This window comes from Colwellia sp. M166 (genome assembly GCF_024585285.1).
In the GTDB taxonomy this organism is placed as follows: Bacteria; Pseudomonadota; Gammaproteobacteria; order Enterobacterales; family Alteromonadaceae; genus Cognaticolwellia.
This window is the reverse complement of sequence record NZ_CP040755.1, coordinates 115,343-173,013: the sequence shown is the minus strand read 5'-3', so window position 1 is coordinate 173,013 and position 57,671 is coordinate 115,343. Positions and strand designations below refer to the sequence as shown.

Genomic DNA, 57,671 nt, shown 5'->3' with positions numbered 1-57,671 from the left:
CGTATTTTGAAGAAGTTAAATGTACCACTTCTTTTTCTTTCGCCTTACGTTCTGCTTCTTGCTCTTTCCAACGAGCTTCATTTTCTTCAGCAAGTTTACGTGCTACTTCTGCAGACAATTTAGCTTCTTCTTCAGCTTTTGCTGTTAATTCCGCTTCTTGTTGTAGACGTAACTTTTTAGCTTCTTCGGTTTCAGCAGCTGGTGCTGGCTTAGCGGCTGACTCTTCAAGGTTTTTCGCTTTAGCGACAGCTGCTTGCTTAGCTTTAGCTTCGGCTTCAACTTTGGCTTCTGCTTTGGCTTCTGCTTGAACTTCTGCTTTAACCGCTGCAACAGCACGCGCATTTTCAGCTTCTTTTGCGTCTGCTTCTGCTTTAGCTTTCGCTTCAACTTCTGCTTGAACACGAGCTTCTTCAGCTGCTTTCGCTTCCACTTCTGCTTGTTGTTGCTCTTCTAAATCACTACGTTTTACATAAGTACGTTTTTTACGTACTTCGACTTGTACTGATTTTGCTTTACTACCATGACCAAGTACTAAAGTAGATTTTTTCTTACGGCTAAGCGTCATTTTACTTGGGCTAGCCGTTGAATCATCACCATGTTGTTTTTTCAAGTGGTCAAGTAGTGCTTCTTTTTCTTCTTGCGAAACAGAATCGGTTGCCGATTTATTCACGCCAGAGTCAGCCAATTGGCTCACTAAGCGATCCACCGGTGTACCGATTTCATTGGCAAGTTGTTCTACTGTTACTGATGCCATCTATATTTTTCTCCCGGTGAGTTATTCTTCGTTAAACCAACAAATATTACGAGCAGCCATAATTAGCTCTCCCGCTTTGGTTTCATCTAAGTCTTCAATATCTGATATTTCATCAACGCCTTGTTCTGCAAGATCTTCAAGTGTTCTCACACCTCGGCTTGCTAGAACAAATGCTAAGTGACGCTCTAAACCGGCAAGGTCTAATAGATCTTGCGCTGGCTCGGCACCTTCAAGTGTTTCTTCACTTGCTAATGCTTGAGTCGTAATAGCCGCTTTTGCACGTTCACGTAATTCTTCAATTGTGTCTTCGTCCATACCGTCAATGTCAAGCATTTCTGATACAGGTACGTAGGCAATTTCTTCTAATGAAGTAAAACCTTCTTCAACTAACATCAAGGCAAAATCTTCATCAAGATCGAGCTTATCAACAAATAAAGTTAACACTTTATCGTTCTCAGCTTGGTGCTTTTCGTTCATGTCAGCAACAGTCATGACGTTAAGTTCCCAACCAGTTAACTGGCTAGCTAAACGTACGTTTTGACCACTACGACCGATCGCCATAGCTAAATTACCTTCTTCAACGGCAATATCCATGGTGTTTTTGTCTTCATCAACAATGATAGAAGCAACTTCCGCAGGAGCCATTGCATTAATAACGTATTGTGCTGGGTTGTCATCGTATAAAACGATATCAACACGTTCGCCGCCTAACTCACTTGAAACGGCTTGTACACGTGAACCACGCATACCAACACAAGCACCAACAGGATCGATGCGTTTGTCGTTACTTTTTACAGAGATTTTTGCACGAGAACCAGGGTCGCGAGCTGCGCCTTTAATCTCAAGCATTTCTTCGCCAATTTCTGGTACTTCAACACGAAATAATTCAATTAACATTTCAGGTTTAGTACGGCTAACAAATAATTGCGCGCCACGTGCTTCAGGTTTAATTTCATACAATAAACCGCGAATACGATCGCCTGGACGGAAACTTTCACGTGGTAACATATCGTCACGGTAAACAATCGCTTCGGCATTGTTACCTAAATCTAAAATCACGCTATCACGACTCGCTTTTTTCACTACGCCGGTAATGATTTCGCCGATTTGCTCTTGATAAGCATCAACAATTAAACCACGTTCAGCTTCACGAATCTTTTGTACGATTACTTGTTTTGCCGTTTGTGTTGTTACACGGTCAAACTTAACCGATTCAATTTGTTCTTCAACATAATCACCAATGTTTAATTCTGGCTCATCATATTGCGCCGCTGCTAAACTAATTTCAGCATACGGATTTTCCATTGGCGTATCGCTTTCTCCAACGATTAACCAACGACGGAAAGTGTCAAATTCACCTGTTGTGCGATCAATACTGACACGAACGACGATATCGCCTTCATATTTCTTTTTAGTCGCTGTTTCTAAAGCGGTTTCCATCGCTTCAAAAATGCTTTCTCGTGGTAATGCCTTTTCATTAGAAACAGCATCTACAACCAGTAATATTTCCTTACTCATGCTAGTTAGCCTTTCTCAGTATTTTAAATTTATTTTTTATGGTTAAAAACAAGGTGAGCCTTGTCTATGTTACTGATAACGAGCTCATATTCCTCATTATCCACCATGACAATTAAGCTGTCGTTTTCAACGGCAATTAATTTACCTTTAAACTTGCGACGGCCATTTAATGGCATTGATATTTTTACTTCTACGGTTTCATCAACAACCGCTTCAAAATGCGCTTTGTCGAATAATGGCCGATCAAGCCCTGGTGATGAAACTTCTAAGCTATATTCACTACTGATCGGGTCTTCTACATCGAGAATAGCCCCTACTTGACGACTCACTTCTGCGCAGTCATCAACATCGATACCATTTTCATGGTCGATAAATAAGCGTAAAACCGAATGGTTACCGGCACTAATAAATTCAACGCCTAATAATTCCTTACCCGTTTCTTCAACGGCAGGACGTAACATTGCGGTTAATTTATGTTCAAATTTAGCCAATCATTTTTCTCCAATTTGGAAGAGTTCAGAAACAAAAAAAGGGCATATAGCCCAGCGATTTACCTTGCTGTTATTGCACCTTTTCACATTGTTAAGATACAAAAAAGCCCCATTACGCGGGGCTTATTCACTGAACCCACGATGTAAACCAAGCAATAACTCTCTTGGTTCTGTATAACAATATCTTAGAAAATCTATCTAACAGCGATAAAAATCTATTCAGTGAAATATTGCTATATTCAAGCTGCGCAAATTATATAGACTTGCTATTTTTATAGCAAGTTAATTTTAGTAAGCAATGCCAAAACGGCATCGTAAAACCACCGTAATTTAAGCAGAAAACAAAGTAAAAATTATTCAACAAGAGACTAAAAATTATTGCGGCATAATCAGATAGTTAGTAAATTAGTTCCATTCATGTTAAAAATAATTAACTGTAATTATTTTGTTATCATTATAACGGCACTTAGCAGCATTTTGGAATTATATGTATTCATATTCTCAATTACTTTTAAGAAACTTTCTTTTTGCTTTAGGCTTTAGTGCCTGCGTGGCGCTTGCTAGTATAGTGCTATTGGCACTACAAACATCAGGGCAACAAAATCAACACCAGCAAACCCTACTCTCTCTAGAGCAAAAAACACAATTTATTAACCACGAAGAACTTGTTAAACATTTAGCACACTTCAATCGTTACCATTTTCTCAATATCATCAATAAAGAGGGAGCTGTTATTGTCAACCAACAGCAAAGCCCAATGCTATTGGACGAGTTAGTATTAGCCCCTATTAATGAGGTAATACTGCCTAACTCATCGTTAACCATACGTTATCAATTAGATGTAAGAGACAGTTTGATTTTACTACGCAATACAATATTGGCGGTATTTGTTTTGAGTATTATATTCATTGTTATTGCAGCATCATTCAGTATTGGGCGCTATCGTCGTTTGGCAGGAAAAATTAATCAGCAAATAAAACGAGACCTCGCAAGTGTTATTACCGGTGAAAATAACGATGATGAAATTGCAGATAATGAAATAGATTTACCTGAAATTCAACAACACTTGTCTGAGATCAAAGCACTTATTGCCAATAAAGTTAGTGCAACCGCCATACTAGAGAAAGATGCTTACATTGAACCGATTACTCAATTAGAAAATCGTAACCGTTTTATTCAGTTTTTTGAAAATGTTGAAAGTCGCTCTGACTTTGGTGTTTTAGCCATTACCCGTTGCTCGGAATTACAAACAATTAACCAAATTCACGGTTATCATGAGGGTGATAGCTATATTCGTAATGTCGCTGAGATAATGAAACATGCCATAAGCCGATATAACGGTGCGCAAGTGTTTCGTTTAAACAGTTCTGATTTTGCAACATTAATCCCTAACATTACCTTAAAAGCCGCAGAAAACTTTGCCAGCGATTTAACCGGTCGCTTCAATGAATATCAACAAGCATCTGACTTAGATTCTGTTGGTTATACTGGCATGGTTTATTTTGATAGCGATAAGCCTTTGGGTGAGCTTTTAGCTTTAGCTGATACCGGTATAAGTATTGCCCAAACACAGCAAATTAATGCCTGGTTTGCACAAACAGACAGCAGTATTTTAGCAAACAGTAGCGCCAGTTACGGCAACCAAAACTGGCGTCAAGAAATTGATAATGTAATTGAGAATCAAAGAGTTAACTTGCTCGTTCAAACAATTAAACCCAGCAGCCCAAATAATCGCGTATACGGCGAAATTTTAGCGCGCTTTATCAATAGTAATAATGATCTTCTACCCACAGCTTCTTTTTTTGCTATGGCTGAAAAACTCGATAAAATCGTTGCGGTTGATAAAATGATTATTGAAGCTGCGATTAAAGAGATCACTGAAAAGAATATGCTCGATAGCTTTTTTGGTATTAACGTTAGTGCCCGTTCAATAAACGATGGCCATTTCTTAATTTGGTTAGAAAGACGTTTACTACGTGACTCTGCCGTTGCCGCCAAGTTAGTTTTTGAAATCACCGAACACGGCTTACAACAAAACATTAAAACCAGTAAAAACTTTATTGATATGATCCACCGAGTGGGTGCACGCATTACCGTTGAGCGTTTTGGTGTCGGGCTAACGTCATTTAAATTCTTTCGAGATTTAAAACCTGATTTTATTAAAATGGATAGTACCTATACCCGTGAGATAGATGAAGATAAAAACAATCAGTACTTCTTACGTTTAATGGTAGATTTAGCCCATAGATTAAGCATTAGCGTTTTGGCTGAAAGCGTTGAAAGCCAAGAAGAAAAGTTCACCCTTGAAAAGCTATTTGTTGATGGCTGTCAGGGGTTTTATATCGGTAAACCTAAAAACATTTCAGCAATGTAGCTTGGTCTATTCCAATATTAGCGCTCTTAAGTAATAAACGATGCATTAAGAACGCTTTATTTATCGCCTGCTGTAAACGACATCAAATAAAGTAATGATTTATCATAAGGTAGTATACCTTTGAAGGCATTTCTTGATCACAAATAAACATCTGCTGATAAAAATGAATAACCCTACGCTTCATATGTTGTTTATTGCTAGATAAACACGGATAATAGTGCGAATTTTCACGGTAAAATATTGATCGAATGACTGATTATCTTCTGCTACTCGTTGGCACTGTATTAGTAAATAACTTTGTCTTGGTTAAGTTTCTTGGCTTATGCCCCTTTATGGGCGTGTCATCCAAGATTGAAACCGCTATCGGCATGTCGTTCGCGACAACGTTTGTCATGACCTTGGCATCTTTATTAAGCTACATTGTTAATAGTTATATTTTAGCGCCATTAGGCTTAGAGTATTTAACCACCATGAGTTTTATTTTAGTGATCGCCGTTGTGGTGCAATTTACTGAAATGGTGGTCCATAAAACCAGTGCCAATCTCTACCGTACATTAGGTATATTCTTGCCCTTGATCACCACTAACTGTGCAGTATTAGGGGTAGCGCTACTAAACCTTCAAGAACAACATAATTTTTTCGAATCCATTATCTATGGTTTTGGCGCAGCCGTTGGCTTTTCTTTAGTATTAATCATGTTTTCTGCTATGCGTGAAAAATTGGCCAATGCTGACGTGCCAACGCCATTTAAAGGCTCAGCAATAGCCATGATCACCGCGGGTTTAATGTCATTAGCATTTATGGGCTTTACAGGGTTGGTTAAGTTTTAATGAGTACTCTTATTGCAATATTAGTCCTTGGTGCCATGGCGGCATTATTTGGCGCTTTATTAGGTTTCGCTTCAGTACGATTTAAAGTAGAAGGTGACCCGCTTGCAGAGCAACTGGACGCGCTACTACCACAAACGCAATGTGGCCAATGTGGCTATCCGGGTTGTAAACCTTATGCCGAAGCTGTTGCAAACGGTGAAGCAATCAATAAATGTGCACCAGGTGGTGAAGACACCATCAAAAAAATTGCTGATTTAATGGGGGTTGAAGTTCAACCATTAGATGGAAATCACGAAACAGATAATTCACCGAAAGTTGCTTTTATTATAGAAGAAGATTGCATTGGCTGTACCAAGTGTATTCAAGCCTGCCCTGTTGACGCCATTATAGGCACAACAAAACAAATGCATACGATTATAGCAGACGAGTGTACAGGTTGTGATTTATGTGTCGCACCTTGCCCAGTAGACTGTATAGAAATGATCCCTGTTGCTACAACAACACAGAACTGGCAATGGGATTTAAATAATATTCCTGTTGTACAAATAGATTAGATGAGGTTTGGGTGGAATCGGTAATTGAACGTATACAAAAAGGAAGGTTTTCACAGTTTCATGGCGGTATTCATCCGCCAGAGCAGAAATTCCTTACCTGCACCAAACCTATTGCAAGTGCACAAATTCCTGAGCAATTAATTATTCCTCTGCGCCAGCATATTGGCCAAGCGGGAGATTTAATTGTTAGCATTGGTGATAAAGTCCTAAAAGGACAAATGTTAAGTACCAGTGACAGCCCGATGTCATTGCCTATTCATGCGCCCACCAGTGGCACAATCACAGCAATTCAATCTATGGCTATTCCTCATCCTTCTGGCCTGAGTGAAAACTGTGTGATTTTAACACCTGATGGTGAAGATACTTGGCAAGAGCGCCACATCTGTCCTGACTTTCAATTACTCAGTAAAGCGCAAATTTTAGAAAAAATTGCTGATGCTGGTATTAGCGGTATGGGCGGCGCTGGTTTTCCTACACAAGTAAAAGTTTCAACCTTAGCAAAAATAGACTATTTGATAATCAATGCGGTTGAATGCGAACCTTATATCACAGCTGATGACTTATTGATCCAAGAGCATAGCCCAACGATTTTAGATGGCATTAAAATTTTAGATCATCTTCTCGCACCGAAAAATATTCTTATCGGTATTGAAGACAATAAAGCAAAAGCGATTGAAGTATTAAAAAAAGTTACCGCTGATATTGATCATATTCATGTCTGTGTTATCCCGACAAAGTACCCTAGCGGCGGCGAAAAACAACTGATTAAGATATTAACTGGGCAAGAAGTTCCCAGTGGCGTATTGCCTAGCTCATTAGGTATGGTCATGCAAAATATTGCCACTTGTTTTGCTATTGCTGACGCGGTGATTAACGACACACCACTGATCAAACGTGTGGTCACGGTTAGTGGTCAAGCGCTTGATAAACCACAAAACGTTTGGGCACTTATTGGTACTCCCGTGGGTTATTTAACCCAGCAATGTGGCTACAGTAATAGCCAAGATAAGCATTTGATTATGGGCGGCCCTATGATGGGCTTTAGTTTAGCTAATGATCAAATTCCAGTAATAAAAACCACTAACTGTATTTTAGCGCCCAGTGAAATTGAAATAGCCTCGCCCTTTTCCTCAACCAGCAGTAAAGAGGTAGAGTGCATTCGTTGTGGGCAATGCGCTGATGTTTGCCCTGCACAATTATTGCCACAAGAATTGCAGTGGAGTGCGAAAGCAAAAGATCAATCACAACTCGAAATGCTTAATTTGTTTGATTGTATTGAATGCGGAGCTTGTGCTTACGTCTGTCCAAGCCAAATTCCTTTAGTGCACTATTATCGGGTAGCAAAAGCTGAAATTCGCCAACAGAAACTACTCGACATTAAAGCTGAAAAAGCAAAAGTGAGATTTGAAGCGCGTAAATTACGTCTTGAGCGCGAAAAAATTGCTCGTGCAGAAAAACATAGAATTGCAGCCGAAGCACGTAAAGCTAGAATGAATGCAGGTACCACGGAAGCCAAATCAGAAAAATCTGCTGTTGCCGCGGCCCTTGCTCGTGTAAAAGCAAAAAAAGCACAAACTAATAACAGTGAAAATAGCCCAGAGACTATCAACGCACCAGCTGCGCAAATTGACGACAGTAAAAGCCAAGTGGCGAATGCGATCGCCAGAGCTAAGGCAAAAAAATTAGCACAAAAAAATCAGGCCGCTGAAAATCAAGCGCCTGATAATGCAACCTTAGCGACAACGACTGAAGCTGCGCCTGTAAATGATAAAAAAGCCAAAGTGGCTGCTGCTATTGCAAAAGCGAAAGCAAAAAAATTGGCAGAAAAGGTACAGCAAGAAGCAGCGAGTGAAACAGTAGACCTAGTAGCTGAGTCAACAGTGAGTGCAACGGGAGCAGAGACAGAAAAAGACGCTGAAACCAAGCTTGATGAAAAGCTCACCACTGAAGCTACACCTGTGAATGATAAAAAAGCCCGCATAGCTGCTGCTATTGCAAAAGCGAAAGCAAAAAAATTGGCAGAAAAGGTACAACAAGAAGCAGCGAGTGAAACAGTAGAGCTAGTAGCTGAGTCGACAGTAAGCGCAACGGCAGCAGAGGCTGAAAAAGACGCTGAAACCAAGCTTGATGAAAAGCTCACCACTGAAGCTACACCTGCGAATGACAAAAAAGCCCGCATAGCTGCTGCCGTTGCAAAAGCGAAAGCAAAAAAATTGGCTACTTCAGCCGCTAAATCACAACTTTTAGAGTAATTGAACACCATGGCATTTTGGATAGCAAGTTCCCCACACAATCATCAACAAAGCGAAACCTCAGCCTTAATGAGAATGGTGATTTATGCCACAATTCCCGGCATTTTCGCCCAGTGGTATTTTTTCGGTTGGGGTAACTTAATTCATATTTCGTTAGCCATAGCCACAGCACTTATTGCAGAGTTCACCGTATTATCATTACGAAATAAAAAAATAACTACGCAGTTATTTGATGGTAGTGCAATATTAACCGCGGTATTACTCGGTATCAGTTTACCGGCATTAGCACCTTGGTGGATAACCATTATCGGCAGTTTATTCGCAATTATTGTTGTTAAGCAACTGTACGGCGGTTTAGGCCATAACCCTTTTAACCCAGCAATGGCTGCTTATGTCATGCTGTTGATTTCATTTCCCGTACAGATGACACAATGGCAACCACCATTGTCATTATTGGCAATGGACATCCAGTTAAGTGATACCTTCTCAGTGATTTTCACCGGTTATACACCACAAGGTTACTCTGTTGAGCAAATTCGCACCCACATTGATGGTTTTACCATGGCAACACCGCTTGATACCGTAAAAACCAACCTCACCTTAGGTTTGACGGTAGTTGAAAGTATGCAAGCGCCAACCATAGGGAAACATTTTGGTTTAGGTTGGGAATGGATAAATGCCGGATTTTTACTTGGTGGCTTATTTTTGTTGAGTAAAAAAGCTATTCACTGGACCACACCATTAAGCTTTTTATCAAGTCTATTTATCTGTAGTTTCATTGCCTTTATTATCAGCCCAGATAGCAGTGCTTCAACTATGTTTCACTGGTTTACTGGTGCCACTATGTTAGGGGCATTTTTCATCCTAACCGATCCGGTTTCTGGCGCAACAAGTGTTAAAGGCCGTCTCATCTTTGGCGCACTTGCTGGCCTATTAGTTTACTTGATCAGAAAGTTTGGTGGTTATCCTGACGGGGTCGCTTTTGCGGTTTTATTATGTAATATGGCGGCACCTCTTATTGACCAATATACTCGTCCTAGAACCTATGGCCACAAGTTAGGGGTAAAAAAATAATGTCGACATTACTCCCTGCTATCAGTAAAAATGCAAAAATACTTGCTCTGTTCGCTATTGTTTGTACATTCTCGGTTGGTTTGGTGCATTTACTGACTAAAGATCGTATTAACATGCAGGCACAGCAGCAATTGATAAAGCAATTAAATGAGATTATTCCAAAAAACAGTCATGATAATGAAATGTTTCGCGACTGTATTATCGCCCCTGCTGATAATAATACTGACTTATTGGTCGATGTTATCTACCGCGCGCGACTTAACGGCGTATCAACCGCTGCAGCGATAAAAGCCATAGCGCCTAATGGTTATAGCGGCAATATTGAATTATTAATTGCGATAAATATTGATGGCAGTGTCAGCGGTGTTAGAGCTTTAGATCACAAAGAAACGCCGGGCTTAGGTGATAAAATCGAATTAAGAAAAAGTTCTTGGATTGAAAAATTCTCAGGCAAAAAAATGCTTGATAACAATGATACCCGTTGGGCTGTTATTAAAGACGGTGGTATGTTTGACCAATTTACTGGCGCAACCATTACGCCCAGAGCGGTAGTACAAACAGTTAAAAAAACCATCAGCTACTTTAAAGCTAATCAAGCAGATATTTTTTCTAATGCCAGTAATTGTGAGAGCAAATAATGAAAATTAACCCTGAATATAAAGAACTCGCTTGGCAAGGCTTATGGAAAAACAATCCGGGGTTAGTACAATTGCTTGGTCTTTGTCCTTTACTAGCGGTGACCTCAACAGTGGTTAATGCCCTAGGTTTAGGTATTGCAACCATGTTTGTTTTAATTTGTTCAAATGCCACCGTATCGGCCATTAGACAATGGGTGCCAAAAGAAATTCGTATTCCCATTTTTGTCTTGATCATCGCCGCTTTTGTAACTTGTGTTCAGTTACTCATGAACGCTTATACTTACGGCTTGTATCAATCTTTAGGGATTTTTCTACCATTAATAGTAACTAACTGCGCCATTATTGGCCGTGCCGAAGCTTACGCCTCTAAAAACCCCATTAAGCAAGCTAGCTTTGACGGTTTAATGATGGGCTTAGGATTTTTAACCGTATTAGTGGTATTAGGTGCAATACGTGAAATTCTTGGCCAAGGCACCTTATTTGATGGTGCAAATTTACTGTTAGGTGCATGGGCAAGCGACTTAAAAATACAAGTTTATCATCTTGATAGCCAGTTTTTACTCGCCATATTGCCACCAGGTGCTTTTATTGCCATGGGCTTTTTGATCGCCGGTAAAAATGCGATTGATAACAAAATAGCACAAGCGAAACCGAAAAAATTAGAACAAGCTATTGAACGTGTTCGTGTTAATTTTGAAAGCTAGATAAGCATAAAACAACTATAGCAAGCGCAACGCTACAACGTTTTACCATAACAATAGTGATATATAAGCCTGATGAATAAAGCAAAACGACTAGAAATATTAACCCGCTTAAGGGATGACAATCCAACGCCAACCACTGAGCTAAATTTTTCCAGCCCGTTTGAGTTATTAATTGCCGTGTTGTTATCGGCTCAGGCCACCGATGTGAGTGTTAATAAAGCAACCGATAAGCTATACCCTGTTGCTAATACCCCACAGGCCATACTTAACCTTGGTCTTGATGGCTTAAAATCTTACATCAAAACCATTGGTTTATTTAATACCAAAGCAGCTAACACCCTGAAAACTTGCCAAATGTTGATTGACTTGCATGGCGGCGAAGTGCCAGAAAATAGAGCAGCACTTGAAGCCTTACCCGGTGTTGGCAGAAAAACCGCTAACGTAGTACTTAATACAGCTTTTGGCTGGCTAAAGGATAATGAAGGTAAATATTTTCTAGCGGTTGATACGCATATTCAAAGGCTTGCCAATCGTACCGGCTATGCTAAAGGTAAGACGGTTGAGCAAACAGAACAAGCTATTATCAAAAACACTCCGAACAAAACCGAGTTCATGTTTAACTTACATCATTGGTTTATTTTACATGGCAGATATACTTGCACAGCAAGAACACCGAAATGCGGCTCTTGTATTATTGAAGATCTTTGTGACTTTAAAGACAAATCTGAAGATTAAAAAGCTAAAAGCAATCTGCGTTAAAAATGAATAATTTCAATACTTTATTATTGATGACTTATATAACTAAAAAATCGAGTCTTAAATTTTCGTTAATTTATAACTCGCAGCTTAACTTCTCTCGTTATCAAACTTAATTTAATAAACCTATCCGTCCATTAACAACGTCTATTTTATTATCATTCGGTCTGTATAATACACAGCCTAAATAGGTATTATCTAAATATCGACTTAAAGGACCTTTGTGGCTATTCAAAAAAAGCTTAAAAACAAGACTCGTCAATTCATCGACTCTAAACACATGCTGAGTGGCATTACCACAGCATCTTTTTTAGAATCCACCATAGTGCCTATACCTTTAGAAGCCGTGTTAGTGCCGTTAATGCAAGCACGCCGTGACAAATTATGGTTAATTGCGCTCATGGCAACAGTAGGTTGTATTGTTGGCGCTTTATTTGGTTATGCATTAGGCTATTATTTATTTGATGCCGTTGGTGATTGGATTATTAGTACATTTTCAAATCCTGAGCAATTTGAAATTATAAAGCAAAAAATGCAAAACCAAGGCTTTTGGTTTGTACTCACTTTGGGCATTGTGCCGATTCCGTTTCAGATAGCCATGCTAGCCGCTGGTGCGACCAAGTACTCACTAACACTATTTTTAATTGCCGCGATTATCGCCCGTGCTATTCGTTATTTTGGTTTAGCTATTTTAGTGTACTATGCCGGTGATAAAGCAGAATACATGCTGCGAAAACACAAAGTGAAAGCACTTATCATACTCACTGTAACAGTTTTGCTTGCCTGGGGTTTTAGCAACATATTCTAAACCGTAATATTGCTTTAATAATATTATGATACTTATTTTTACCGCAATGGTTTATTTATTTTTGTAAACAGATATACCCAAATTAGAGAAGTCGGTAAACTAGCAAAATTTTACCTATACGGAGCGTGTTTACATGCCAATGCTTATTGCCGTCACGCTAATGTGGGCATTTTCTTTTAGTTTGATCGGCGTCTATCTTGCAGGACAAGTTGATGCTTGGTTTTCAGTATTGATCCGAGTGGCACTTGCTACGTTAGTTTTTTTGCCTTTTTTAAAGCTAGGTCAAATCAAAGTAAAAGTCGCTTTACAACTGATGCTATGTGGAGCATTTCAATTAGGCATCATGTATGGCTTTTATTACCAATCCTTTTTATATCTTTCAGTACCTGAAGTTTTACTTTTTACGGTAATGACCCCCATTTACATAACACTTTTTAATGACCTACTTGACCGCCAACTTAATATCGGCTTTATTCTTAGCTCATTGCTTGCGGTTATTGGTGCTATTACCATTCGCTACCAAGGGATAGACGAAGGTTTTTTAACCGGTTTATTAATTGTGCAAGCCGCCAATATCTGTTTTGCCGTTGGACAAGTTAGCTATAAGCGTACCTTGGCAAAAGAACCTACAGATTTACCACAACGCACGGTATTTGGTTGGTTTTTTATTGGCGCATTAACCGTTGTTACTCCTTGTTACTTACTGCTTGGCAACCCCGATAAATTGCCGACAACCTCATTACAGTGGACTATTTTAGTTTACCTCGGCATTGTAGCTTCTGGTCTGGGCTATTTTGCTTGGAATAAAGGAGCAACACAGGTGAGTGTTGGCACACTAGCGGTAGCCAATAACTTATTAATCCCGGCAGGTATTATAGTAAATGTAATTTTTTGGAACCGCGACGCAGATATTGTTCGTCTAACCATTGGTGGGACAATCATTTTATTAGCGTTAATAGTGAATAATAAATTTCATCAAAAAAGCCAACAAAATAAAACCGCTAACTGTTAAATTTTTCTGATGATAGAAACATTAAAATGACTTATAGCAGTCGAGAAGCTAATTAACAATTATTGTCAGCAATGGCAAAAAATGTAAAGTTCAACTGGCAATATGTGGATCGTCACAAATAATGAGAAACACGTCACACGATGAGAAAATTTAACATATTAATGCACAGACTTTAGCCTTAATGCCTTCATCCTATGTTTTCTAATGTTTCATTTGGCAAAATTAGTTCACTGTTTATATATTTTTGTGTGCTTTCCTCCCAAGTCACGAAATGAGGAACGTTTCCTCATTTCGTCCAAAGAACAAATCGTGCGCTTTATCTGTAGGCAATGAGTGGTAATAGCTGCAAAGATTTGTTATTAATAGGTTAAATAAATAAGATGGAAACTTTCTGGTAGGAAAAGAGGAAAGTGTCCTCTGATAAAGCTGTTAGAGCGCTAGGATGAACTGCACATTTCGTCGCTAAATTTCAAGTTTTGATACAGTAAGGCTTATAACTCAATCTAAAGAACATTACAAAAAAGGATAATAAAAAGATGGCAAGATGCACAGCACCAAGTAATGGACATCGTACAGCGAGTGGAGCAGCGGCATGCCCTGCATGTAGTAGCCGAGGTCGTAGCTACGGTGGGTACTCATCCCCATCATCATATTCACCTTCGTCATACTCCTCTGGCGGAAGTCGCCCCAGCGGCTCTGGAAGTAGCGGTGGTTCTAGTAGCGCTAGACCACGTTGGTCAAAAGCTGGGTCATCTGTGGCGTACAATTCTACTGATGTGCGAACGCTCACGCCAGTTCGTGCAAACGTAGAGAGACGAGCTTCTAAACCTGATTTACGAGACATATTTCTATGTCACGCGTGGGATGACCGAAAAGGTGTGGCTAAAGAGTTACACGATCTTCTCGAGTCTCTCGGAGTTTCTGTTTGGTTCAGTGAAAAGGACGTTCTCCTTGGTTCCAACTTACTCCGTGAGATCGATAAAGGGTTGGTAAAATCACGAATCGGTATCGTTTTGGTTACTCCATCGTTTTTAAATCGTATTGCAGGAGAAGGTGTTGCCGACAAAGAGCTTTCTGCACTTCTAGCGACAGACCTTCTCGTTCCTATTGTACACGATACAACATATGATGATCTTCGCGATGCTAGTCCATTACTTGGATCCCGAAGTGGCTTAGACACCGCAGAAGATCCGATAAAAAATATCGCAGCAAAACTAGCTGAATTGGTCGCGCTCTAACACATATGAGCCTTATTCCCGTCAATAGGCAATAGGGTTTTATTTAGCTGCCGTTAGGCAGCTAATTGTTCATTCAATTCACAAGTTCATCTACTTCGCTATGTCAATTAGCCATTAAACAACGGTTTACGGCAAACACATATAGAGGCTCTCTTAGTGTGATCTCATCACTGCCTACTCTGTCTATCCATATGTTAAGTAGGGGCACTAGACATTTATCGGTTAACCTTACGCTGGTACTATTCAAGCATGATGACTCAGTGCCTTTGGGCACAGTTCAGTTAGTTTAAGACTCAGTTAAGGTGTAAACGCGCTTGCTCATTGCAATAATGCGCACCAATGGCGAGTCTAATCAAGCAAAGTGGCTTGGACTACTCGGCATAATAATCATCAACTTTCAGTTAACGGGGGCGATGATTAATCAGATGCTCTTACTCATCCAGTTAGGTGTTCAGCTCTCGCCATTGTGCGACTTAACCTTTTAAAAATTTATTTTCATCAAAAACCTGTCTATCCCGAAGCATGAAGTAAACACAGCGACCAATTTTATGTGCAAGTGCTGATAATGCTTTACCTTTACTCATGCGTTTTTGTAATTTAGCTAGATAGCGTTTAGCGTTGTCATTACCGCGAAGATAAAGCACCGCGGCTTCACTAAAAGCCCACTTCAGATAACCATTACCGATTTTATTACCGCTAGTACCATAGGTTTTCCCTGCAGACTCTGCTTTGCATTTCACTAATCGTGAATAAGAAGCAAACTGTTGAACGCTGGGAAAACGGTTGATGTCGCCAATTTCATATAAAATGGTTAATGCTAGAATTTGACCAATACCTGGGAATGTTCGAACGATATTGAGTAGTGCACCATAATGTTCTTTGGCTTTTCCTTCGATAAATGACTCAACATGCTTTAGCTCTCTGATGTAGCAATCTAGGATGTTCATGTCGAGTGCTATCATCCGTTGTACAACAGGATCATCATAATAATCTCGCAGTCCGTCACGGGCACTGACATTTTTTAAATTAAGTGATTGAGCGGGTAAGTTATATTGGCTGTCGGTGTTTACGACGTGAGCTTTTAATTCACTTCCATGTCGCATAACGTAGGTGCGTCTTCTGAGTAAATCTCTGGTTGCGCGTGTTTCTGCTGGGTAATTGTAGGCAAGTGGGAAATTCCCTCCGCGCATTAGGCTAGCAATTTTATAGGAGTCTATCTTATCGTTTTTAGCTTTTCCGCCATGAATAGCTTTCATATAAAGCGCATGGCCTAAAATAAACTCAACATTTATCTCACGACAAAAGTCACTGACCCAATACCAGCAATGCATGCACTCAACTCCAACCACCACCTGTCCAATATAGGGTTTGAGCAGCTTGTGTAACTGATGAGGATCGGCTTTTATTTTCTGATGAACGACTTTATTACCATGTTCATCAAGTATGCAAACATATAAAAGTCGTGCATGTAGATCGATTCCGCAATAATATTTATGTAAAGTAGTATAGAATTTCATTGAGCTTTCTCCTTTTGGTTTGGTCGCCTTGAAGTTTAGCTCAGTGCTAGACTTCGGGGAGAAGGCTCAATTAGTATCAAGTTGCTTGAACGGACACAAACAGCTGGCTGTGCTCGTTCCTCGCAATTATAGCCAGCCATTTTTAGCCGCTTAGCAAAGCGTTGAGGCTGTAGAATTACTCATTTTTAAGAAAAACAGCCTGTTTTATGGGTTCCAAATGCATTACCTAATGCTTTAAAAACGCATAGAGTTAATTACAGGAGCTCGTTTTTTAATTGAATTTGGCTATTAGAGTTATTCTACAGTCTCGTTAGCAGTACAATCAATTTACTGAACATTTGGAGTTGTATTTATGGATGATAACAAGTCGAGAATGAAAGAAATGCCTACCTCATTTACTCTCAAACAGGCATTAGAGTTTGAGTGGTGGTTTGCACTTTTAGGCTCAATGACACAATCAAAAACTCTTACAGCCATGGTTATTTTGGGCTGTAGTTTACTTGGTGGTTTTGGGTTCTATTTATTTAATCTAGCTAATACGTAGTAAGTCGCAACGTACTGCTAACAAGGGTTTTCAAGTCGGACAAATTACAGTTGGCTTTTTGTTCGTGCCTCACTTATTTTAGCCAACTGCAATTTGCCGCTTAAAACGGCGTTGAGGCTGTAGAATTTCTCCAAAAAAGACGTTTTTACGTTTTTTTTTATATTTTGTGATTTGTTTGTTTTTTAACCTTACGCGATATTCTTGTCTGTGATCTAATAGATATTATCCGGCGAAAGTGAATTCACATGGCTAACTATAAACCTGATTTATCCTGTCAAAGTAAATTCATTCCCATTGATTTTTCACAGTAAATAATCCCCGGCACCTTTGAATATGCGCTTGCGCATATTGTTGATAACCATCTTGATTTATCGGGCTTTGAACAATGGTATTGTAACGATAAAGGCGGCGCAGCCGCCTATTCTCCGTCCGTGATGCTAAAAATAATCCTCTTTGGTTATTCTCGTGGCTTTATCAGTAGTCGCCGCATTGCCAACGCCTGTGAAACGAACATTACCTTTATGAGTTTATCGGGTGATGTTCAGCCACATTACACATCGATTGCCGCATTCGTCGCGCGGATGAAAGACCAAATTGAACCGCTATTTACCCAAGTATTAATGATATGTGATAAAGAAGGCCTCATTGGTCGCCATATGTTTGCTATCGATGGTTGTAAAATCAAATCAAACGCGAGTAAGGAATACAGTGGCACGTTTGAAGAGCTAAAGCGTAAGGAAGTGAAATTACGTAAAGCCAGCCAACGTATATTGGCGAGGCATCAAGCACAAGATGGCATGAGCGGTGATGAAGTCAGCCATGACTTAAAGCAAAAAGCGAAACTTGATAATAGCGCCAGTAAAATCAGCGAGTTCATGGCTACTCATCAGGAAAAACTCGGTAGCCGAGGTAAACCCGTGAAAAGCAATATTACCGATAACGACAGCGCTAAAATGACCACCAGCAAAGGCACCATTCAAGGTTATAACGGTATTGCCATTAACGACGACCGGCATCAAATCATTCTTCAAGCGCAAACATGGGGCAGTGTTGGCGAGCAACAAACCTTAAAACCTGCCATAGAACAACTTCATCATCAATTAGAAAAACTCGGTACGCCAAACGCTTTTGAAACCGCTAAATTTACCGCAGACAGCGGCTTTCATAGTGAAGCTAACCTTGAATATATCGCCACAACCGGGTTAGACAGTTATATCGCGGATACACAATTTAGAAGTCGAAACCCGCTTTTTAAAACCAGTGAAACCTATCATACCGAGCAAGAGAAACGGCGATTAAAACGCAGTAAAGGCAGGCCTCGATTATTCACGCGCGAGAGTTTTCATTTTGACCCCACAACTAATACCTGTGTTTGCCCTGCGGGCAAACCCCTATGGCGACAAAGTGCGGGCATTATCACTGATGGCAGAAGCTACAGTCGATTTACGGGATATTTAAAAGACTGTCGCGTTTGTCCATTACAAAGGCAATGTATGCGAAAGCCCCCTAAATCAACCGGTCGACAAGTCCAGTTCTTAACAAACCTAGCGCAAAATATCAGTCACAGTGACCGAATGAAGGTAAAAATAGACAGTTCAATTGGGCGACGGCAATACAGTAAAAGGTTAGGCGCAATAGAACCCATATTTGGCAATATTACTGTCAACAAAGGCATGAATAAATTCACCTTGCGCGGGCAAGATAAAGTGAACACCCAATGGCAAATGTATTGCCTTGTTCATAACATTGAAAAGTTAAGAAGTCGCCTGCATTAGGGCCTAAAACCCTAACATCACACCACAAAAATAGCCTAAAAACTACATTAACAACTTAGTCATCACCATTAATAAATGTTTAACGATGCAAAATTAAAATCGGCAAAAACGTAAACGTTTTTGATTGTTAAAAGAAAATAATCCAGTTAGAGTATTTTCATTATTTAATTTTAATAAAAACGAGTAATTCTACAGGCTCGTTAGGCTTTTATGCGTCCAAGCCTAGCATCCATACATTCACAGGACGTGGAGAAAGAAATATGAAAAAAGCACTTTTAGTTTTACCAGTAGCTTTAGCATTAACGGGTTGTGGTAGTGAAATCGATTCTGTCAAAGATGGAATCATGGACTTTAATAAAACTATAACACTTGGTCAGGCTTTAGATAATTGGAAAAGCTGTAACGATAGCAACTGGGAAACCTTTGAAACCGACAATGGCGTGACGGTTGTGCAATTTACTTGTAGCCATAAAATTTTAGGTTTCGTGGAAAAAGCTAAAGGCCTTTTATCTAAAAAAGAACAAGCACAGGCTTCTTATTTTAACATCGCCTCCAACGTGCAAACTTTTCAGTTTACTTTAAACCAAGATGACAGTTTTCAAATTGACAATGTGCAAGTTGAAACAACTTGGGAGGACGGAACAAAATTCAATGATTCTCAAAAACCTGTAGAGCAACTGGAAACGGCTTATAATAATAATTTTAATTTTGATCCTGCCCAATTAAATAAAGCTTCCGCAGCGCAGATGGCATATTCTTTTCATATAATAAAATCTAGAGCAAAATAACAAAAGCCTACCCCTTTAACTGTAAAATTTTAGTGCATTCATAATGATAATTTTTATTACTGCTCTTATTCCCATAATGATTCTAATAATGCTGGGATTTATTTTAAAGCGCATTAAATTCTTGCCGGAAGAAACTTGGCCAGGCATGGAAAAACTGACCTATTTTGTACTTTTTCCAGCTTTGCTAATTAGAACCCTTGGAAAACAATCTCTTGCTGGCGCACCTTGGCCATCGATGTTAATAATTGTTGTTGGAACAATAATGACATCAGCAGTGATGCTGATTGTTTTTCGGAAAGTATTATCGAAGAATAATGCTACTTTCACTTCAATTTTCCAAGGTGGTGTTCGCTTCAATACTTACATTACACTTGCTATTGCGCAAAGTTTGTACGGTGCAACGGGATTAGCAATGAGCTCTGTTGCTGCTGGTTTTATGATTGTTTTAATCAATTTGTGGTGCATCTCAGTGTTTGTAATCTGGGGGAAAGGTTCATTTCAAGGAGTGCTACAATTTATAAAAGAAATTGTTGGGAACCCACTAATCATAGGTTGTACGATTGGCTGGTTTATAAGCCTAAGTGGCATTGGATTACCTATTATTGTTGAAGATATTCTCGAAATAGTTGGTCGAGCTGCATTACCTTTTGGACTTTTAGCTGTTGGAGCGGCACTAAAGCTAGAAGGAATTAAAGGCCATTTTAGCCCCATCGTTTTATCGTCAATAGCACAGTTCGGGTTAAAACCATTAGTTACCGCTGCTTTTGTATCATATACGGGGCTTACTGGAGTAGCAGCTGCAGTATTGATTATAGCATTTATGACTCCAACAGCTCCTTCTGCATACATCCTTTCACGCCAATTAGGTGGTGACACAGAAGCAATGGCCTCTATTATTACAGTACAAACTTTAATAGCCTTTCTTATTATGCCACTACTAGGAACGCTGTTACTTTAACCATTTACAATAAAGTCAGAATATAACAGGAGCATACTTTTTTATAACGAATATTCATCACCAACAGACTCAACTCAGGGCAATATGTGCTGTCTGATTTGCTTACTCTATAGTTAATTAAATTTACCTAGTAGATATCAGACTTGTTTTTACGGAAATTTTTACTTTTGACGAGCATTCATTTGCCGTTTAAGTTAAATTAATCATACAAACTATTCAGTTTATTACCAGAAAATATGCTAGTATTTTTTGCCTTTTGAGCCTTATAAAAACGGATCTGCGATTACTTTTAATGATCATACTTAGTAGGCAATTAATCTTAGCGAGCAATTAATGATTGACAACTATCATGAGTAAGATGTCAGCATGTTGAGGTAAAGCGAGTATTATCAGTATAAGCCATTATTCATCTTGGCTTATGCGACAAAGTCGGCAGATATACGGTTAGAAAATCTCAGGATGGATCTTGCATTAGTAAAGGTTTATGCCAATTTACAGATAAAATTAATGAGTACAATATGAAATTTTTACATACTATGATCCGCGTTAGTGACGTGGATAAATCACTCGATTTTTACATCAAACACTTAGGTTTAGTAGAGACTCGTCGTGTTGATGTACCTGAAGGTGAATTTACTTTAATATTTTTAGCCACTGAGCCTGGTGCTGCTGAAATAGAGTTAACACATAACTGGGGATCGGATGAAGAATATACTGTTGGCAGAAATTTCGGTCACTTAGCCTATGAAGTTGATGATATTTACGCTACATGTGAAAAATTAATGGCAGCGGGCATTACGATTAATCGTCCACCACGTTGCGGCTATATGGCATTTATTAAATCGCCAGATAATGTTTCTATCGAATTACTGCAAAAAGGCGAACGCTTAGTACCACAAGAGCCTTGGGCTAGTATGGAAAACTCTGGCACTTGGTAAACAGGTACTTAATAGATTGGCAGTTTCTAAAATAGCTATTGAGTAAACGAGATAAGCACTAAAATGGCCTTTATTAAGGTAGTCTTGCTGCCATTTTAATGCTTATTATTGACTCAATTATCAAATGATTTACTTATCTAAACTTAGTTAACGCATCATCCAATGCCGCTAAACACAAAGCCACATTTTCACTACGCGCCGTAAAGCCCATCAAACCAATACGCCAAGCTTGACCGGCAAACTGTCCAAGGCCAGCACCAATTTCTAAATTATATTCTTGTAATAAATATTGGCGTACTTTCGCGTCATCAATACCTTCAGGAATGTATACTGAATTGAGTTGTGGTAGACGTTCATCTTCTGGCACAATAAAATCCAAACCTAGCTTAGTTAAGCCTTTAGCTAAGCTGTTATGTTGCGTTTGATGACGCGCCCAACTGTTTTCTAAGCCTTCTTGCTGTAACATTAATAGCGATTCATGTAAGGCGTATAATGAGTTAACCGGCGCCGTATGGTGATACGCTCGTTTACCCTCTCCTGACCAATAGCCCATAACCAGTGATTGATCTAAAAACCAACTTTGCACTGGCAGTGTTCTGTTGCGAATCACTTCACTAGCTTGTTCACTAAAACTTATCGGTGAAATCCCCGGCACACAAGACAAACATTTTTGACTGCCTGAATAAATCGCATCTATGCCCCAGTCATCCACTCTTAGCTCACTACCACCCAATGAGGTGACGGCATCAACAATCGTTAAGCATTGATAGCGTTTGGCTATTTCACATAAAGTTTTTGCATCAGAGCGTGCACCTGTTGACGTTTCCGCATGAACAAAAGCAACAAAGTTAGCTTGAGGATTCTGTTTAAGTGCATCTTCTAATAATTGCGGCTCAACCGCTCTACCCCATGGTGAATCTACAATCACCAATTTGGCACCAATGCGGGTAACATTTTCAATCATACGCGCACCAAAAACACCATTGCGACACACCACGACAGTATCTTCAGGGGTAATTAAATTAACAAAACATGCTTCCATTCCCGCTGAGCCGGGTGCTGAAATAGCCATAGTATTACTGTTGGCCGTTTGAAAAGCATATTGTAATAGTTGTTTAACCTCATCCATCATACCAACAAAAGTGGGATCTAAATGACCAATGGTTGGACGTGCTAATGCTGACAGTACACGTTGACTGACATCTGATGGCCCAGGCCCCATTAAAGTACGCTGTGGGGGAATAAATGATTGTATCGTCATAAATATAATTTCCAATTAACGGAGGTAGATAGCTAAAGCTTATCATCTATCGACTGAGCAGCTCAATTAATCCCTGTTATGCTAACTATTCATTAATACTATAGTAATTGCATAAATTAAAAGTAATTAGGGTCTGTTGCTATCACGGGAGCTGAATAAAAGTTAATATATTGAATTAATTACTCAAAGAATACTTAGAATCTCCATGGCCTTAAAATCAACCATTAATAAAGCGACAATTCATTTATCTGATATGGATCGTAATTATTATGACACTTTACAATTAACTATCGCGCAGCACCCTTCAGAAACTGACCGTCGTATGATGATCAGGTTAATCGCCTATGTGCTTAATGCCAGTGAAAACCTACAGTTTGGCAAAGGCGTTAGTGATGAAGACGAAGCCGCTATTTGGCGAATAAATTACAGTGAGGTCATTGAGCTATGGATAGAACTAGGCCAGCTAGATGAAAAACGACTGAAAAAAGCCTGTAATCGCGCACAACAAGTAAAACTTTACTGTTACGGTAGTAGCGTCGATACATGGTGGCAACAGTCTAAAGGTAAACTGAATCAATTCGACAAATTATCGATTGAAAGCTTCAGTGAAGAGACTTCAACAGCATTAGAACAACTGGCCGACCGCTCAATGGAATTTCAAGTGAGTATTCAAGACGGACAGTTCTGGCTGACTTGCGGAGACGAAACGCTATTGATCGAGCTAACTAAGCTCAAATAATCTTGCTTCTTAAAATCAGTATACATAACAGAAACTAACGTTAGCTATTGATTTTAAAGCTTTACATTGTAAATTTTTTATTAACTTCTCTGTTACGGCAATATTAATCACTATGATAAAGACATTACCTTTGAAAAACATCAGCTTCAAACTCAAATCATTACTGACAGCAATAGCGATGACTAGCGCCTTTCCCAATGTTGCGGAAATCATCCCAGCTGAGCAAGTGATCAAAGATATTACCTACCTTGCCGCTGATGATTTAGAAGGTCGCGCAAGTTTCAGTCCGGAAATTGACCGAGCAGCAAACTATATTGCTAAACGTTTTACTGATATAGGTTTACAACCATTATCATCAGCAAAAGCTGATAACCAAAGTAGCAGTTTTCTACAAAAATTTACCGTCAGTCAAATACAACCACAAGTGCTTAGCGTAACAATAAATAATGCCAACATAAGCCAAGGTAACCTCGCTATAGCCAGCACGATGGAGTCAGTGAACTGGCAACAAGCTGGTGCTGAAGTCCATGTGATTAACAAAAACGATGATATGCGAGATACCTTAAGCGCGCTAAACCAAAAAGGTGGTCAGCACTTAGTTATCATTAATAACGCACATGCAAAAAGCTTTCATGCTTATCAAAATTACTTTAATCGCGGTATTACTAAGCTTTCACTTGAGCATCGTGGTGCCATTGTGATGGTATTAAGTGATGTTGGTGAAATTAACACTTACAACGTCAAAGCCAGTGCGACAATTACCGAGCAAGCATTAACTAACGTGGTGGGGATCTTACCGGCAGCTAACACTGAACATGGCAAAGAAATAATTTTATACTCAGCACATTATGATCACTTAGGCGTCACCGAAGACGGCAAACAAATATATAACGGCGCTGATGATGACGCATCAGGCACCACCGCTATCATTAACTTAGCGCAATATTACGCAAAGCAAGGCAATAATAAACGTAGCCTGATGTTTAGTGCCTTTACTGCCGAAGAAATTGGTGGTTTTGGTTCAAAATACTTTTCACAACAACTTAATCCTGACAACGTCGTTGCCATGATTAATATTGAGATGATCGGTAAACCATCAAAATTTGGCGCCGGCACGGTATGGATGACAGGGATGGAACGCTCAAATTTAGGCGCTTTGCTCAATGAAAAGCTCAGCGCCCAAAACACCGAAATATATCAAGACCCTTACCCTGAACAAGGCTTATTTTATCGCTCAGACAATGCAACATTAGCGCGTTTAGGTGTACCTGCTCACAGTTTTAGTAGTACTCAGCTCGATAAAGACCAGCACTATCATCAAACCAGTGACGACATAAACAGTTTGGACTTATCTTCAATGCATAAAGTAATTGAATCATTAGCTGTTGCTACCCAATCACTTGTTGATAGTACGGTTACGCCAACACGTATTGATAAAGCCAAAGTTCGCGCACAAGGTAAAATTTACTAAGCTATCAAAGATTAATTAAGCGTGTGCCTGACATTGAGGCCACTGTAAATAATAAAAAACCAGCTTGCTAGACAAGCTGGTTTTTTATTCTCTGAATTTTATTTTTTGCTTAATTAGTACCAGCTAGTATCCAGTATGATGTTATCTTTAAGCAGAAATTAACCGGGCCAACGCATGGCATATTCAAGTTCATTTTCCGCACAAATAATAAAACCGTGGCGCAAATATAATTGTTTAGCGGGATTATCTAACAATACATTTAAAGTAATTGCGAGTTGTTTTTCTTGGGCTTTGCGTTTAACTAACCCTAGTACTCGACTACCAATACCTAAGCCATGATATTCAGGTAATAATTGAAATTGTCTTAGATGAATTTTATCGGGAAATTGCCCTAATTTTAATAAGCCGATCGCAGTATCTTGATAAGAAATAATATGAGAATCGGTAAAGTATTCATCGACCCGCTGCATATGCGCAATATCATCGAGGTAAATACCGGCCTTACTCAAGTGTTCGGTCATCGACGCTTTTCTTAATCGTAAAAGAAAAGCTCTATCACTTGTCGTTGCCCGCCGAAAGCTGACAATCGCTTGCTCGTTGTTTTTCCTCTTAAAGACCTTACTCACTTCAGACATCGAATATTAAAGAGTGTACTAAAACATAACCCTACTATAACAAGTTAATAAATGAGTTAAAGCATAAATGACCTGAACTCAGCATAAGCTAAGGTAGCGAGAAAACATAACCGAAAGCTATCGCATAAAAGCCACCATTGAGCGCGGTGCACTTGATTGCTTGCTAACAATAACGGCAAAATGGTTGATAAAACTAAAATAGGAATACCACATGACCTTCAATAAATCACTTATCGTCATCTCTATGTCGGCTATATTTGCCGTAGCGTGCAGTAATGAGCCGGAATCCATGACGAAAACGAATAATGCACAAACCATTGCTGCTGACTCTGCAACGCAACTTGATAGTACAGCTTTAGCTTCTCAAGCGGCAAACGAACTATTTGATGCTATTTTTATGGAAGGTGTTAATCGCAATCCTGTCATGCAAACTTATCTAGGTATTAAAACTGATTATGACAAGTGGCAAGATCTCTCAGAAGAAAATAGCACGAAGGAATTAGCTTTTGCTAAAGAGGCCCTGCAACGCATTCAAGTTATCGACATAACAAAAGTTGATAAGCAAACTAAATTGAGCTTCAAATTATTGTCGCAAAAACTCGAGCAACAAATTGCTGATTATCAATGGCGCCATCATAATTACCCAGTTAATCAGATGTTTGGTGTTCACTCTAGCATCCCCGCATTATTAATTAATCAACATAGTATTAAAGAGGTAAAACAAGCACATGATTATATCGCGCGCGTAAAAAATTCAAAACTATTGCTTGAACAACTTATTCAGCAGCTCAAGATCAGAGCAGATAAAGGTATTATTGCGCCAAAATTTGTATTTGCACATGTTATTCGTGACTCGAAAAACCTCACCGTAGGTGTACCTTTTGATGAAGGTACTGATAGCACTTTATACGCAGATTTTAATAAAAAAATAGCAACATTAGACATTTCTGATGTACAAAAGCAAGCTTTAACGGCTGAGTTAACATCAGCATTAACCCACGAGTTTAAAGCCGGTTACCAACAATTGGTCAGCTATTTAACTGAGCTTGAGAAAAAAGCCGACAATACCGATGGCGCTTGGAAACTTCCACAAGGTGATAAGTTTTATAACAATGCCTTAAACCGAACCACCACCACAGATTTAACCGCTGATGAAATTCACCAAATTGGTTTAGATGAAGTTAAGCGTATTCATGATGAAATGCGTGTCATCATGAATAAAGTCGGCTTTAAAGGTAACTTAACTGATTTTTTCGCATTTATGCGTCATGACCCACAGTTTTACTATGCGGGTGATGATGCCGGTCGTCAACGCTACTTAACTGAAGCCACTGACTTAATTAATACCATGAAAGGTGAATTAGACCAGCTCTTTATCACTAAGCCTAAAGCTGATTTAAAAGTTAAAAAAGTTGAAGCCTTTAGAGAAAAGTCAGCAGGTAAAGCCTTTTATCAGCAGCCAGCACCTGATGGCTCTCGCCCGGGTATCTACTATGCGAACCTTTATGACATGGAAGCCATGCCAACCTACCAAATGGAGGCCTTAGCTTATCATGAAGGTATTCCAGGTCATCATATGCAAATCGCGTTAAAACAAGAATTAGAAAGTATTCCAAAGTTTAGGAAATTCGGTGGTTACACCGCTTACAGTGAAGGCTGGGGTTTGTACTCAGAAATGATCCCAAAAGAAATCGGCTTTTACCAAGACCCTTACTCTGATTTTGGTCGCTTAGCGATGGAATTGTGGCGCGCTTGTCGCTTAGTGGTTGATACGGGTATCCATAATAAAAAATGGACACGTGCACAAGGTTTAGCCTATTACGTCGATAATACGCCAAATGCAGAGTCTGATGCAGTGAAAATGGTTGAACGTCATGTGGTTATGCCATCACAAGCAACCGCTTATAAAATAGGCATGCTAAAGATTGTTCAGTTACGCGCTAAAGCAAAACAACAACTTGGTGATAAATTTGATATCCGTGAATTTCACGATGTTGTACTTACCAATGGTGCGGTACCACTTAACGTATTAGAAGATATGGTGAATGACTATATTGCTAAAAATCGTTAATAGCTTGATACGTTAACGTTGCAAGTCAGATGAGAACAAAGCGCGACGTTAACACTTAACGCAAGAATGCGCTAAGTGCAGCCAGCGCTCTTTAAAACGCCAAAGCTAATGTCTTTGGCGTTTTTATATTTTTAATACTTTTTTGCTTATGACACTTCAAACTGTAAAATTGTGCTGAAAGTCACATCTTAAAATAAGCTCACGCATTACCCTACTTTACGCTGCTTTAGCGTGACTTTACCGCCCCACTGATAAAGTGCTAAGCCGCACATCACTAACAAAGCCCCTAGCAACAAATGCAAACTAACTGGCTCATTATTTAACATCGCACCTAGATATAAGGCAAAAACAGGCGTCATCATGGTAATAAGTGCCACAGTGCTCGCTCTTAATTTTTGTAAAATAAAAAAATAAGCCAGAAAACCAACCAAAGAGCCAAAAATACCGAGGTATAAAATAGCTAAAATTGAACGCGTTTGCCACTGCTGATAAGGTAATGTGCCATCAACAAAGAACCAAGCGAGGGCAAATAATGGCACGCTAAACGTTAACGCGCCAATCGTTGTCGCCAATGGGTGAATGTCAATTTCAACACTCTTAACCATTACTCCGCTGAGGCTAAAGAAAAACACCCCCAATAGAATAAGACCAATACCGACAATACTATCTTCACTCAATGAAATGCTATCAAAACAAACCACAGATAAACCGACTAGCGCCACCGTTAAAGCCAATATTTTTATTTTACTGAATTTAGGCTCAGCAAGAATTTTTTGCGCGAGTAATCCAGAAAGTATCGGTGATAAACCAAAGATCAACGACATCAAACCAGAAGATAAATATTGTGCTGAAAGATAAGAGAACAGCATGCCACCAAAAACACCAATGCACGAATAACTGTATATTTTCAGCGCTTGTCCCGAGAAAGGTAGCTTAATCTTAGCAAATTTCATGATGATCACACCCGGCACAATAGCGATGATCATACGCATTAAAACCGCTAATGTCGGATGCACCGTTTCACTACTCCAAACAATACCGAGTGGTGTTGTTGACCAAATAATTACGACAGCTAAATATGCCACTGAAATAGGCAAAAACATTCCCCTTGGATTAAAAATTAAATAACTTAAAAACTGAAATAATTTGCGTATAATTTAAATAAACATTAGCGAATAACCAAAAGACAATATAATGGAATTAAAAATAATCCCCGTTGTACAAGTGCTGATTGCCATTGCATTGATGACTTTACTGAGCATTTATTTTCCGACGCTAAACTATAGCGCAACCTATAGTGATTATTTAGCGATACTTTTACTATTCATTGCTTTATTGCTTGGATTTTTCGCTATTTATAGCTTTCGCAAGCATAAAACTACGGTTAACCCCAGCAAGCCTGAAACATCATCACAGGTAGTTAACAGCGGTATTTATCAATACTCACGTAACCCGATGTATTTAGCCATGCTTTTAGGCTTACTTGCCTATGCTTGTTACTTAGCAAATCCATTAACCTTGGGGATATGCGCACTATTTATCTTCTACATCAGTAAATATCAAATCACCCCAGAAGAGCGCATACTCACGGAGCTATTTGGCAGTGAATATAGCAACTATAGCCTTAAAGTTCGACGTTGGTTATAACCTTAGTAACTTATTCAAGGCCAAATAAAAAGCACTTACCAGCTTGAACTGTAAGTGCTTTTTATTTATTTTTGCAAAAGTTTATACTAAAAGTGACTTGCTAAAAGCTTTTAGTGACAAGCTTGATGGTTTACAAGCTAGGCTTTCTTTAAATAAGCAGCCACTAAAACAATACGGGTACCGTTAACTTTACCTTCGATATGCTCAGGATTGTCCGTCAAGCTAATGCCGCGCACCATAGTCCCTTGCTTAGCGGTAAAGTTTGCACCTTTAACTTTTAAATCTTTAATTAAAGTTACGTTGTCACCGTCTTGCAGCTCAGCACCGTTGCTGTCTCGTGTTGGACCTTCTCGCTCTGCTGCTGCAATGCCCTGCTCTGCCCAGGTTTTAACATCATCTTCTAAGTAGATCATAGCTAACGCATCTTGTGCCCAGCTTTCCGCTGACAATTTATGCAACATACGATATGCCATCACTTGAACTGCTGGCTCTTGATTCCACATAGCATCGCTTAAACAACGCAAATGGTTAACATCAAGTGCAACAGTGCCTTCAACTTGAGCTAAACAAGTATCACATAAATAAATACTTTGCTGCGCACTCAAGTCACTCGTTGGTGGCACTGGGTGTACGGTTAAATTATCAGTTGATGTACAAAATTCACAACTTGAGTTGCTACGTTGTTTTAATGCTTGTTCTGTTACCATAATAAAATACCCACAAAATTTTTGGCGCTATTATGCTCCTAATTTACCGATTTAAAAAGTGGTGATCGGCACTAAAAAGAAATAACGGCAATTTTTATTGCTAACAAAGGGAGATTTAGGCAATTTTTATAAAATCAGGCGGAGTACTTTGCCAGTTCATCACGAACCAGCAAAGCGATTGGACAGTTTTTAATCTATATTTTTTGTCGCATGGTGTGAGGCTGCTGCCGTAAAAACCACATCGGTTGAGCTATTAAGTGCAGTTTCTGCTGAGTCCTGAATTACGCCAATAATAAAACCAATAGCAACGACTTGCATGGCAATATCAGTATTAATACCAAATAAGCCACAGGCGAGTGGAATTAGTAATAATGAGCCACCAGCAACGCCAGAAGCGCCGCAAGCCGATACCGCAGCAACAATACTTAATAGAATAGCGGTGGCAAAATCGACTTCAATATTTAAGGTGTTGGCTGCCGCTAATGTTAGCACTGTGATAGTAATAGCCGCACCAGCCATGTTAATAGTAGCGCCTAAGGGAATCGAAACAGAATAAGTATCTTCGTGTAAATCAAGTTTTTCACACAATTCCATATTTACCGGAATATTGGCCGCAGAACTACGGGTGAAAAACGCGGTAATGCCCGATTCTTTTAAACAGGTCAGTACTAAAGGATATGGGTTTTTACGCATAATAAAGTAAACAATTAACGGGTTAACCACTAAAGCAATAATCAACATGGCTCCTAAAAGTACCAGTACTAAATGACTAAACTCACCTAGTGTATCAAAACCTGTGGTTGCTACGGTATTAGCAACTAAGCCCATAATACCTAAAGGCGCGAAACGAATAACTAACTTCACCACACTGGAAATCGCTTCGGCAAAATCATGCACCATCACTTTGCTGGTATCACTAGCTTTTTTCAATGCAAAACCTAATCCTAAACCCCAAGCTAAAATACCGATAAAGTTACCGGTAATAACAGCGTTAAAAGGGTTATCAACAATTTTGAACGCTAAGGTTGTTAATACTTCAGCTAGGCCTTGTGGCGGGTTAGCACTAGCGCCAGCAATATCCAGAGTTAGTTGCACAGGGAACAAAAAGCTCAATCCTACCGCCACTAATGCAGCACTGATGGTACCCACTAAATAAAGCCCAATAATAGGGGTTAAATTGGCATCGCTGTTCGCTTTTTGATTTGCGATGGACGAAGCAACCAACACTAAGACCAAAATAGGCGCAACAGCTTTCAATGCATTAACAAATAAGCTCCCTAGTATAGAAAATGACTTGGCAATATCAGGAGAAATAATCGCTAAACCTATGCCTAAAACAATGGCAATAATGATTTGATTCACAATATTAATCGATTTTAGCTTATTAAAAATTGACGGTTTTTCTAAAGCAGTATTTTCTGTTGTCATAGTTTTTCTTATTTGAGTTGTTGTTTTTATCATTACGCTAACGTGTCAGGAAATTTTTTACCACTTATTTACCGACACTGTCTGGTTTATTTGTTATCGGGTTACTTTAAAAAGACAGCTCACTTTGCCATGATATAAAATAATCGTTATCTGCATTATCAGCCAAATAGCCCTGACAAACAAAGTGCCCTACTACGGCAACTAATTCATCATCATAAAATATGAAAGGTAGTCTTTTTCTTTGCCATGGTGGTATAGCAAGCTCTTGTAAAACCTTTTTTAATGAGCGTGAGTGTTGGCGATATTCAGGTAAGCATGTCGGGTTATTATGGCCGAAGCGAATCGTCACTAATTGCCTAACGTTAGGTTGCTTGATAGCTGTTTGCCAAGTAGTGTCAGTGTTACTAGTATTTGAGTTTGTCGATATACTCACGGCTCCTAATTGATCAGGAAGTGCAACACTCACTGATGGCTCAGTCGCTAAGGTATCTACATCAATGGTATGCTGCCATGACGAAATATCTTGATAAATATGAGTCAAATACAGCTCATGCTGAAACCTTCTTAAACAACAATTAGCGAGTTGAATAACCGGCGATTTATCATTATTGGCATTAAGCTGCTGACATATTTGTGCCAATTGCTGCCCTGTGGGCATTAACAGCTGATGATTCGCTAAAAAATGGCGTAAAAGATTTTTCAGTCGAGCTTCGCTAAGGCTATTAAGCTTAACAATCGATAGTTTGTCTGGCGCTGTCTGGCATACTGTTAAATCCTGCTCTGCCAATTCATTCAGTAACTGTTGCGCTTCAAAACAATGCCGAGCACTGCGTGCAATGGTTTTATTGATACTTGGCCAACGCTCAGATAATGCGGGGATAATTTGATGACGTAAAAAGTTACGATCGTAGTGTTCGTCAGTATTAGACTCATCTTCAATCCAACTCAGCTCATGTTGTTGTGCGTAAGAAAGGATTTCGTCACGTGACACAGATAACAAGGGACGCAGTAAATTATGCTGCGCTAACACTGAATTTTCAGGCATTGCTGATAAGCCTTTTAGACCAGAGCCGCGCTTTAATGCTAATAAAAAAGTTTCTGTTTGGTCATTAAGATGATGGCCGGTAACAATAAACGCCGGCTCAATACTTGCCTGTATTAGCACTTGATAACGGGCATCGCGCGCTATCGCTTCTAAGCTTTGTTGCGGTTGTTTTTTTAGCTGTAATTTGCGAGTAATTAACGGTAAAGAATACCGATCACATTGTTGTTGCGCAAAGGCTTGCCATGAATCGGCATTTGGACTTAAACCATGGTTGACATGGCAGACAACAATGTTATTTGATAACTGTTCTCGCTGTTTTAGTGTTGCTAGTGCAACGAGCAACACTTGTGAATCAACACCACCGCTATAAGCTATAATAATTTTTTTCTCTGGCGCGCTGTTAAAGCACTTTACCAGAGCTGATTCAATAGTATTCACAGAGTTTAAAAATATCGCCAAAGAGTGTTATTAAGCAAAGCTATAAGAAGCCAAAAGTAAAAAACGACCTTAATAGGTCGCTTAATATAAAATTAACAATAACCGAATGACATTAATTTATCATAGCGGCTTTCAATTAACTCTTCACTTGAAAGCTTATCAAGTTCAGCAAGATCAGATTTTAAGGCTTGCTTAAGATATGCCGCCATTTGATCCATATCGCGATGCGCGCCACCTAAAGGCTCTTCAATCACACTATCAATAAGACCGAGTTCTTTAATACGTTTGGCGGTAATACCCATAGCTTCAGCTGCTGTTGGTGCTTTTTCGGCAGTTTTCCATAAAATAGAGGCACAACCTTCAGGGGAGATCACTGAATAAGTAGAATATTCAAGCATATTGACTTTGTCACCAACACCAATAGCTAAAGCGCCACCAGAGCCACCCTCACCAATAACAGTACAAATAATCGGCACATTCAAACGTGACATGACTTTTAAGTTCATGGCAATCGCTTCACTTTGACCACGCTCTTCAGCACCAATACCAGGATAGGCTCCAGGCGTGTCGATGAAAGTAATAATTGGCATTTTAAAACGCTCTGCCATTTTCATTAGGCGTAGAGCTTTACGATAGCCCTCAGGACGAGGCATACCAAAGTTGCGCTTAACCTTTTCATTAGTAGAACGACCTTTTTGATGACCTATAATCATCACAGGACGACCATCTAAACGTGCTGTACCGCCAACAATTGCTCTATCATCAGCATAAGCTCTATCACCTGCCAATTCATCGAATTCAGTAAAAATACGAGGCAAATAATCTAACGTGTATGGACGCTGAGGATGACGGGCAACACGCGCAGTTTGCCATGGATCTAAGCCAGAGAAAATCTTTTTAGTTAGCTCATTATTTTTCTCTCGTAACTGAGAAATTTGCTCTTCTAAATCAAGATCTAGTTCTTGGCCATTGTTGACCAATTGTAATTCTTCAATTTTCGCTTCAAGTTCCGCAATTGGAAGCTCAAAATCTAAAAAATTTAATGACATATGATTACTCTTACCTATGTTGTCTCTGAATAACGTTATTAATAAACGCTACCTATTTAAATTTTAACTCGACTTGCTCTTCACCCAACAGGGTTTTCAAATCGTATAATAGCTGGTCGCTTGGCGATACACGCCACTGTACCCCTAACTCTAGCATACCTTGCGCCTCATCTCTTTGATAAAAAACGCGAACGGGGCAAATCCCTTCTTTATAAGGTGTTAACACCTCCGTAAATCGTTCGATAAAACGCCCCGAAAGCTGATTTTTATCAATTTGCAAATCCAATGATGCGACATAATTTTCGCGAGCATCAGCAATGGTCATAATATCTCGGGCAGTCATTGTAATACCACCAGAGTAATCATCAAAGCTGACCTGTCCGCTACAGACCAAAATAGCATCAGAAATCAGCAATTCTGCAAATCTATCATAGTCATCTGGGAATAATCGTATATCCATTCGAGCACTTTTATCATCAAGTGTCACTAACGCCCAACGACGACCACGTTTATTCACTAACACCCGCACAGCTAAGACTAAGCCCACAGCTACGGTAGTTTTATCTTTATTTGTCGGCTGTAAACTTCCTAAACGCCCTGTTGCATAGCGCCTAATTTCACTTAAATAGCGGTTAATTGGATGACCGGTTAAATATAATCCTAAAGTTTCTTTTTCACCATCAAGCCATTTGGGCTCTGGCCACATAGGGACATCTTTAAAGGCTTGGCGGTTATCTTCAGGCTCTTCATTGATCAAACCAAATAAATCATTTTGCCCAATCGCTTGTGCTTTGGCATGTTGCTCGGCCGCTTTTAATGCTTCAGGCAAGGATTCAAATAATGCGGCACGATGAGGACCTGCTGCCGTTTTCGGGCCAAGTGCATCCATAGCGCCGGCTTTAATGAGTTTTTCTAGAACACGTTTATTGGTTTTCTTGGTATCGACACGGGCACAAAAATCAAATAAATCAACAAATTCACCATCACTTTCACGAGCAGCAATAATGGCTTCTATCGGCCCTTCGCCGACACCTTTTATTGCACCGATACCATAAATGATTTGATCTTGTTCATTGACGGTGAACTTATACTGCCCCCTGTTAACGTCAGGCGGTAGTAAATCCAAGCCCATATTTTCACATTCATCAACTAAGGTAACAATTTTATCTGTATTATCCATATCAGCCGACATAACCGCCGCCATAAATGGCGCAGGAAAATGTGTTTTCATCCATAACGTCTGATAAGACACCAAGGCATAAGCGGCAGAATGAGATTTGTTAAAACCGTAGCCAGCAAACTTTTCAACCAAGTCGAATATTTTTATTGCTAACTCGCCGTCTACACCGCGCGCAATAGCACCCGCTTCGAAACCAGCTCGTTGTTTTGCCATTTCTTCTGGCTTTTTCTTACCCATAGCACGACGCAACATATCAGCGCCACCAAGCGAGTAACCCGCTAAAACCTGTGCTATTTGCATGACCTGTTCTTGATATAAAATAATACCGTAAGTCGGTTCAAGAATAGGTTTTAAGTCAAGGTGCTGCCAAGTTTCATCCGGATAACTAATCGCTTCGCGTCCATGCTTACGCTCGATAAAGTTGTCTACCATGCCTGATTGCAGAGGCCCAGGTCTAAACAGTGCTACAAGAGCGATAATATCTTCAAAACAATCGGGTTTAAGTTTTGCGATGAGTGATTTCATACCACTAGATTCAAGTTGGAAAACCGCGGTGGTTTCCGATTTGAGTAAAACTTTAAAACTGGCTTTATCTTCGAGATCGATAGTCGCAATATCAATTGGCGCTTTACCTTCTCTTAATAATTTCACATCAGCCATTTCAATAGCCCACTGCAAAATAGTTAAGGTCCGTAACCCCAAGAAATCGAATTTAACTAAGCCCGCATCTTCAACATCATTTTTATCAAACTGAGTAACCGGATTTTTACCTTCTTCGTCACAGTAAAGCGGTGCGAAATCAGTAATAGTTGTAGGAGAAATAACAACACCACCGGCATGTTTACCAGCGTTTCGTGTTGTACCCTCTAATATGCGACACATATCAATCAGGTCTCTTACATCACTGTCTTGGGCGTATACTTCCGGTAATTTCGGCTCTTCTTCAAACGCTTTGGCTAAGGTCATCCCCGGTGTTGGCGGAATGAGTTTTGATATCCGATCAACAAAACCATAAGGATGCCCTAACACACGTCCCACATCACGAATTACCGCTTTAGCAGCCATAGTACCAAAGGTAATAATTTGTGATACTGCGTCACGACCATAAAGTTCAGCCACGTGATCGATCACCTCATCACGACGGTCCATACAAAAGTCGATATCAAAATCTGGCATCGAAACACGTTCAGGGTTAAGAAAGCGTTCAAACAGTAGATCATATTCTAGCGGGTCAAGGTCGGTTATTTTTTGTGCATACGCGACTAATGAACCGGCTCCTGAACCACGACCTGGCCCAACAGGTATATTGTTATCCTTACTCCACTGAATAAATTCCATTACAATCAAGAAGTAACCAGGAAACCCCATATTGTTAACCACTTTTAACTCGATGGCTAAACGTTCATCATACGGTTTACGTTTCTCGGCAAAATCAGGCGCATCTTTATCAAACAAAAATTCTAACCTTTCTTCTAAACCTTCTTCAGAAACTTTAACTAAATAGTCCTCAATCGATAAGCCTTCAGTTGGAAAGTCAGGCAAAACATATTCACCTAAACGTACAGTAACATTACAACGTTTGGCAATTTCTACTGAGTTAGCTAGTGCTTCTGGAATATCAGCAAAAAGTGCCAACATTTCTTCTTCACTTCGTAGGTATTGCTCTTTAGAGTATTTTTTCGGACGACGTTTGTCATCTAAGGTAAAGCCGTCATGAATCGCGACACGTATTTCATGGGCATCAAAGTCATCAGGACTTAAAAACATTACCTCATTGGTAGCAACAACCGGCAAATTGTGACGAGATGCTAGCTCAAGCGCTAGATGAATATAATTTTCTTCATCATTACGTCCTGTTCTGATCAGCTCTAGATAATAACAATGAGGAAAATATTGTTGATAAAACGCCAGCATTTCATCAACAAACTCACTATTACCCTTTAATAGCGCTTTACCGACATCGCCTTCTCGGCCACCGGAAAGTAGAATTAAACCTTCGGCTCGTTCAATTAACCAGTCTCGGTCTAATACGGCTTTACCTTGAATATGACCACGTAAATAAGCTTTGGAGATCAATTCAGTTAAATTTTTATAACCAACATTGTTAGTGGTTAAAACCACTAAACGTGATAATTCATTTTCTAACGCGGCACTTTTTACCCAAAAATCACAACCAATGATGGGTTTCAGACCTGCACCATGCGCAGCATGATAATATTTCACTAAACCACATAAGTTAGTTTGGTCAGTTAGCGCCATCGCTGGCATATTTAATTCTGCTGCACGCGCAACTATTGGCTTAACTTTTTTTAAGCCATCAGACATAGAATAATCACTATGTATTCTTAGATGTATAAACTTAGGATCACTACCCGTAGTAGCTAATTGACAAGATTCAGTAGTAGAAATTGGGAACTCAGATTCAGACATCTAGTGCTCTAATTGTTTTTATTATGCGTTGCTGCATTAGCGAGTACATTGGCCACCGGCTTAAAACTTCTTCGATAGCAGTCGATTACACCGTATTCTATGATTTTTTCTAAATGTAATTTAGTGGGATAACCCTTATGTTGCGCGAAACCATAATAAGGGTATAACTTATCTAAGGCGATCATTTCATCGTCTCTGACCACTTTAGCCAAAATAGAGGCAGCACTAATTTCAGCAACACGGGCATCACCTTTAACAACGCTTTGGCAAGCAATAACACCATCGTCATGAGCAAATGTTGGACAACGATTACCGTCGACTAATACGTGATCAGGAAGTACGGCCAAACCTTGCACTGCTCGCTGCATAGCAAGCATGGTAGCGTGGAGAATGTTTAGGGTATCTATTTCTTCAGGTGATGCACGACCTATTGACCAAGCAATGGCCCGTTGTTTAATTTCTATCGACAATAGTTGTCTTTTTTTATCCGAAAGCTTTTTTGAGTCCATTAAGCCTTCAATTGGATTCTCAGGGTCTAAAATAACAGCAGCTGTTACAACATCCCCCACTAAAGGGCCACGCCCTACTTCGTCGACACCTGCGATGCAATAGGCGATAGGATATTCAAAAGGTTCAAACGTTTTTTTAACAGCTGGCATAATTACTCAGGTTCAAAATTATAATAAGTCGATAACAGCTTTGGCGGCTTGTTCGCTGGCATTTTGTTTCAGCATTAAGTGAATATCTGTATAAGCTTGATTCAACGCAGATTGATCTTCAAACAACCGCTCTTCAACTAACGGTAAAATGTTGTCAACCGTCACTTTGCCTTGCAGCAATTCTGGCACCAAACTTTTATTGGCCAACAGGTTCGGTAATGAAAACCACTTCAGCTTCACAAAACCTTTAAACATATGATAAGTTAATGGATTAAACTTATAACAAATCACCATAGGACGCTTTATTAAGGCCGCCTCTAAGGTTACTGTCCCTGATGCCGTTAATAAACAATCACTGGCCGCCATAACTTGCTGAGTTTTACCGACAATTATGATAATTGGTAATTCAGGTGCTATTTTTTCATGCAGTTGGCGAAATTGCTCTGCTCTCTTCTCACTGACCATAGGAACAACAAATTTTAGCTCCGCAGATTTAGCCTGCTTGCTCGCTAATAGTTTTATTGCTGTTTGTAGAAAAGGCGCAACTAATCTCGACAATTCACCGCCTCGACTGCCAGGCATCAGTGCCAGTATTTTCGCAGATTCAGATAACCCAAGGGCTTTTCGCGCAAGTAATTTATCAGAAATTAACGGTATATCGTCAGCAAGCGAGTGCCCAACGAAGGTACAAGGTATTTGATGTTTATCGTAAAACGCTTTTTCAAAAGGCAATAATGACAGCACCATATTGGTGGCTTTGGCTATTTTAAAGATCCTTTTTTCACGCCATGCCCAAACAGACGGACTAACATAGTGCACGGTTTTTATTCCTTGAACTTTTAAGGTTCCTTCCAAAGTAATATTAAAATCAGGTGCATCAATGCCAATAAAAACATTCGGTTCATTGGCAATAAAATATTCACCTAAAGATTTTCTAATATGCAATAAGCGCCTTAGCCTGCCAAGCACTTCAAATACGCCCATTACGGATAGCTCTTCCATGTCAAATAGACTATCAAAGCCTAGTGCGAGCATTTTAGGACCACCAATACCGACAAACTTTGCCTTGGGGTAATGCTGTTGGAGCTGTTGCATTAAACCAGCGCCTAAGGTGTCACCTGAATGCTCGCCAACAACAATAGCGAACGTAACTGTTGAATTATTCATATTTTGACTAGTCGTAAATTATTGGCTGCTAAAGCCTTTGGGGTTGCTTTGCTCACAGGATAACTAACGGATAATGCCACGACTAGAGTTTTTAATAAAATCGCTAAACATAGCTAACTCAACCATATCACCATCCAAATCGGCAATTTTATTTACTGCTTCATCAACCGTTAGACCTTGGCGATAAATGGCTTTATAAGCGCGTTTGATATTCAAAATAACATCTTTATCAAAACCGCGACGCTTTAAGCCTTCACTATTCAAACCAAAGGGTTTTGCCGGTTGACCTGATGCCATAACATAAGGAGGAATATCTTTAAGAATTAATGAATTGGCACCAACAAAACAATGATCGCCAATATGACAAAATTGATGTACACCTGTCATACCACCAATAATAGCGTGGTCACCAACATGCACATGACCGGCAATTGAAGCGCCATTGGCCATAATACAGTGACTACCCACCATACAATCATGCGCAATATGGGTATAAGCCATAAATAAATTATTGCTACCAATTTGCGTTAAACTATTATCTTGGACAGTACCACGGTGAACAGTGCAATATTCACGGAAAGTATTATTATCTCCGATCACCAATTCTGTTGGCTCGCCAGCATACTTCAAATCTTGGCAATCTTCACCAATCGAAGCAAACTGAAAAATACGATTGCCTTTGCCTAGCGTCGTCGGTCCATTAATTACCACATGTGAGCTAATATGACAATCATCACCAATAACTACATTGGCTGCTATATAGGTCCAAGGGCCTATTTTGACATTTTTACCGATAACCGCACCATCTTCAATAATCGCTTGCGGATGGATTAATGATGTTGAATTATCCATATTAAATTACTCTTCTTGCGCACATCAAATCGGCTGAGCAAACTACTTTGCCATCAACTTTCGCTTCACCGTAAAATTTCCACATACCACGGCGTTCTTTAATAAACTCTAAATGCAAATGCATAGTATCACCAGGGTGAACAGGCTTTTTAAATTTTGCTTTATCAATTGAAGCAAATAAAAACAATTCGCCATCACTTTGATCTTCCACTGATTTGAAACCCAGTATCCCGCTTGCTTGGGCAAGCGCTTCGAGAATTAGTACACCAGGAAAAATAGAATAACCCGGAAAATGGCCCATAAATGCAGGTTCATTAACCGTGACATTTTTTATCGCATGGATTGATTTTCCTGGCGTATAATCAAGTACTCTATCGACTAATAAAAACGGGTAACGATGTGGAATAAGTGATTTAATTTCTTCGATATCAATAATTTTATTTTGCGAATCCAAAATTTTTCCTCTTTTTACTTAACTATGGCGTGAGCTAGCGCTAGCTTTTTAAAGCGTCTATGTCTTTTTCTACGGTCATTAATCGTTTAGTTAACGATTCAAGCTTTTTAATTCTAGCATTGTTTTTATGCCATTCTTTATTTGGCTGACATGGCATACCTGATGAGTATACACCGGACTCAGATATCGCTTTTGTTACCATGGTCATACCGGTAAATACACAGCCATCAGTAATGTTAATATGACCATTTATACCAACTAAACCCGCAATCACACAGTTTTTACCAATTTCAGTACTACCAGCAATGACACTGCATGCTGCAATAGCTGTATTCTCGCCGATCACAACATTATGAGCAATCTGTATTTGGTTATCTAAAATAACACCATTCTTAATGATAGTGTTACCTAATGCACCTCGGTCAATGGTAGTACTTGCGCCTATTTCGACATTATCGCCAATAATCACTGTGCCTAATTGTGGTATTTTAACCCAACTACCTTTATTGTTTGCGTAGCCAAAGCCATCTGCACCGATAACCGTATTGGCATGAACTAGACATTGTTCGCCAATAACTACACCATGATAAATACTGACATTGGACCACAAGCTAGAGTGAGCACCAATTTGGGCTGCGATACCTATAAAACTGCCAGCTCCGATACTAACACCATCAGCAAGATTAACGCCGGTTTCAATAACAGCATTAGCACCTATTGTCACGCCCTTACCGAGAGTAACACCATCCGCTATAACGGCACTAGGGTGTATACTATTGGCTGGATTAGGTGTGGTATCAAGTAACTGCGCAACCAAGGCATAACCCATATAAGGATTATCCATCACCAAGGCATTGGTTTGACATAAATTTGTTTGAGCTTTTGTGATAATAACAGCGCTCGCTTGGGTAGTCGCTAATTGAGCACTGTATTTGCTATTGGCTAAAAAGGCGATTTGTCCTGAGGTTGCAGAAGTTAGGGTGGCAATACTGGATATCTCACATTGCTCATCTCCTATAACAGCCGCGCCTATTTTTTTTGCAATGTCTGCAAGGATATAACTCATAAGTATAAACTTCTTTTAATGGTATCTAATTACTGTAAGCATAGATTTAAAGAAAAGTGTTAGCCATTTAAGGGCTAAACGCAATATTCCGAATCAGTTGATTCGGAATATTAAAATAGACGAGAAAGCAAAGAGTAAAAGCTTCGATGACTTTTACTTTCTCTGCCTAAAACAAATTATTATTTCAACTTGCTAACTTGTTTAACCACTTCTTCTGTGATCACACTGTCTGGCTTTGAATAAACAACTGCACTTTGCTCAAGCACTAAATCATAATCACCCTTCGTTGCAATATTATCTATTGCTTGACGAACTAATGCGATAATTTTGTTAGTTTCTTCATTTTTTCTAGTACCAGTGCTCTGCTGAAAGGCTTTACCTTTCATTTGGTAATCGTGAAAAAGCGTTTCAATTTTAGCTTCTAAATCTCCAACTTCTTTGGCACTCATCAAAGAACCGTCGCGCTTGCGCTTTTCTTGAAGATATTTAATATCTTGCTCAAGTTGTGCAAGTACAGCTTTCTCATCTTTGAACTCTTCTTCCAAGCTTTTCATGATAGTTGCAGTTTGTGGAATTTTACCCATGACTTCTTGAAAATTCACCACGCCAATTTTTTGATCTGCGGCTAATGCTGAGTTCGCTAATAAAAAGCTTGATGCTGCAGTGGCAATCACAATAGATTTAATCAATTTTTTCAATTTTTACTCCTAAAATATTTTACAATATTTTTCATCTTTATTTGTTATGCGGTAGTTATACCGTCTCAAGTAATTTCGTTCAAGCCTATTTATCTAAAGAGCGTAGAATTATATCGCTTCTAACGCCCGATTTACTGTAGATTAGAAAGTTTGACCAATATTAAAGCTGAAGAATTCAGTATCATCACCCTCTTCTTCTTTCAGGGTTTTGGCAAAACTAAAGACCATGGGGCCCATTGGAGATAACCACTGTAGTGATAATCCGGCAGAGGCTCTAAAACGTCCAATATCAGAATAATCTGCAAGTTTTGCTAACTCGATATCTGCTAACGTATCATAATCATCGAGATTAAACTCTGTATCCCAAACATTACCGGCATCAATAAAGAAGCTAGTGCGGACACTATTACTATAGCCCTCATCTAAAAATGGTGTGGGTACAATAAGCTCAAGTCCAGCAAGCGCAATAGCATTACCACCAACAGAGCGCTGAGAGGTCTGAATAAAATCATGATCCGTGCCTAAGCAACACCCTGAACCCGTATCTACAGAATCAGGCGTACCTGGAATAGATGTTGGCCTGCGATATATAGCTCGAGGCCCGACAGTATTAGACTCAAAGCCACGTAATGTGCCAGAGCCACCGGCTCTGAAGTTCTCCCAAAACGGTAAAATTTGATCATTACCTTCTGTAGAGCCATAACCATTACCATAACCTAGCTGAAATTTAGCTAAAACAGTCCAGCTTTGATCACGTGTTATCGGAAAATACCATTTAGTATCTAAATTAATCTTAAAATAATTAACATCTGAATTCGGCGTGGTCATTTTATATGACAAGGTTTGCTGTGAACCATCACTAGGGAAGGTGCCGCGATTCAACGTAGATCGTGATAATGATACATTCATATCAAAGTTTTCAAAATTCAAGCCGCCATCTGGATCATCTGGGTCTGAATATAATTCATAAAACTTTTGAATTTGTTCATAAGTTTCTAAACGTGTAATACCATTATTTTTATAACCTAAACCAAAGCTCAAACGGACATACTCATTGATAGGAAAACCTAAAGTCATACCCACGCCGTAAGTCTTATTGTTGTACTCAACTAAGTTAGCATTACCCGCGTCGAACTCTTGATAGAAAATATTGCCACCAAGTGAAACACCATCAACAGTAAAGTATGGGTCGGTATAAGAAACGTTAGCACTTCTAGAGTAACTAGAGGTATTAATACTAAAACCTAAACGATTACCGGTACCTAAAAAGTTATTTTGTTGTATACCCGCATTTAAACTTAACTGGGTTGTAGAGCCATAACCAATACCGGCTGTAAATGAACCTGATGGCTGCTCTTTTACTTCAAAATCAATATTAACTAGGTCATCTTCACCTGGCAACTGATTAGTTTCAAACTCAACCGTTTCCATATAAGGTAAACGCTGTAACCAAGCCTTAGAGCCTTCAACTAAGTCATTTGATAACCATGCGCCTTCCATTTGTCGCATTTCTCGACGTAACACATGTTCAGCAGTAACATGGTTACCTTTAAAGTTAATGCGATTAACATAAACTCGTTTACCCGGATCGATCGAGAGCACCAATTTTACCGTTTTGTTTTCTTCGTCAATTTCAGGAATAGTCACAACTTTTGGATAAGCATAACCATAACGACCTAAAAATTTACTGATTAATTCTTCTGAATAGGTAACAAGCGCGCCGTTGTATAATTCTTCAGTTCTAATTGGCGTAATGGCACGAATAGTTTCTTCAAAACCCGCCATATCGCCAATAAAATCAACACCACTAACAGTATAAACCTCGCCTTCAGTGACATTGAGCGAGATATAAACGGCCTTTTTATCTGGCGTCATTGAAACTTGAGTGGAGTCAACTTTATATTGTAAGTAACCTCGATCAAGGTAATAACTCTTAATGGTTTCCATATCACCTTGCAAAGTTTGCTTTTGATAACGGTCTTGCGCCATGAAATCCCACCAAGGAGAGTCATAAGTCAGCTCTATACGCTCTAAAAGCTCAACATCAGAGAACTTCTCGTTACCAACGATATTAATTTGCTCTATTGCTGCGGCATCACCTTCTTCAAAAGCAAAATCAATATTAACGCGATTACGCGGTAAGTGCGTGACTTTAGCTTTAACATCAGCATTATATTTACCGACACTGTGATAGAAGTCTTCTAAACCGACTTCAATGCCTGAAATAACCGTCATATCGAGCGTTTCGCCAACACGAATATCACTACCATCAAGACTTTCTGTTAATTGTTCGTCTTTTAAATCTTTATTACCATCAAAAGTTATCGCACTAATTGTCGCTCGCTCTCGAACACGGTAAATAACGGTGTTGCCGTCTCTTGACACGACAACATCACTAAAGTGACCAGATTTATAAAGGGCCTTAATTGATTGTGAGATACGAAAGTCGTTTAAGTTATCACCAACATTAAATGGAATATGCGTTAACGCAGCCCCTAAAGCTACACGCTGTAAACCTTTAACTTGAATATTTTCTACTTGAAAATCGTCAGCTGCTTGCACTGATGTTCCCAAACTACCTAATAATACCGCCAGGGCAAGTTTTTTAATAATCATAAAATATTAACTTTATACTTCTTCTAGTTATAATCGCGATAAATCGTTAAATATGGCGATACTCATTAAGCTTAGTAGCGCTATAGTACCAAATTTAAAACCTATTTCTTGTATTTTTTCCGGTACAGGTTTCCCTGTTAAAAGCTCTACGAAATAATAAAATAAGTGTCCTCCGTCTAAAACCGGTAAAGGTAAAAGGTTAATTATGCCAAGGTTAATGCTAATTAGCGCTAAGAAGCCTAAAAAGTATACAAAACCATAGTCGGCACTGCTACCTGCACCTTGCGCAATTGATATAGGACCACTTAAGTTTTTCACTGACACATCACCAGTAATTAGCTTACCTATCATATCGAAACTTAACACCACTAAGTTCCAGGTTTTGCTAGCACTTTGCTCAAGAGCGCTAATAGGGCCATAAACATGTTCAAATAAATATGCCTTAGGATACGGATCTGATATTGGTCGAACGCCTAAATAGCCAATAACCTTACCTTGATATGCTTTTGCTTCAGGTTTAACACTAAGCTCTACTACCTTTCCTTCTCGCAATACAGTTACAGCAACAGTTTTTGCTGGGTATTGTTTAATCAGATCTGAAAACACTTGCCATTGACCGTCAATATTTTTATCTGCAAGCGAAAGTAATTCGTCATTAACTTTTAAACCGGCTTTCTCAGCTGGGCTGCCTTCTGCGACAACAGCTAATTTTGCGTACACATTAGCACGGTATGGCACTAAACCTAAACTGGTAATAGCTGACTCTTTCTCTGGAGCAAAGTCCCAACTTTTCATATCTAAGCGAAAGTCTTGCGTTACTGTTCGATCGGGTGCTTTTATGGTCAAGACAATATCACTATCACCGATAGCGCTGACTAATGCTAAATTAACATCTTGCCAATCAGCGGTTTTTTCTCCTGAAATAGCAACTATTTCACTATTTTTCGGTAATTGGGCTTTTGCGGCAATAGAGTTAACAACCACATCACCAATAATAGGTTTTACACTAGGCACACCAATTAAAAACATTAAATAAAAGGCCACAATTGCAAAAGCGAAATTAGCAAAAGGTCCTGCGGCGATAATCGCAATACGTTGGTAAACTGACTTATTATCAAATGTATAAGCCATTTGCGCAGCACTTACATCATCAACACGACTATCGAGCATTTTCACATAACCACCAAGTGGTATCATTGCGATAACAAACTCAGTGCCATGACGGTCAACCTTTCGCCAAATAGCCTTACCAAAACCAATGGAGAAACGCTGCACTTGCACACCATTTTTGCGTGCCACCCAAAAGTGACCGTATTCATGAACGGTGATCAAAATACCCAATGCAACAACAAAAGACGCGAGGTTCCATACAAAATCTATCATTCTACTCTACTACTCTATAATTGCTTTAGTGCTCGGATTCAGCTATCAAGGATCGTGCAAAAACTCTAACACTTCTGTCTAGAGCAATAACATCTTCTATAGAAGTCACCTTTTCTGAGACAAATTTATTCACGGAAGTTTCATTTATTTTCACAATATCAGTAAATTTAATTTTTTCGCATAAAAAAGCATCAACAGCAATTTCGTTAGCGGCATTTAAAGCGGTGCACGCCCCTTGGCCACTTTTGCAAGCGTCAATAGCTAATTTTAAATTCGGATACTTAGCGAAATCGACAGCTTCAAATTCAAAAGATTTTGCTGAAAAGAAATCAAATGCTGCAACACCCGACTCAATACGTTGTGGAAAACTCAACGCATGTGCTATGGGTGTACGCATATCAGGGTTGCCCATTTGAGCAATGACGGAACCGTCTTTATATTGCACCATAGAGTGAATAGTACTTTGTGGATGCAGCACAACTTGAATATCATCAGGTTCGAGGTTGAACAGCCACTTAGCTTCAATAAACTCTAAACCTTTGTTCATCATCGTCGCTGAATCAACGGATATTTTACGGCCCATATCCCAATTAGGATGAGCACAAGCTTGATCCGGTGTCACCGTGTCAAGATCCGCTTGCTGCCAAGTTCTAAACGGTCCGCCTGAGCCAGTTAATAAGACTTTACTGACCCCTTCATTAGGTAAGTCACAATAGCCCGGCTGTTGCTGCGCACTTAACGGTAAACATTGAAATATGGCATTATGTTCACTATCAATCGGTAATAATTGAGCACCTGAACGTTTCACGGCGGCAATAAAAATAGCGCCCGAAGTGACAAGTGCTTCTTTATTTGCAAGCAGCACTTTTTTACCTGCTTCTACTGCAGCTAATGTCGGCAGTAAACCTGATGCGCCAACAATAGCAGCCATAACAGTATCCGTTGTCGGCTCTTGTGCAATAATGTCAAGAGCACGAGTGCCGGATAACACCTCAATGGTATTCAACTTGGCATCACTAAGTTTTATTTTCAATAATTTGGCATGCTCTTCAGAAACCATCACCACTTTATCAGGATGAAATTCAAGACACTGAGCCAACATAATATCGACGCTAGCATGTGCTGAAAGACTGACAACATTAAACTTTTTAGGATGTAACCGCACAACATCTAAGGTACTTTTACCAATCGAGCCAGTAGAGCCTAAAATACACAATTTTTGCATTTTCTTACCAACCCAAATATGCGTAACATAAAGCATATATCGGTGCGGTCGCTGTTAAACTATCAATACGATCAAGCACGCCACCATGCCCAGGTAATATTGAACCACTATCTTTGACACCGGCTTGACGCTTAAACATGCTTTCATTCAAGTCACCTAACACTGAGATAGTAGTAATTAAAATAGTTACTGGAATAACAATAAGGTATTGCTCATTAGACCAATCAATAAAATAACCGGCAATCGCGACGGTAGCACAAGCAAAAACAACGCCACCTAAAAAGCCCTCTAAGGTTTTTCCTGGACTTACATTGGGTAATAACTTGCGTTTGCCAATAGATTTTCCGACAAAGTATGCGCCAACATCAGCACTCCAAACCATCAAAAAAAGAAACATCAATAATTGCGCGCCATGGTAAGTATCGACTTGATAATCACTGCTTCTAAGTACCATAAAAGCAAGCCATGTTGGGATTAACGTTAACCAGCCAAAAAGTCCACGCACTGAACGGTGGCTTGACCAAAAGGTACTACAACGCGGGTATAAGAAGGTTAAGCCGGCAGATAATAACCACCAAGCAACAGCTAACCACAGCACAAGATTGACTTGTTCCAACAAAACTTTTGGCGCGTGCCACAATTGTTCGATAGGGATCAAAAACCAGATGGTTGCAATTAATATGCTAGTGATACCCACAAAAACTAAACGCCGAGGTTTGCTAGCAAAGCCCATGAGTGGCCCCCACTCCCAAGCACCAATAGCCATAACGACCAACATAACTGCTGCGAAGTTAATGAGAGATAAATAAAAAATCGCCAGAATCGCAGCAGGTGCGAGGATTAATGCCGTCATGATACGTTGTTTTAACAAACGATATTCCTTAATTTATGCGCGGGAATTTAAGCTTTCAATTGAGTTTTTACCACGCTCTGAAAGTTAAATAATCCCTAAGTATTTTTTAGTTCTTATTAGTTACTTGTTCACTCGTTTGGCCAAAACGTCGTTCCCGTTGATCAAACAATGTAATTGCTTTCGTAAACTCTGCTTCATTGAAATCGGGCCAAAGTACTTCAGTAAAGTACAACTCTGCATAAGCTGCTTGCCAGAGCAAAAAGTTACTAATGCGATAATCACCACCGGTTCTAATTAATAGATCTAATTCGGGAAGCTCTGCCAGACTTGTCTGTTCGTGCAATGATGCTTCGGTGATATCATCAGCATTTAATTCTTGGCGTTCAACCTTTCTAGCTAAAACTTTTGCTGCCTGCGCAATGTCCCAACGGCCACCATAGTTAGCGGCTATTGATAACACCATACCCGTATTTTCAGTCGTTAGTGCCTCTGATTCTTTAATCATTTTCTGTAATTTACTCGAAAATTTAGTTAAATCACCGATCACTTGAAATTTAATACTATTTTTATGTAAACGTTTAACCTCTCGGGTTAACACAAACATAAATAAATCCATTAAAACACTAACTTCACTTTCTGGGCGCTGCCAATTTTCACTGCTAAAGGCAAATAAAGTCAAGGCTTTAACACCATGCTTTGCAGCTGTTGCTACGGTAGTTCTTACTGACTCAACGCCAGATTTATGCCCTGCTACCCGTTTTTTACCTCGAAGCTGCGCCCAACGACCATTGCCATCCATAATAATGGCAACATGTTGAGGTATTTTTACCTCTGTGGTTAGCAATTGCTTAAGTTGATTTTCTGTATTACTCACATATTCTCCATCGTAAGCTTAACTCTATATGCTGAATAATTTACGGGTAAATGCAAAAACGCCGTAGGCATTATCTACGGCGTCATGGATTAAGCAATGAAAACTTTAAATTTCCATTAATTCCTTTTCCTTAACGGATAAAACATCATCAACTTGTTTAATAAATGTATCCGTTATTTTTTGTACTTCATCTTCCGCTTGGTGCATTTCATCATCACTAATATCTTTTTCTTTATTTAGTGATTTAATATCAGTATTTGCATCACGACGAATATTGCGAATAGCAACTTTACCACCTTCAGCTTCACCGCGTACAACCTTGACTAGATCTTTACGGCGCTCTTCGGTTAACGCAGGTAAAGGAATACGAATTAACGTACCTTGAGATGATGGGTTAAGCCCAAGATCAGATTTTAGAATCGCTTTTTCAACCGCGCCAATCATACCTTTATCAAAGACTGTAATCGCTAATGTCCGTGCATCTGGTACAGAGATATTACCCACTTGACTCAGTGGTGTATCCATACCGTAATATTCAACGACAATATTATCAAGTAAAGAGCGATGTGCTCGGCCAGTACGTATTTTGTTCAAACTAATTTTTAATGACTCGATACTTTTCGCCATTCGTTCTTGAGCGTCTTGTTTTATTTCGTTTATCACTATGTTATTCCTGCACTAATTAATTTAAATTTTCAGCGTGATCGATTGTTGTACCTTCTTCACCGCCCATAATGACCGACTTTAACGCGCCAGGTTTATTCATATTAAACACACGTAAGGTCATACTATGATCTCGAGCTAAAGTGAATGCAGCTAAATCCATCACTTGTAATTCTTTCTCTAAAACTTCTTGATAGCTCAAATGGCTATATAAAGTTGCCTCTGGATTAGCAACGGGGTCTTCTGAATAAATGCCATCAACTTTTGTTGCTTTTAGCACCACATCAGCCTCTATTTCAATGCCACGTAAACAGGCAGCAGAGTCTGTGGTAAAAAACGGATTACCAGTACCTGCGCTGAAAATAACCACCCGACCAGACTTTAATAAGCTGATCGCTTCAGCCCAATTATAACGGTCACAAACACCAGCAAGGTCAATCGCTGACATTAAACGGGTATTGACAAAGGCACGATGTAAAGCATCACGCATAGCCAAACCATTCATCACGGTTGCTAACATACCCATTTGGTCGCCAACAACACGATTCATACCAGCTTCAGCAAGACCCTTACCACGAAACAGATTGCCACCGCCAATAACTAAGCCGACCTGAATGCCCATTTCGATTAATTCTTTAATTTCTTGTGCCATACGATCCAATACTTTTGGATCTATGCCAAAACCTTCTTCACCCATCAGGGCTTCACCACTAAGTTTTAAAAGGATTCGACGATACATTGGTTTGGGGTTGACGCTCATGTAATAAACATTCCTTAAGAATTATTAAATTAAAATAGTCTAGGCCTGATCGACCTCGGCTATTTTAATACGTTTAGCCACGGTTCGAAAGTCTAATATGAAAAAAGTCTAGTGTAGAAGCTATTTATCACTTTTACCGAGATAAATAGTGCAATATTTGCACGAGATTTATTGTTTTCTTCTAAAAAAATCAAAGTATGAGATTGAATAGTTGTTTTTCATGACTTAAATCGCCGAACTATCATCAATAACCGCAAGTCATGTAAGAGAAAATATTTATCAATAGGAAAGCCGGTTATACCATTAAAAACAACCATAAAAAAAGCGCCAATCGGCGCTTTTTTATGAAGGATTCTTTAGCTTATGCTAATTTACCAAGGTAAATTAAGCCTTAGCTGCAGCGATTTGTGCTTCTACTTCAGCAGCAAAATCTTCTTCTTTTTTCTCAATACCTTCACCAACTTCTAAGCGAACGAATGAAGAAATTGTTAAGCCTTTTTCTTTTAAAATGGCGCCAACAGTTTTCTTAGGCTCCATGATGAAAGCTTGACCGGTTAAAGAAATTTCACCCGTAAATTTCTTCATACGGCCAATGATGATTTTTTCAAGCAAATCATCTGGCTTTTTCTTGTTATCTGCAAGCGCATCGTTTTCAGCTTTTAAGATATCTAATTGAATACGTTGTTCGTTTTCAACTACGCTAGCAGGAACATCTGCAGGGTTGATGTATTCTGGCTTGCTTGCAGCAACGTGCATAGCGATGTGCTTAAGTGCTTCTGCATCACCTTCACCAGCAACAACAACACCGATAGTAGCGCCATGGCTATAAGAAGCTAAAGCAGCACCTTCGATGTATTCTACGCGACGAACATTGATGTTTTCACCAATTTTAGTCACTAGGGTAATACGCTTTTCTTCGAATTGAGCTTGTAGCTCTTCGATAGTTACTTTAGCAGCAAGAGCAGCGTCAGCAACTTCGTTAGCAAAACCTAAGAAGTTATTGTCTTTTGCAACAAAATCAGTTTGACAGTTAATTTCAACTAAAACAGCAGCGCCGTTGTTAGTTTTAATTAAAATAGCACCTTCAGCAGCAATGTTGCCTGCTTTTTTGGCCGCTTTTGCTTGGCCAGACTTACGCATGTTTTCAATCGCAAGTTCCATATCGCCATCAGCTTCTTGTAAAGCTTTTTTACAATCCATCATGCCCGCAGCTGTGCGTTCACGTAATTCTTTAACTTGTGCAGCAGTAATTGCCATGAAATTTTCCTCAATAAAAGTGTCTTCAGTATTTGCCACAACAACGGAAGTTGTTGTGGCAATAGCAGTTTAAAACGTTATCTAAAACTGAATTTATTCAGTTTCAACAAAACCGTCTTTTTCAGCCTGTACTGCGATGTTTTGCTCACGACCAGAAAGAACAGCGTTAGCAGCTGAGTCTAAGTATAAGGTCACAGCGCGAATCGCATCATCGTTGCCAGGAACGATGTAGTCAACGCCATCTGGGTTTGAGTTAGTATCAACAACAGAAATTACTGGAATGCCTAAGTTGTTAGCTTCTTTAATAGAAATGTGCTCGTGATCCGCATCAATGATGAATAAAACATCAGGTAAACCACCCATGTTTTTGATACCACCAAGGCTTTTCTCAAGTTTTTCCATTTCACGTGTACGCATTAACGCTTCTTTCTTAGTAAGCGCTTCAAAAGTACCGTCTGAGCTTTGAGCTTCAAGATCTTTTAAACGTTTGATTGATTGACGAACTGTTTTCCAGTTAGTCAACATACCACCTAACCAACGGTGATTTACGTAGAATTGATCACATTTAATTGCTGCTTCTTTTATAGCATCGCTTGCTGCGCGTTTAGTACCAACAAATAAAACTTTACCTTTCTTCGAAGAAACATTGCTTAAGACAGCAAGAGCTTCGTTGAACATAGGTACAGTTTGTTCAAGGTTGATGATATGAACTTTATCACGAGCACCAAAAATGTATGATTTCATTTTTGGGTTCCAGTAACGGGTTTTGTGACCGAAATGGACACCGGCTTTAAGCATATCGCGCATAGAAACGTTTGGCATTATTTTATCCTTTGTGGGGTTAAGCGTTCATACATCCAATATACACGACCCTTATTGCGTTTTACTTAGCGTAAATTCGCTGGGCACCCCGGTATACCTTTGCTAGATGTATGTGAGTTTAGTTTTAATGTATTGAATTTTATCAATACCGTTTAAGGTTAAAAATATTTGTAAAATCGCTGGACGATTTAGGCAAACAATTTAACGGCGCACTTTATACCATAAATGCAAGCAACTGGCTAGTTTTTAGCTAAAAAGCATCCTTAATAATATTTTATTTTACTAAAGGCTAGGATCTTTAATTCTAGCGCGTTAAAATTAAAGCAATTTTTCATCAAGCTAATTGAATCATGTCATTAAATACACCCAATGCAGAACTTTTTTATATCTACGATAGTCACTGTCCATGGAGCTACGCCTCAACTGTACTTGTTGAAAAAGTACTAAGTGCCTTCCCATCAATAACATTTAGAGCCATGCATATCAGCTATTATGATGGCGACAATAAAGTATCACCAACGACAATTACCGCTGTGGGTGAGTTCAGTAAAGTGCCATTTGGTGCTAACTATATTGACACGCTAAATTACGCTAAAGATTCAACACTAGTCGCCAACCTTATGGCGTGGGTGCAAAATAAATCGGCAAAATCTGCTTTCGAATTATTGACTAAGCTACAACATGCTCATTTTATTTTAGGTAATGAACTAACCGATAAAGACAGTGTCAGTGACATTATCGATGAATTAAAGCTGTCACCGCCAGCAAAATGCTTACAGTCTAATAAACTGACGAAAGATGCTGAATTTGCTATCCATGATATTACTGAAATTCAAGAACTTATTGGTACACAAGCAATTCCAGCCATGCTACTGGCTTATAACGAGCGCTTAGTATTGTTAAACCACAACCTATATTTAGAGAACCCAAATGCGATTGTTGATGCCGTAAAGCTTGAACTTGAAAATATTACATAACACTTTTACTGTTATATAAATGAACAAAACAGCAGACTTTACAATTTGCTAATGTCTGCTGGTTCATTGATTTCCTCCTCCCTTCGCTTACTCTGTTAAATTGTTTCAGTAATTAATTTATTTATCTTAGGTTTTCCGATTGGGAAAAATCAGAAAACCATGTAAAATCATCAACAATAAATATTTACCAGCTAGCCCTGCTGCCTATTTTATGAAAAGCAGCAAAAGTTATGTTTGCTAGCGACACTAAAAAATACAGTCACACTGAGGTTTTATGACAATTACGATTAAAGATCAGCAAGAAATTGAAAAAATGAGAGTTGCAGGAAAGCTTGCTGCAGATGTATTGGAAATGATCGAGCCTCACGTTAAAGCAGGTGTAACAACGGATGAGTTGAATACATTATGTGCAGAATATACTGACAAAGTGCAAAGTGCTATTTCTGCACCGTTAAATTATCACGGCTTTCCAAAGTCGATTTGTACTTCGGTGAATCACGTCGTATGTCATGGCATTCCAAATGATGTGCCATTAGTTGATGGCGATATTATTAATATTGACATCACTGTTATTAAAGATGGTTACCATGGTGACACCAGTAAAATGTTTTGTATTGGTGAAACTTCTGCTGAAGATAATCGCCTTTGTCGTATTACTCAAGAAGCATTGTATGTTGGCCTTAAAAAAGTAAAACCTGGTAATACTTTCGGTGAAATCGGCACCGCAATTCAAAAATTCATCAAAAAATCAGGTCGCTATTCAATTGTAAAAGAGTATTGTGGCCATGGTATTGGTAAAGAGTTTCATGAAGAACCACAAATTGTCCATTATAAAAATAATGACAAAGATAAAATGCTCGAAGGTATGTGTTTTACCGTTGAGCCTATGATTAACTTAGGCCGTGCTAACACTTCACTCGACAAAGAAGATAACTGGACGGTATACACCTTAGATGGTAAAAAGTCAGCACAGTGGGAACATACTGTTGTGGTCACCAAAACCGGTTGTGAAATATTAACATTACGCAAAGATGATACGATACCCAGAATGCTGCATAACTAAGTCATCGATTAAGTGACAAGCTAAAAGGTTATTTAAACTTATAAGTCAATTGTACTATTGATAAAAATGTGAGAGCTTACTGTTGAATATTACCCCACCCATTCCAGAAAATTACTGTGAAGCTCTCGCTGTTAGCGCCCCTTCGTTAACGAGTTCAGAAATTTGTACACTGAGTAGTGAATTTCTGCAATGGCAAAAATCAGAATTTCCGATTAGCGAAGTCACTTCGCTTGTTGCTGCTCGTGCCTATTACGTTGATCTCATTTTAACCAAACTTTGGTGCCAACACCATTTAGATGAATATCAAATTAGTTTAGCTGCTGTTGGTGGCTACGGGCGTAAAGAGCTTCACCCTTATTCTGATGTAGATATTTTATTACTGACTCAAGATGTAATCGAAGACGATTTAGCCGAAAAAATATCATCATTTATTACCCAATTATGGGACGTAAAACTCGATATTGGTCACAGTGTTCGTAGTATCAAAGAATGTTTAAATCAAGCGATAGATGACGTCACTATTGCGACAAATTTAATGGAAATGCGCCAAATTTGTGGCAACCAAGCATTAGTAACTCAGTTACAACCCCTATTAGTTGAAGACATATTTTGGACCTCAGAAAAATTTTTCCTCGCTAAACGTGATGAACAATATCAACGTCACCAGCAATACCATGGCGCATCTTACACGCTAGAGCCAAACCTCAAAGCTAACCCTGGTGGTTTAAGGGATATTCAAACCATAGGTTGGGTCGCCAAGCGACATTTTATGGCTGATACCCTTGAGCAACTTATTGATCATCACTACTTAACCAGCAATGAGTTTTTTGAGCTCATTGAGTGTCAAGATTACCTTTGGCGTATGCGCTGTGCCTTACACTTTATCGCAGGTCGCAATGAAAATAGATTACTGTTTGATTATCAAGCCGATGTTGCAGAACTTATGGGCTTTGGTGATGGTGGTAAACTTGCTATAGAACGAATGATGAAACGATTTTTTCGTATAATATCTCGCGTTTCTGAACTCAATAGAATGTTATTACAACATTTTGAGTACGCTATTTTAAACGAAAAAAAACACAGTAAAGAAATTGTGCTCAATGATGATTTTGTCATTATTGATGGTCAGATCAAGGTATGTAATAGGCGCGTATTTACCCGCTCTACCAAGATCATGGAAATGTTTTTATTGATCGCTCAGCACAAAGAAATTACCGATTTACACCCTGAAACATTACGCTTAATGCGTAATGCGCGCCGACGTTTAGTCTCTGGTATGATTGACTACGCCCGTTGTCGCGAAATTTTCATCAAGCTTATTAAACACCCAAGAGGCTTAGGCTTAGCATTTACATTGATGCACCGCCATTCAATTATCGGTGCATATTTACCACAATGGCGTAATATTGTCGGTCAAATGCAATTTGATTTGTTTCATGCTTATTCTGTCGATGAACATAGCTACCGTTTATTGAAGAATTTATATCGCTTTAGTCAACCAGAACACAGTCATGAATACCCATTATGTAGTAAAATAGTGCAACGCGTTCGTAAACCAGAGCTTTTATACTTTGCCGGTATATTTCATGATATTGCCAAAGGTCGCGGTGGTGATCATGCTAAGTTAGGCGCTATTGATGCTCTAGACTTCGCAAAGATTCATAAATTAGGAGATCATGATGGACGAATGATCTCTTGGTTAGTAGAGCAGCATTTATTAATGTCGGTTACTGCACAACGCAGAGACATTTCCGATCCAGAGGTTATCAAAGCTTTCGCAGAAATTGTTCGCGATGAAGCTCATCTTGACTACTTATATTGCTTAACTGTTGCCGATATGCGTGCTACCAACGAAAGCTTATGGAATAGCTGGAAAGCCAACTTACTTGAAGATTTATACTATGGTACTAAGCGCGCTTTTAGACGTGGCCTAGAAAAACCAGTCGATTTACGAGCCAAAATCAGAGAGAACCAGCAACAAGCCATTGCGATTTTAAAGACAAATATGGTTGACCAAGAACGGTTGCCACAATTATGGAAAGAGTTTAAAGCTGACTATTTTTTACGTTATTCACCTGAACAAATCGCTTGGCACTTTCAACATATATTGTCACACAATAAAGCCAAACCATTGGTTATCATCAGTCCTAAACCTTATCGTGGCGGAACAGAAGTTTTTGTTTATACCCAAGACAAACCCAATATATTTTTCAATATTGTCTCTTTATTGGGCGCGAAAAAGCTTTCTATCCATGATGCAAAAATTACTACCAATAAATCTGGCTACACAGCAAATACTTTTGTTGTGCTTGATAACCGGAATAAAGCCATAAATGACAGCGCTAGGGCATTAAGTATAGCGCGCTCATTGAGTGTCAGATTAGCGTCAAAACAAATTAAGATAAAGCCAAAACCTATTGCGAAGCGATTTCGTCAGTTCAAAGTTCCAACGCATGTCAGCTTTATTGAAGGAACAACTAAAAATCGTACCATGTTAGAAATTGTCGCTTTAGATCATCCAGGGTTATTAGCTAATATTGCCGCTATCTTTCAAAAATGTAATATCCAAATACATTCAGCTAAAATCACAACTTTTGGCGAAAAAGCTGAAGATGTTTTTACTGTTTCGAATAATGACAATCAAGCGTTAAATAAAGA

General features: G+C 39.2%; 51 protein-coding genes (2 of these 51 running past the window's edge). 23 read left to right on the top strand and 28 right to left on the bottom strand.

The genetic code is table 11. The features are described 5' to 3' along the window. The 3 genes in view from infB to rimP are tightly spaced (at most 29 nt apart) and all read right to left on the bottom strand, a layout consistent with a single transcriptional unit that may run on beyond the window. Window positions 1-754, bottom strand: partial view of a translation initiation factor IF-2 gene (gene infB / locus FGD67_RS00870; protein ID WP_257173249.1) — the 5' end (the start) only. It extends 1,931 nt beyond the left edge of the window; only the first 754 of its 2,685 coding nucleotides appear in the window; the start codon lies at window positions 752-754; its stop codon lies off the left edge, out of view. A 21-nt stretch (window positions 755-775) separates the two neighbouring features. Then, on the bottom strand, window positions 776-2,272 hold the full coding sequence (gene nusA, locus FGD67_RS00865; protein ID WP_257173248.1) for a transcription termination factor NusA: 1,497 nt from the start codon (window positions 2,270-2,272) through the stop codon (window positions 776-778). A gap of 29 nt (window positions 2,273-2,301) precedes the next feature. Further along, window positions 2,302-2,763, bottom strand: a complete 462-nt coding sequence (gene rimP / locus FGD67_RS00860; protein ID WP_077284929.1) for a ribosome maturation factor RimP — start codon at window positions 2,761-2,763, stop codon at window positions 2,302-2,304. A gap of 487 nt (window positions 2,764-3,250) precedes the next feature. Here rimP and FGD67_RS00855 point away from each other — a divergent pair, with 487 nt between their 5' ends. The 10 genes from FGD67_RS00855 to FGD67_RS00810 all read left to right on the top strand — a co-directional run bounded on the left by FGD67_RS00855 (window position 3,251) and on the right by FGD67_RS00810 (window position 13,765). Further along, a complete protein-coding gene (locus tag FGD67_RS00855) occupies window positions 3,251-5,137 on the top strand; it encodes an EAL domain-containing protein (RefSeq protein WP_257173247.1) in 1,887 nt (628 codons plus the stop codon). Between the two features lie 248 nt (window positions 5,138-5,385). Further along, complete coding sequence (gene rsxA, locus FGD67_RS00850; protein ID WP_257173246.1) at window positions 5,386-5,967, top strand: electron transport complex subunit RsxA; 582 nt, start codon at window positions 5,386-5,388, stop codon at window positions 5,965-5,967. After that, window positions 5,967-6,521: an electron transport complex subunit RsxB gene (gene rsxB, locus FGD67_RS00845; RefSeq protein WP_257173245.1), complete on the top strand. Its 555-nt coding sequence runs from the start codon at window positions 5,967-5,969 to the stop codon at window positions 6,519-6,521. Before rsxA ends, rsxB begins: the two co-directional genes overlap by 1 nt. 11 nt (window positions 6,522-6,532) lie before the next feature. Beyond that, entirely contained in the window at window positions 6,533-8,773 is a 2,241-nt protein-coding gene (gene rsxC, locus FGD67_RS00840) for an electron transport complex subunit RsxC (RefSeq protein ID WP_257173244.1), read from the top strand. A 9-nt stretch (window positions 8,774-8,782) separates the two neighbouring features. After that, the gene (rsxD, locus tag FGD67_RS00835) at window positions 8,783-9,847 is read left to right on the top strand and encodes an electron transport complex subunit RsxD (RefSeq protein WP_257173243.1); all 1,065 of its coding nucleotides are present in this window, start codon (window positions 8,783-8,785) and stop codon (window positions 9,845-9,847) included. Further along, entirely contained in the window at window positions 9,847-10,485 is a 639-nt protein-coding gene (gene rsxG, locus FGD67_RS00830) for an electron transport complex subunit RsxG (protein WP_257173242.1), read from the top strand. The genes rsxD and rsxG overlap by 1 nt, the downstream gene beginning before the upstream one ends. Next, window positions 10,485-11,189 (top strand): electron transport complex subunit E, encoded by a 705-nt coding sequence (locus tag FGD67_RS00825; RefSeq protein WP_257173241.1) that lies wholly within the window; start codon window positions 10,485-10,487, stop codon window positions 11,187-11,189. Before rsxG ends, FGD67_RS00825 begins: the two co-directional genes overlap by 1 nt. A gap of 72 nt (window positions 11,190-11,261) precedes the next feature. Further along, window positions 11,262-11,924: an endonuclease III gene (gene nth, locus FGD67_RS00820; protein ID WP_257173240.1), complete on the top strand. Its 663-nt coding sequence runs from the start codon at window positions 11,262-11,264 to the stop codon at window positions 11,922-11,924. A gap of 244 nt (window positions 11,925-12,168) precedes the next feature. Continuing rightward, complete coding sequence (locus FGD67_RS00815) at window positions 12,169-12,753, top strand: YqaA family protein (RefSeq protein ID WP_257173239.1); 585 nt, start codon at window positions 12,169-12,171, stop codon at window positions 12,751-12,753. 133 nt (window positions 12,754-12,886) lie between these two features. Further along, window positions 12,887-13,765 carry a carboxylate/amino acid/amine transporter gene (locus FGD67_RS00810; protein ID WP_257173238.1) on the top strand — a complete coding sequence of 293 codons (879 nt, stop codon included), beginning with the start codon at window positions 12,887-12,889 and terminating at the stop codon, window positions 13,763-13,765. A gap of 622 nt (window positions 13,766-14,387) precedes the next feature. On the opposite strand, the gene FGD67_RS00805 is transcribed toward FGD67_RS00810, so the two are convergent. Further along, window positions 14,388-14,609, bottom strand: a complete 222-nt coding sequence (locus FGD67_RS00805) for a hypothetical protein (RefSeq protein WP_257173237.1) — start codon at window positions 14,607-14,609, stop codon at window positions 14,388-14,390. Window positions 14,610-14,643: 34 nt separating this feature from the next. Here FGD67_RS00805 and FGD67_RS00800 point away from each other — a divergent pair, with 34 nt between their 5' ends. Continuing rightward, a complete protein-coding gene (locus FGD67_RS00800) occupies window positions 14,644-15,003 on the top strand; it encodes a toll/interleukin-1 receptor domain-containing protein (RefSeq protein ID WP_257173236.1) in 360 nt (119 codons plus the stop codon). 473 nt (window positions 15,004-15,476) lie between these two features. Here FGD67_RS00800 and FGD67_RS00795 read toward each other — a convergent pair whose 3' ends face one another. Then, window positions 15,477-16,520: an IS110 family transposase gene (locus FGD67_RS00795; protein WP_257172845.1), complete on the bottom strand. Its 1,044-nt coding sequence runs from the start codon at window positions 16,518-16,520 to the stop codon at window positions 15,477-15,479. Window positions 16,521-16,872: 352 nt separating this feature from the next. Between FGD67_RS00795 and FGD67_RS00790 the strand changes: the two genes are divergently transcribed. The 5 genes from FGD67_RS00790 (at window position 16,873) to FGD67_RS00770 (ending at window position 21,523) form a co-directional block, all read left to right on the top strand. Further along, window positions 16,873-17,064, top strand: coding sequence for a hypothetical protein (locus FGD67_RS00790; protein WP_257173235.1), 192 nt, complete (start codon window positions 16,873-16,875; stop codon window positions 17,062-17,064). A 311-nt stretch (window positions 17,065-17,375) separates the two neighbouring features. Beyond that, entirely contained in the window at window positions 17,376-18,839 is a 1,464-nt protein-coding gene (locus tag FGD67_RS00785; RefSeq protein ID WP_306556807.1) for a transposase, read from the top strand. Between the two features lie 260 nt (window positions 18,840-19,099). Next, a complete protein-coding gene (locus FGD67_RS00780) occupies window positions 19,100-19,627 on the top strand; it encodes a hypothetical protein (RefSeq protein WP_257173234.1) in 528 nt (175 codons plus the stop codon). Between the two features lie 43 nt (window positions 19,628-19,670). Beyond that, on the top strand, window positions 19,671-20,585 hold the full coding sequence (locus FGD67_RS00775) for an AEC family transporter (RefSeq protein WP_257173233.1): 915 nt from the start codon (window positions 19,671-19,673) through the stop codon (window positions 20,583-20,585). A gap of 518 nt (window positions 20,586-21,103) precedes the next feature. Next, window positions 21,104-21,523 carry a VOC family protein gene (locus FGD67_RS00770; RefSeq protein ID WP_257173232.1) on the top strand — a complete coding sequence of 140 codons (420 nt, stop codon included), beginning with the start codon at window positions 21,104-21,106 and terminating at the stop codon, window positions 21,521-21,523. Window positions 21,524-21,656: 133 nt separating this feature from the next. On the opposite strand, the gene FGD67_RS00765 is transcribed toward FGD67_RS00770, so the two are convergent. Then, window positions 21,657-22,784, bottom strand: a complete 1,128-nt coding sequence (locus FGD67_RS00765; RefSeq protein ID WP_257173231.1) for an alanine--glyoxylate aminotransferase family protein — start codon at window positions 22,782-22,784, stop codon at window positions 21,657-21,659. A gap of 205 nt (window positions 22,785-22,989) precedes the next feature. Between FGD67_RS00765 and FGD67_RS00760 the strand changes: the two genes are divergently transcribed. Both FGD67_RS00760 and FGD67_RS00755 read left to right on the top strand, forming a co-directional pair. After that, window positions 22,990-23,523, top strand: a complete 534-nt coding sequence (locus FGD67_RS00760; protein WP_257173230.1) for a YaeQ family protein — start codon at window positions 22,990-22,992, stop codon at window positions 23,521-23,523. Window positions 23,524-23,653: 130 nt separating this feature from the next. Then, the gene (locus FGD67_RS00755) at window positions 23,654-24,994 is read left to right on the top strand and encodes a M20/M25/M40 family metallo-hydrolase (RefSeq protein WP_257173229.1); all 1,341 of its coding nucleotides are present in this window, start codon (window positions 23,654-23,656) and stop codon (window positions 24,992-24,994) included. A gap of 158 nt (window positions 24,995-25,152) precedes the next feature. On the opposite strand, the gene FGD67_RS00750 is transcribed toward FGD67_RS00755, so the two are convergent. Further along, window positions 25,153-25,515, bottom strand: coding sequence for a GNAT family N-acetyltransferase (locus FGD67_RS00750; RefSeq protein WP_257173228.1), 363 nt, complete (start codon window positions 25,513-25,515; stop codon window positions 25,153-25,155). A gap of 325 nt (window positions 25,516-25,840) precedes the next feature. Between FGD67_RS00750 and FGD67_RS00745 the strand changes: the two genes are divergently transcribed. Then, on the top strand, window positions 25,841-27,700 hold the full coding sequence (locus tag FGD67_RS00745) for a DUF885 family protein (protein WP_257173227.1): 1,860 nt from the start codon (window positions 25,841-25,843) through the stop codon (window positions 27,698-27,700). A 206-nt stretch (window positions 27,701-27,906) separates the two neighbouring features. Here FGD67_RS00745 and FGD67_RS00740 read toward each other — a convergent pair whose 3' ends face one another. After that, the gene (locus FGD67_RS00740) at window positions 27,907-28,803 is read right to left on the bottom strand and encodes a DMT family transporter (protein ID WP_373567818.1); all 897 of its coding nucleotides are present in this window, start codon (window positions 28,801-28,803) and stop codon (window positions 27,907-27,909) included. Between the two features lie 91 nt (window positions 28,804-28,894). Between FGD67_RS00740 and FGD67_RS00735 the strand changes: the two genes are divergently transcribed. Continuing rightward, window positions 28,895-29,347 (top strand): isoprenylcysteine carboxylmethyltransferase family protein, encoded by a 453-nt coding sequence (locus FGD67_RS00735; protein WP_257173225.1) that lies wholly within the window; start codon window positions 28,895-28,897, stop codon window positions 29,345-29,347. 137 nt (window positions 29,348-29,484) lie between these two features. Here FGD67_RS00735 and FGD67_RS00730 read toward each other — a convergent pair whose 3' ends face one another. From FGD67_RS00730 to rpsB, 20 genes are all read right to left on the bottom strand, one after another. After that, a complete protein-coding gene (locus tag FGD67_RS00730; protein ID WP_257173224.1) occupies window positions 29,485-30,054 on the bottom strand; it encodes an alkylphosphonate utilization protein in 570 nt (189 codons plus the stop codon). A 189-nt stretch (window positions 30,055-30,243) separates the two neighbouring features. Next, on the bottom strand, window positions 30,244-31,482 hold the full coding sequence (sstT, locus tag FGD67_RS00725; protein WP_257173223.1) for a serine/threonine transporter SstT: 1,239 nt from the start codon (window positions 31,480-31,482) through the stop codon (window positions 30,244-30,246). A 106-nt stretch (window positions 31,483-31,588) separates the two neighbouring features. Next, window positions 31,589-32,965: a tRNA lysidine(34) synthetase TilS gene (gene tilS / locus FGD67_RS00720; protein WP_257173222.1), complete on the bottom strand. Its 1,377-nt coding sequence runs from the start codon at window positions 32,963-32,965 to the stop codon at window positions 31,589-31,591. Window positions 32,966-33,057: 92 nt separating this feature from the next. Continuing rightward, the gene (accA, locus tag FGD67_RS00715; protein ID WP_257173221.1) at window positions 33,058-34,014 is read right to left on the bottom strand and encodes an acetyl-CoA carboxylase carboxyl transferase subunit alpha; all 957 of its coding nucleotides are present in this window, start codon (window positions 34,012-34,014) and stop codon (window positions 33,058-33,060) included. A gap of 52 nt (window positions 34,015-34,066) precedes the next feature. Then, window positions 34,067-37,519, bottom strand: coding sequence for a DNA polymerase III subunit alpha (gene dnaE / locus FGD67_RS00710; RefSeq protein ID WP_373567894.1), 3,453 nt, complete (start codon window positions 37,517-37,519; stop codon window positions 34,067-34,069). 113 nt (window positions 37,520-37,632) lie between these two features. Then, window positions 37,633-38,283 carry a ribonuclease HII gene (rnhB, locus tag FGD67_RS00705; protein WP_257173219.1) on the bottom strand — a complete coding sequence of 217 codons (651 nt, stop codon included), beginning with the start codon at window positions 38,281-38,283 and terminating at the stop codon, window positions 37,633-37,635. Window positions 38,284-38,301: 18 nt separating this feature from the next. After that, entirely contained in the window at window positions 38,302-39,450 is a 1,149-nt protein-coding gene (gene lpxB, locus FGD67_RS00700; RefSeq protein ID WP_257173218.1) for a lipid-A-disaccharide synthase, read from the bottom strand. Between the two features lie 63 nt (window positions 39,451-39,513). Further along, the gene (lpxA, locus tag FGD67_RS00695; protein WP_257173217.1) at window positions 39,514-40,302 is read right to left on the bottom strand and encodes an acyl-ACP--UDP-N-acetylglucosamine O-acyltransferase; all 789 of its coding nucleotides are present in this window, start codon (window positions 40,300-40,302) and stop codon (window positions 39,514-39,516) included. A gap of 1 nt (window position 40,303) precedes the next feature. Beyond that, a complete protein-coding gene (gene fabZ, locus FGD67_RS00690; protein WP_257173216.1) occupies window positions 40,304-40,756 on the bottom strand; it encodes a 3-hydroxyacyl-ACP dehydratase FabZ in 453 nt (150 codons plus the stop codon). A 40-nt stretch (window positions 40,757-40,796) separates the two neighbouring features. After that, complete coding sequence (gene lpxD / locus FGD67_RS00685) at window positions 40,797-41,822, bottom strand: UDP-3-O-(3-hydroxymyristoyl)glucosamine N-acyltransferase (RefSeq protein WP_257173215.1); 1,026 nt, start codon at window positions 41,820-41,822, stop codon at window positions 40,797-40,799. A 179-nt stretch (window positions 41,823-42,001) separates the two neighbouring features. Further along, window positions 42,002-42,520, bottom strand: a complete 519-nt coding sequence (locus tag FGD67_RS00680; protein ID WP_257173214.1) for an OmpH family outer membrane protein — start codon at window positions 42,518-42,520, stop codon at window positions 42,002-42,004. A 141-nt stretch (window positions 42,521-42,661) separates the two neighbouring features. Then, window positions 42,662-45,136, bottom strand: coding sequence for an outer membrane protein assembly factor BamA (gene bamA, locus FGD67_RS00675; RefSeq protein ID WP_257173213.1), 2,475 nt, complete (start codon window positions 45,134-45,136; stop codon window positions 42,662-42,664). 27 nt (window positions 45,137-45,163) lie between these two features. Continuing rightward, window positions 45,164-46,519: a sigma E protease regulator RseP gene (gene rseP / locus FGD67_RS00670; protein ID WP_257173212.1), complete on the bottom strand. Its 1,356-nt coding sequence runs from the start codon at window positions 46,517-46,519 to the stop codon at window positions 45,164-45,166. Window positions 46,520-46,544: 25 nt separating this feature from the next. Further along, window positions 46,545-47,744: a 1-deoxy-D-xylulose-5-phosphate reductoisomerase gene (gene ispC / locus FGD67_RS00665; protein ID WP_257173211.1), complete on the bottom strand. Its 1,200-nt coding sequence runs from the start codon at window positions 47,742-47,744 to the stop codon at window positions 46,545-46,547. Between the two features lie 4 nt (window positions 47,745-47,748). Further along, a complete protein-coding gene (locus FGD67_RS00660; RefSeq protein WP_257173210.1) occupies window positions 47,749-48,615 on the bottom strand; it encodes a phosphatidate cytidylyltransferase in 867 nt (288 codons plus the stop codon). Between the two features lie 88 nt (window positions 48,616-48,703). Further along, window positions 48,704-49,471 (bottom strand): isoprenyl transferase, encoded by a 768-nt coding sequence (locus FGD67_RS00655; protein WP_257173209.1) that lies wholly within the window; start codon window positions 49,469-49,471, stop codon window positions 48,704-48,706. A gap of 105 nt (window positions 49,472-49,576) precedes the next feature. Next, complete coding sequence (gene frr / locus FGD67_RS00650; protein WP_257173208.1) at window positions 49,577-50,134, bottom strand: ribosome recycling factor; 558 nt, start codon at window positions 50,132-50,134, stop codon at window positions 49,577-49,579. A 19-nt stretch (window positions 50,135-50,153) separates the two neighbouring features. Continuing rightward, entirely contained in the window at window positions 50,154-50,894 is a 741-nt protein-coding gene (pyrH, locus tag FGD67_RS00645; RefSeq protein ID WP_257173207.1) for a UMP kinase, read from the bottom strand. 384 nt (window positions 50,895-51,278) lie between these two features. Then, entirely contained in the window at window positions 51,279-52,151 is an 873-nt protein-coding gene (gene tsf / locus FGD67_RS00640) for a translation elongation factor Ts (protein WP_257173206.1), read from the bottom strand. A gap of 93 nt (window positions 52,152-52,244) precedes the next feature. Next, on the bottom strand, window positions 52,245-52,973 hold the full coding sequence (gene rpsB, locus FGD67_RS00635) for a 30S ribosomal protein S2 (RefSeq protein WP_081180832.1): 729 nt from the start codon (window positions 52,971-52,973) through the stop codon (window positions 52,245-52,247). Between the two features lie 350 nt (window positions 52,974-53,323). On the opposite strand from rpsB, the gene FGD67_RS00630 reads away from it, so the two are divergent. From FGD67_RS00630 to glnD, 3 genes are all read left to right on the top strand, one after another. Further along, entirely contained in the window at window positions 53,324-53,950 is a 627-nt protein-coding gene (locus FGD67_RS00630; RefSeq protein ID WP_257173205.1) for a hypothetical protein, read from the top strand. 274 nt (window positions 53,951-54,224) lie between these two features. Continuing rightward, window positions 54,225-55,013, top strand: a complete 789-nt coding sequence (gene map, locus FGD67_RS00625) for a type I methionyl aminopeptidase (RefSeq protein WP_257173204.1) — start codon at window positions 54,225-54,227, stop codon at window positions 55,011-55,013. 82 nt (window positions 55,014-55,095) lie between these two features. After that, window positions 55,096-57,671 carry the 5' portion of a [protein-PII] uridylyltransferase gene (glnD, locus tag FGD67_RS00620; RefSeq protein ID WP_257173203.1) on the top strand. Its footprint extends 49 nt past the window's final position, so 2,576 of the gene's 2,625 nt are visible here — the first part of the coding sequence; it begins with the start codon at window positions 55,096-55,098; the stop codon falls past the right edge of the window.

Coding starts and splice junctions, on each gene's coding strand:
- rpsB (WP_081180832.1), bottom strand. CDS start 52,973: ATGCCAAACGTTTCTATGCGCGATATGCTTAAAGCCGGTGTCCATTTC.
- map (WP_257173204.1), top strand. CDS start 54,225: ATGACAATTACGATTAAAGATCAGCAAGAAATTGAAAAAATGAGAGTT.
- rsxG (WP_257173242.1), top strand. CDS start 9,847: ATGTCGACATTACTCCCTGCTATCAGTAAAAATGCAAAAATACTTGCT.
- pyrH (WP_257173207.1), bottom strand. CDS start 50,894: ATGAGCGTCAACCCCAAACCAATGTATCGTCGAATCCTTTTAAAACTT.
- rsxB (WP_257173245.1), top strand. CDS start 5,967: ATGAGTACTCTTATTGCAATATTAGTCCTTGGTGCCATGGCGGCATTA.
- lpxD (WP_257173215.1), bottom strand. CDS start 41,822: ATGAGTTATATCCTTGCAGACATTGCAAAAAAAATAGGCGCGGCTGTT.
- dnaE (WP_373567894.1), bottom strand. CDS start 37,519: ATGTCTGATGGCTTAAAAAAAGTTAAGCCAATAGTTGCGCGTGCAGCA.
- rseP (WP_257173212.1), bottom strand. CDS start 46,519: ATGATAGATTTTGTATGGAACCTCGCGTCTTTTGTTGTTGCATTGGGT.
- sstT (WP_257173223.1), bottom strand. CDS start 31,482: ATGACAACAGAAAATACTGCTTTAGAAAAACCGTCAATTTTTAATAAG.
- FGD67_RS00735 (WP_257173225.1), top strand. CDS start 28,895: ATGGAATTAAAAATAATCCCCGTTGTACAAGTGCTGATTGCCATTGCA.
- FGD67_RS00780 (WP_257173234.1), top strand. CDS start 19,100: ATGAAAAAAGCACTTTTAGTTTTACCAGTAGCTTTAGCATTAACGGGT.
- nth (WP_257173240.1), top strand. CDS start 11,262: ATGAATAAAGCAAAACGACTAGAAATATTAACCCGCTTAAGGGATGAC.
- rnhB (WP_257173219.1), bottom strand. CDS start 38,283: ATGCCAGCTGTTAAAAAAACGTTTGAACCTTTTGAATATCCTATCGCC.
- FGD67_RS00825 (WP_257173241.1), top strand. CDS start 10,485: ATGAAAATTAACCCTGAATATAAAGAACTCGCTTGGCAAGGCTTATGG.
- FGD67_RS00855 (WP_257173247.1), top strand. CDS start 3,251: ATGTATTCATATTCTCAATTACTTTTAAGAAACTTTCTTTTTGCTTTA.
- rsxA (WP_257173246.1), top strand. CDS start 5,386: ATGACTGATTATCTTCTGCTACTCGTTGGCACTGTATTAGTAAATAAC.
- rsxD (WP_257173243.1), top strand. CDS start 8,783: ATGGCATTTTGGATAGCAAGTTCCCCACACAATCATCAACAAAGCGAA.
- FGD67_RS00805 (WP_257173237.1), bottom strand. CDS start 14,609: ATGTCTCGTAAATCAGGTTTAGAAGCTCGTCTCTCTACGTTTGCACGA.
- FGD67_RS00740 (WP_373567818.1), bottom strand. CDS start 28,803: ATGTTTTTGCCTATTTCAGTGGCATATTTAGCTGTCGTAATTATTTGG.
- FGD67_RS00770 (WP_257173232.1), top strand. CDS start 21,104: ATGAAATTTTTACATACTATGATCCGCGTTAGTGACGTGGATAAATCA.
- ispC (WP_257173211.1), bottom strand. CDS start 47,744: ATGCAAAAATTGTGTATTTTAGGCTCTACTGGCTCGATTGGTAAAAGT.
- FGD67_RS00760 (WP_257173230.1), top strand. CDS start 22,990: ATGGCCTTAAAATCAACCATTAATAAAGCGACAATTCATTTATCTGAT.
- FGD67_RS00745 (WP_257173227.1), top strand. CDS start 25,841: ATGACCTTCAATAAATCACTTATCGTCATCTCTATGTCGGCTATATTT.
- FGD67_RS00775 (WP_257173233.1), top strand. CDS start 19,671: ATGATAATTTTTATTACTGCTCTTATTCCCATAATGATTCTAATAATG.
- bamA (WP_257173213.1), bottom strand. CDS start 45,136: ATGATTATTAAAAAACTTGCCCTGGCGGTATTATTAGGTAGTTTGGGA.
- FGD67_RS00765 (WP_257173231.1), bottom strand. CDS start 22,784: ATGACGATACAATCATTTATTCCCCCACAGCGTACTTTAATGGGGCCT.
- accA (WP_257173221.1), bottom strand. CDS start 34,014: ATGTCATTAAATTTTTTAGATTTTGAGCTTCCAATTGCGGAACTTGAA.
- FGD67_RS00810 (WP_257173238.1), top strand. CDS start 12,887: ATGCCAATGCTTATTGCCGTCACGCTAATGTGGGCATTTTCTTTTAGT.
- FGD67_RS00630 (WP_257173205.1), top strand. CDS start 53,324: ATGTCATTAAATACACCCAATGCAGAACTTTTTTATATCTACGATAGT.
- lpxA (WP_257173217.1), bottom strand. CDS start 40,302: ATGGATAATTCAACATCATTAATCCATCCGCAAGCGATTATTGAAGAT.
- FGD67_RS00795 (WP_257172845.1), bottom strand. CDS start 16,520: ATGAAATTCTATACTACTTTACATAAATATTATTGCGGAATCGATCTA.
- nusA (WP_257173248.1), bottom strand. CDS start 2,272: ATGAGTAAGGAAATATTACTGGTTGTAGATGCTGTTTCTAATGAAAAG.
- lpxB (WP_257173218.1), bottom strand. CDS start 39,450: ATGAATAATTCAACAGTTACGTTCGCTATTGTTGTTGGCGAGCATTCA.
- FGD67_RS00790 (WP_257173235.1), top strand. CDS start 16,873: ATGGATGATAACAAGTCGAGAATGAAAGAAATGCCTACCTCATTTACT.
- FGD67_RS00750 (WP_257173228.1), bottom strand. CDS start 25,515: ATGACCGAACACTTGAGTAAGGCCGGTATTTACCTCGATGATATTGCG.
- FGD67_RS00730 (WP_257173224.1), bottom strand. CDS start 30,054: ATGGTAACAGAACAAGCATTAAAACAACGTAGCAACTCAAGTTGTGAA.
- tsf (WP_257173206.1), bottom strand. CDS start 52,151: ATGGCAATTACTGCTGCACAAGTTAAAGAATTACGTGAACGCACAGCT.